The organism is Sphaerothrix gracilis Ecp01 (genome assembly GCF_030405905.1).
GTDB lineage: Bacteria > Cyanobacteriota > Cyanobacteriia > Phormidesmidales > Phormidesmidaceae > Sphaerothrix > Sphaerothrix gracilis.
In genome coordinates this window covers 1-57671 of the sequence record NZ_JASATW010000028.1, presented here as the reverse complement: position 1 = coordinate 57671, position 57671 = coordinate 1, and the positions used below count along the sequence as shown (strand labels likewise).

General features: G+C 54.9%; 44 protein-coding genes and 1 pseudogene (1 of these 45 running past the window's edge). 18 read left to right on the top strand and 27 right to left on the bottom strand.

Annotated features, from left to right (window positions below):
• On the bottom strand, nt 1–19 hold the start of the coding sequence (locus QJQ48_RS23115; RefSeq protein WP_346293613.1) for a type I restriction endonuclease subunit R. The gene continues 611 nt to the left of window position 1, outside the view; 19 of the gene's 630 nt are visible here — the first part of the coding sequence; its start codon is at nt 17–19; its stop codon lies beyond the left edge, outside the window.
• Nucleotides 20–153: 134 nt separating this feature from the next.
• On the opposite strand from QJQ48_RS23115, the gene QJQ48_RS23110 reads away from it, so the two are divergent.
• Nucleotides 154–462 carry a hypothetical protein gene (locus QJQ48_RS23110; protein ID WP_346293612.1) on the top strand — a complete coding sequence of 103 codons (309 nt, stop codon included), beginning with the start codon at nt 154–156 and terminating at the stop codon, nt 460–462.
• Here QJQ48_RS23110 and cysS read toward each other — a convergent pair.
• Both cysS and QJQ48_RS23100 read right to left on the bottom strand, forming a co-directional pair.
• Nucleotides 459–1940: a cysteine--tRNA ligase gene (cysS, locus tag QJQ48_RS23105; RefSeq protein WP_346293611.1), complete on the bottom strand. Its 1482-nt coding sequence runs from the start codon at nt 1938–1940 to the stop codon at nt 459–461. The two genes, QJQ48_RS23110 and cysS, sit on opposite strands and share 4 nt — an antisense overlap.
• Before the next feature lie 141 nt (nt 1941–2081).
• Nucleotides 2082–2489, bottom strand: a complete 408-nt coding sequence (locus QJQ48_RS23100) for a hypothetical protein (RefSeq protein WP_346293610.1) — start codon at nt 2487–2489, stop codon at nt 2082–2084.
• Nucleotides 2490–2720: 231 nt separating this feature from the next.
• On the opposite strand from QJQ48_RS23100, the gene QJQ48_RS23095 reads away from it, so the two are divergent.
• On the top strand, nt 2721–4889 hold the full coding sequence (locus QJQ48_RS23095) for a pentapeptide repeat-containing protein (RefSeq protein WP_346293609.1): 2169 nt from the start codon (nt 2721–2723) through the stop codon (nt 4887–4889).
• Nucleotides 4890–4904: 15 nt separating this feature from the next.
• Complete coding sequence (locus tag QJQ48_RS23090; protein WP_346293608.1) at nt 4905–5264, top strand: DUF565 domain-containing protein; 360 nt, start codon at nt 4905–4907, stop codon at nt 5262–5264.
• Here QJQ48_RS23090 and QJQ48_RS23085 read toward each other — a convergent pair.
• Nucleotides 5225–5905, bottom strand: coding sequence for a bifunctional 4-hydroxy-2-oxoglutarate aldolase/2-dehydro-3-deoxy-phosphogluconate aldolase (locus QJQ48_RS23085; RefSeq protein ID WP_346293607.1), 681 nt, complete (start codon nt 5903–5905; stop codon nt 5225–5227). The two genes, QJQ48_RS23090 and QJQ48_RS23085, sit on opposite strands and share 40 nt — an antisense overlap.
• A 23-nt stretch (nt 5906–5928) precedes the next feature.
• Entirely contained in the window at nt 5929–7893 is a 1965-nt protein-coding gene (locus QJQ48_RS23080) for an aconitate hydratase (RefSeq protein WP_346293606.1), read from the bottom strand.
• A 147-nt stretch (nt 7894–8040) separates the two neighbouring features.
• Between QJQ48_RS23080 and QJQ48_RS23075 the strand changes: the two genes are divergently transcribed.
• Nucleotides 8041–9222, top strand: coding sequence for a metallophosphoesterase family protein (locus QJQ48_RS23075; RefSeq protein ID WP_346293605.1), 1182 nt, complete (start codon nt 8041–8043; stop codon nt 9220–9222).
• On the opposite strand, the gene QJQ48_RS23070 is transcribed toward QJQ48_RS23075, so the two are convergent.
• Nucleotides 9201–10277: a 3-deoxy-7-phosphoheptulonate synthase gene (locus tag QJQ48_RS23070; RefSeq protein ID WP_346293604.1), complete on the bottom strand. Its 1077-nt coding sequence runs from the start codon at nt 10275–10277 to the stop codon at nt 9201–9203. The genes QJQ48_RS23075 and QJQ48_RS23070 overlap by 22 nt on opposite strands.
• A gap of 245 nt (nt 10278–10522) precedes the next feature.
• On the opposite strand from QJQ48_RS23070, the gene QJQ48_RS23065 reads away from it, so the two are divergent.
• Nucleotides 10523–11083 carry a superoxide dismutase family protein gene (locus tag QJQ48_RS23065; protein ID WP_346293603.1) on the top strand — a complete coding sequence of 187 codons (561 nt, stop codon included), beginning with the start codon at nt 10523–10525 and terminating at the stop codon, nt 11081–11083.
• 46 nt (nt 11084–11129) lie between these two features.
• On the opposite strand, the gene QJQ48_RS23060 is transcribed toward QJQ48_RS23065, so the two are convergent.
• Nucleotides 11130–11432 (bottom strand): DUF7734 family protein, encoded by a 303-nt coding sequence (locus tag QJQ48_RS23060; RefSeq protein ID WP_346293602.1) that lies wholly within the window; start codon nt 11430–11432, stop codon nt 11130–11132.
• Nucleotides 11433–11484: 52 nt separating this feature from the next.
• The gene (locus tag QJQ48_RS23055; RefSeq protein WP_346293601.1) at nt 11485–12081 is read right to left on the bottom strand and encodes a DUF3177 family protein; all 597 of its coding nucleotides are present in this window, start codon (nt 12079–12081) and stop codon (nt 11485–11487) included.
• Between the two features lie 119 nt (nt 12082–12200).
• On the opposite strand from QJQ48_RS23055, the pseudogene QJQ48_RS23050 reads away from it, so the two are divergent.
• Nucleotides 12201–12389, top strand: a pseudogene (locus QJQ48_RS23050) (transposase); the annotation flags it as partial.
• A gap of 162 nt (nt 12390–12551) precedes the next feature.
• Here the strand turns inward: QJQ48_RS23050 and QJQ48_RS23045 are convergent.
• Nucleotides 12552–13964 (bottom strand): NCS2 family permease, encoded by a 1413-nt coding sequence (locus tag QJQ48_RS23045; RefSeq protein WP_346293600.1) that lies wholly within the window; start codon nt 13962–13964, stop codon nt 12552–12554.
• 164 nt (nt 13965–14128) lie between these two features.
• Here QJQ48_RS23045 and QJQ48_RS23040 point away from each other — a divergent pair, with 164 nt between their 5' ends.
• Together QJQ48_RS23040 and QJQ48_RS23035 are read left to right on the top strand one after the other, a co-directional pair.
• Nucleotides 14129–15421 carry a GTP cyclohydrolase II gene (locus QJQ48_RS23040; RefSeq protein WP_346293599.1) on the top strand — a complete coding sequence of 431 codons (1293 nt, stop codon included), beginning with the start codon at nt 14129–14131 and terminating at the stop codon, nt 15419–15421.
• Between the two features lie 14 nt (nt 15422–15435).
• Nucleotides 15436–16068 carry a class I SAM-dependent methyltransferase gene (locus tag QJQ48_RS23035; RefSeq protein ID WP_346293598.1) on the top strand — a complete coding sequence of 211 codons (633 nt, stop codon included), beginning with the start codon at nt 15436–15438 and terminating at the stop codon, nt 16066–16068.
• A gap of 61 nt (nt 16069–16129) precedes the next feature.
• Here the strand turns inward: QJQ48_RS23035 and QJQ48_RS23030 are convergent, their stop codons facing one another.
• From QJQ48_RS23030 to QJQ48_RS22990, 9 genes are all read right to left on the bottom strand, one after another.
• Nucleotides 16130–18763: a CHAT domain-containing protein gene (locus tag QJQ48_RS23030; RefSeq protein ID WP_346293597.1), complete on the bottom strand. Its 2634-nt coding sequence runs from the start codon at nt 18761–18763 to the stop codon at nt 16130–16132.
• Nucleotides 18764–18874: 111 nt separating this feature from the next.
• Nucleotides 18875–19438: a Uma2 family endonuclease gene (locus tag QJQ48_RS23025; RefSeq protein ID WP_346293596.1), complete on the bottom strand. Its 564-nt coding sequence runs from the start codon at nt 19436–19438 to the stop codon at nt 18875–18877.
• A 249-nt stretch (nt 19439–19687) separates the two neighbouring features.
• A complete protein-coding gene (locus QJQ48_RS23020) occupies nt 19688–23536 on the bottom strand; it encodes a hypothetical protein (protein ID WP_346293595.1) in 3849 nt (1282 codons plus the stop codon).
• A gap of 47 nt (nt 23537–23583) precedes the next feature.
• Nucleotides 23584–23994: a hypothetical protein gene (locus QJQ48_RS23015; RefSeq protein WP_346293594.1), complete on the bottom strand. Its 411-nt coding sequence runs from the start codon at nt 23992–23994 to the stop codon at nt 23584–23586.
• A gap of 632 nt (nt 23995–24626) precedes the next feature.
• The gene (locus QJQ48_RS23010) at nt 24627–29324 is read right to left on the bottom strand and encodes a two-partner secretion domain-containing protein (RefSeq protein WP_346293593.1); all 4698 of its coding nucleotides are present in this window, start codon (nt 29322–29324) and stop codon (nt 24627–24629) included.
• Entirely contained in the window at nt 29321–30061 is a 741-nt protein-coding gene (locus tag QJQ48_RS23005) for a DUF928 domain-containing protein (RefSeq protein WP_346293592.1), read from the bottom strand. Before QJQ48_RS23005 ends, QJQ48_RS23010 begins: the two co-directional genes overlap by 4 nt.
• A 33-nt stretch (nt 30062–30094) precedes the next feature.
• Entirely contained in the window at nt 30095–32455 is a 2361-nt protein-coding gene (locus tag QJQ48_RS23000; protein ID WP_346293591.1) for a CHASE2 domain-containing protein, read from the bottom strand.
• 4 nt (nt 32456–32459) lie between these two features.
• Nucleotides 32460–33590, bottom strand: a complete 1131-nt coding sequence (locus tag QJQ48_RS22995) for a DUF1822 family protein (RefSeq protein ID WP_346293590.1) — start codon at nt 33588–33590, stop codon at nt 32460–32462.
• Nucleotides 33574–34788, bottom strand: coding sequence for a sigma-70 family RNA polymerase sigma factor (locus QJQ48_RS22990; protein WP_346293589.1), 1215 nt, complete (start codon nt 34786–34788; stop codon nt 33574–33576). Before QJQ48_RS22990 ends, QJQ48_RS22995 begins: the two co-directional genes overlap by 17 nt.
• Nucleotides 34789–35030: 242 nt before the next feature.
• On the opposite strand from QJQ48_RS22990, the gene QJQ48_RS22985 reads away from it, so the two are divergent.
• Nucleotides 35031–35783 carry a tetratricopeptide repeat protein gene (locus QJQ48_RS22985; protein WP_346293588.1) on the top strand — a complete coding sequence of 251 codons (753 nt, stop codon included), beginning with the start codon at nt 35031–35033 and terminating at the stop codon, nt 35781–35783.
• Here QJQ48_RS22985 and QJQ48_RS22980 read toward each other — a convergent pair.
• Together QJQ48_RS22980 and QJQ48_RS22975 are read right to left on the bottom strand one after the other, a co-directional pair.
• Complete coding sequence (locus QJQ48_RS22980) at nt 35780–36382, bottom strand: DJ-1/PfpI family protein (RefSeq protein WP_346293587.1); 603 nt, start codon at nt 36380–36382, stop codon at nt 35780–35782. The genes QJQ48_RS22985 and QJQ48_RS22980 overlap by 4 nt on opposite strands.
• A gap of 300 nt (nt 36383–36682) precedes the next feature.
• On the bottom strand, nt 36683–36901 hold the full coding sequence (locus tag QJQ48_RS22975) for a DUF4327 family protein (protein WP_346293586.1): 219 nt from the start codon (nt 36899–36901) through the stop codon (nt 36683–36685).
• 312 nt (nt 36902–37213) lie between these two features.
• On the opposite strand from QJQ48_RS22975, the gene QJQ48_RS22970 reads away from it, so the two are divergent.
• From QJQ48_RS22970 to QJQ48_RS22950, 5 genes are all read left to right on the top strand, one after another.
• Complete coding sequence (locus tag QJQ48_RS22970; RefSeq protein ID WP_346293585.1) at nt 37214–38143, top strand: hypothetical protein; 930 nt, start codon at nt 37214–37216, stop codon at nt 38141–38143.
• Nucleotides 38144–38302: 159 nt separating this feature from the next.
• Nucleotides 38303–39664, top strand: a complete 1362-nt coding sequence (locus QJQ48_RS22965; RefSeq protein WP_346293584.1) for an efflux RND transporter periplasmic adaptor subunit — start codon at nt 38303–38305, stop codon at nt 39662–39664.
• Between the two features lie 9 nt (nt 39665–39673).
• Nucleotides 39674–40894 (top strand): ABC transporter permease, encoded by a 1221-nt coding sequence (locus QJQ48_RS22960; protein WP_346293583.1) that lies wholly within the window; start codon nt 39674–39676, stop codon nt 40892–40894.
• Between the two features lie 180 nt (nt 40895–41074).
• Entirely contained in the window at nt 41075–41812 is a 738-nt protein-coding gene (locus tag QJQ48_RS22955; protein WP_346293582.1) for an ABC transporter ATP-binding protein, read from the top strand.
• Between the two features lie 37 nt (nt 41813–41849).
• On the top strand, nt 41850–42776 hold the full coding sequence (locus QJQ48_RS22950; protein ID WP_346293581.1) for a tetratricopeptide repeat protein: 927 nt from the start codon (nt 41850–41852) through the stop codon (nt 42774–42776).
• A gap of 41 nt (nt 42777–42817) precedes the next feature.
• Here QJQ48_RS22950 and QJQ48_RS22945 read toward each other — a convergent pair whose 3' ends face one another.
• Both QJQ48_RS22945 and QJQ48_RS22940 read right to left on the bottom strand, forming a co-directional pair.
• The gene (locus tag QJQ48_RS22945; RefSeq protein WP_346293580.1) at nt 42818–43180 is read right to left on the bottom strand and encodes a hypothetical protein; all 363 of its coding nucleotides are present in this window, start codon (nt 43178–43180) and stop codon (nt 42818–42820) included.
• Nucleotides 43181–43265: 85 nt separating this feature from the next.
• Entirely contained in the window at nt 43266–44975 is a 1710-nt protein-coding gene (locus QJQ48_RS22940; protein WP_346293579.1) for an ABC1 kinase family protein, read from the bottom strand.
• 890 nt (nt 44976–45865) lie between these two features.
• Between QJQ48_RS22940 and QJQ48_RS22935 the strand changes: the two genes are divergently transcribed.
• Nucleotides 45866–46162, top strand: a complete 297-nt coding sequence (locus QJQ48_RS22935; protein ID WP_346293578.1) for an RNA-binding regulator — start codon at nt 45866–45868, stop codon at nt 46160–46162.
• A gap of 385 nt (nt 46163–46547) precedes the next feature.
• On the top strand, nt 46548–46871 hold the full coding sequence (gene trxA / locus QJQ48_RS22930; protein ID WP_346293577.1) for a thioredoxin: 324 nt from the start codon (nt 46548–46550) through the stop codon (nt 46869–46871).
• 162 nt (nt 46872–47033) lie between these two features.
• On the opposite strand, the gene QJQ48_RS22925 is transcribed toward trxA, so the two are convergent.
• The 3 genes from QJQ48_RS22925 to QJQ48_RS22915 form a co-directional block, all read right to left on the bottom strand.
• A complete protein-coding gene (locus tag QJQ48_RS22925) occupies nt 47034–51056 on the bottom strand; it encodes a magnesium chelatase subunit H (protein WP_346293576.1) in 4023 nt (1340 codons plus the stop codon).
• 689 nt (nt 51057–51745) lie between these two features.
• A complete protein-coding gene (locus tag QJQ48_RS22920) occupies nt 51746–53527 on the bottom strand; it encodes an ABC transporter substrate-binding protein (protein WP_346293575.1) in 1782 nt (593 codons plus the stop codon).
• Between the two features lie 17 nt (nt 53528–53544).
• The gene (locus QJQ48_RS22915) at nt 53545–54801 is read right to left on the bottom strand and encodes an FIST signal transduction protein (protein ID WP_346293574.1); all 1257 of its coding nucleotides are present in this window, start codon (nt 54799–54801) and stop codon (nt 53545–53547) included.
• Nucleotides 54802–55139: 338 nt separating this feature from the next.
• On the opposite strand from QJQ48_RS22915, the gene QJQ48_RS22910 reads away from it, so the two are divergent.
• Together QJQ48_RS22910 and QJQ48_RS22905 are read left to right on the top strand one after the other, a co-directional pair.
• Entirely contained in the window at nt 55140–55364 is a 225-nt protein-coding gene (locus tag QJQ48_RS22910; RefSeq protein WP_346293573.1) for a Calvin cycle protein CP12, read from the top strand.
• A 286-nt stretch (nt 55365–55650) separates the two neighbouring features.
• Nucleotides 55651–55854: a hypothetical protein gene (locus QJQ48_RS22905; RefSeq protein ID WP_346293572.1), complete on the top strand. Its 204-nt coding sequence runs from the start codon at nt 55651–55653 to the stop codon at nt 55852–55854.
• A 78-nt stretch (nt 55855–55932) separates the two neighbouring features.
• Here the strand turns inward: QJQ48_RS22905 and infC are convergent, their stop codons facing one another.
• Entirely contained in the window at nt 55933–56448 is a 516-nt protein-coding gene (gene infC, locus QJQ48_RS22900; protein ID WP_346293571.1) for a translation initiation factor IF-3, read from the bottom strand.
• Between the two features lie 67 nt (nt 56449–56515).
• Nucleotides 56516–57671: glycoside hydrolase family 38 C-terminal domain-containing protein (locus QJQ48_RS22895; RefSeq protein WP_346293570.1), on the bottom strand; the 1156-nt coding region annotated here is incomplete at its 5' end.

Here is a 57671-nt window from a genome sequence, read left to right as displayed (position 1 = left end):
CCGCGATGGTCTGCACCATGAACTACCCTCGACAATTTATAGAAACCCAGCATTGCCTCTTCCAGTTTGGCCTAAACGCAAAAAGTTAGCTTGAAGGCTGGCTAGGGACTCCGCTAGGCAGTAGGCTAGGACTGGCGATTTTGGGCACACCCTATGGGCGCGATTTCCGGGACAGATCAGTACACAACGAGCGGCAATGTCGGCGCGGCAATTTTTGGTGGCGGCGATGCCAGCATTGCTTTCAAAGATTTTCAGACCGATGCGGAGGCCGACACCCTAGAAGCCTATCTCACCATTCGCGGCAATTTCTCGAAGCGGGTCGTGGAGCTGGGCGAATTGCCCCAAACCGGCGGCTCGTTTGAGCTGGCCCTACCGCCAGGAACCGATATCAGCCTGCACAGTACGGTGGTGATTCGGCCTAAAGATTCAGAGGATGTGGTGGGAACGGCGACCATTCCCTAGCGGTGCCAGTCGGTGACGCCGCCGGGTTTGTCAATTAGGGTAATCCCTTGGGCCTGCAGTTCGTCCCGAATGCGATCGCTCTCAGCAAAGTCTTTAGCTTTTCGGGCAGCCTGACGCTGAGTAATCAGAGCCTCAATTTCGGTATCACCGAGACCGCTGGCAGTAGTTTCAGCCGCTTCGGGTACCGCTTCGAGTCCTAATACCTGCGCCAGCACAACCAGGGTTTGCCACTGCTGCCGTAGCTTTTCGGCCTCGGCCTCGGCCTGCCCCTGATGGGTGATTAGATTGCCCTGACGCCGCAGCTCTTTAGCTAAGTCGAACAGGACTGCCACCGCACCTGGCGTACCGAAGTCGTCATCCATCGAGGTTTGAAACTGAGTGACCGCAGTGCTCTCAGCCTCAATTCGCATGGCCGCTGGCTTGCCGAATTCAGGATTTTCCGTGTCAGCCCAGCCCAGCTTTGCCCCGTACTCGTAGCCGAAGAGTAGCCCTTCTTTTAGCGTCTGCCAGCTACTTTCAGCCGAGGCGATCGCTTCATCGGTAAAATCTACGGGTTTGCGGTATTGGGCCTGAAGCACGAATAGCCGTAGGGCCATCGGATGGGGGCCATTGGGGGCATCTAAAAGCTGGCGAATTGTGGTGAAGTTGCCCAGGGACTTAGACATCTTCTCGCCGCCCACGTTCACCATGCCGTTGTGCATCCAGTAGTGGGCGAGAGGCTTGCCGGTGGCTGCTTCGGACTGAGCAATTTCGTTTTCGTGGTGCGGAAAAACCAGGTCGGCGCCGCCCACGTGGATATCTATCGTATCTCCCAGGCGATCCTGCACCATCGCTGAGCATTCAATGTGCCAGCCCGGACGCCCCGCACCCCAGGGCGAATCCCAAGCAGGTTCGCCTGCCTTAGCCCCTTTCCACAGAGCAAAGTCAAAGGGATCTTGCTTTTTACTCGCTTCTGGTTCAGCGCCCACGCGGCCGCTGGCCCCGGCCTGCATGTCCTCTAGCCTGCGGCCTGAAAGCTTGCCGTAGTCAGGAAAGCTGCGGACGCTGTAGTAAACGTCGCCGCCTGCTGCATAGGCAACCTGCTTTTGCTCTAGCTCGTGAATTAGGCGCTGAATGCCGTCAATGGTGTGGGTGGCGTAGGTGTATTCGTCGGCTTCTAGAATATTCAGCCGGGCCATGTCTTCAAAGTAGGCATCCGTGAACCGCTGGGCCACAGCTTCCATCGACGATTTTTCCTGCCGCGCCTTGTTCAGAATTTTGTCGTCAATGTCGGTGAAGTTTTGCACATAGCACACGTCATACCCCCGCCACTGCAAATACCGCCGCACCGTGTCCCAGACAATGTAAGAGCGAGCGTGTCCTAAGTGGCAGTAGTCATAAACCGTAACGCCGCAGCAGTATATGGTGATTTTGCCCGGTTCGATCGGGTTGAAAGGTTCTTTGCGGCGGGTCAGGCTGTTGTAGATCGCTAGGGACATGATTTGCGCCAGACAGAAATGGTATGAACGATTTACGCATCGCCCATACCATTGTTGCAAATCATTGGAATTGTGAACGGTTTTTACCGCCGTAGGGACAGCTCGCGAACTGCCCAGCGGCGGCCCGTCCCGAAATAAGGGTTAATTCTGTTCTACGGTGACGGTGTGAACTTGGCTATTGCCGGGGCGATCGCCGACATACACCGTGTAAGTACCCTGATTTAACGCGCCGGGGGCTTCAACAACGCCTTGGGTATCTGCCCGCTTGCACTCGCTGAAGTTGCCGGGGCCAGTGATATACAGCGTTGTATCGGCAGTGGGGTTTTCCACGCGGATAGTCACAGAGGCAAAAGGTTCAGTGACGCGGAGCTGTAGGGCTTGGTTGCCAAAGTTACCGCAGGTAGACTGGGAACCACCAGAGGTTAAGCTGACTGTGCTAGCTGACTGAAGCGGAGTTTGTACCACGGTCTGAGCCAAGGCTGCGCCGGTCATAGAAGCAAGGGCAGCAACGGTAGCGGGAACCAGGATCCATTGATTAAAGCGTTTCATAATTTGCTCCCACTTTTAAGGATTACTGAAAAGTGTTTTGTCTTTTTCATTACGCTTTCATAGTAGCGAGGCCACAGTTGGAGTCAGAGGCAGTCTGTGACAGTTCTCGGAGCGGTTTTGTCACTGCTGGAATTCCAAGTTTTTTCGGAAAAGCGATCAGAGTTTCCTACGGAGTGCTAAAACAAAAGCATTCTCAACTTAACACTGACGCTCATCGGTCAGGGAAGGGGCATGGTACGGTCAGCCAAAGCGCACACATCTACGGTCGAAGTGACTGCCCTGACGCACCGGGCATCTCCCCGGTTTCCGGCTCTGAGGCTCAGACGTTTGCTGGCCTGGAGTTTGGAAACCGCCTTCATTGTTAGCGGAGCCTGCGTGCCCTTGGCCCTCAGCCACCTGATGCCGCCCCAGCTCTCCGAAAAAACGGCGGTTGAAAGTCCGTTAATTAGGCGCTTGCAGACCGCTAGCCGCTGGCTGCTACTTCAGCCCCGACCCAATTCTATCGCTCCTGTCCCTGTCACTGACCTACTTCTAGAAACCTTAGCTGTCTTAGCACCTGTGGCGATCGCCAGCGGGCAGATCTATCAGCTTAGCCGCAGCGGACAGACCTGGCCCAAGCGCTGGCTCAATCTGCGCGTGACGACTCCAATGGGCCAGTCACCCAGCTGGCAGCAGGCAGCCCAGCGAGAACTCATCGGTCGTTGGGGCGTTGCTTTTTTGGTGGCTTACGGCATTTGGCGCTGGAGCGGTCTGTTTCCTAATCTGCGCTATCTGCTAGGACTGACGCTGATGGCTCTATTGGGGGAAGGCGGACTGGCCTACTTCAGTCTGCAAGAACGCGCTTTGCATGATTCTCTGGCTGGCACCCAGGTGCTCGATCGCCGCACCTTAGTACCTGCCCTGCCTGCAGCCCAGCCGCCGCCCCGCCTCTATGGTCAGAATGTGGGCACTGCCTACAGCCTAGTGCGTCAGGAGGAGAGTGGGCTTACCTCGGTGGTCTTTTCGTCGCCCCTCGCCCCCCAGGTTGAGCTAGTTGAGCAAGTCCGGCGATCGCCTCTGCTCTCTTTTAGCATTTTGATTTTGGGCGGCTTGGTTTTACTGGTGAGCGTGGCGGTGGGCAGTCAGGTGCGTTGGCCGTCAAAAACCGGCGAAACAGCGGAACGCCGCGATCCGCTCTTTGCCAATCTGGTTGAAACCCTGATCGCCCTGCCTAGCGATCGCCTAGCCCAGCGCCAGACGACAATTTTAGCGATCGCCAACAGCCAAGACAGCCGCCGATTTGCTTTTTTAGCCGACCTGTTAGCTGAGTCCAACAATCCGGCCCTGGTGGAAACGATTCAGCAAGGACTCGTCTCCATTGGGCCAGAAGTCCTGCCCCACCTGCATCGGCTGAATCTCAGCCTGGACAATGATCTAGCGGCTTTGCGGGATAGCGCCCAGTATCCCACCATTCTGAAAAAACAGCAGGCGGTCAAGCGGGCGATCGCCAAGATTCTTGTGCTCTACAGCGGCGAGCTGAATCAGGCAAATTTGAGCCAGGTGAACTTAGAACGGGTGGAAGGAGAAGTTGGCAGCTTTCAGCTTGTGCTCAATCGGGTACAGCTTGCTGGCAGCCAGTGGTCGGGGGCGCGGCTAAACGGCGCCAATCTGCGCTTTAGCTATTTTTTTGCGGCTGGGCGCGATCGCAAACCGGGTACCTATGACGACTGGACAACCGATCTCAGCGGCGCAGATCTAACCGCAGCCGATTTGACCCAGGCCGACTTGCGCTGGAGCAAACTGGAGCAGGTCAGCCTGTTCAAAGCGATTTTGCCAGGGGCGCAGCTCGATCAGGCTAATCTCACTGCCGCTAATCTCAGCGAAGCCCAGTTGATTAACGCCAGCCTCAGACAGGCTAAGCTCAATCAGGCCAGTTTGACCGGCGCGGATCTGACTGAGGCCAACCTGCAGGGGGCGCAGCTTCAAGATGGACGGCTGCGACGGGTACAGGCCGCGGGCGCGGTGCTGGCGCGAGCTGATTTGACCCGATCGGGGTGGCAGGAGGCCAATCTGAGCGACGCCAATTTGCAAAATGCCAACCTGGCCTGGGGCGACTTCTCCGGCGCGAACCTAACCGGAGCTGACCTCAGCGGCACCGATTTGCAAAATGCTAATTTACAAGCGGCTAATCTGACGGGAGTATCCTTGGCTAAAGCCGACTTAGCGGGCGCTAATTTTGCCGGGACTCTGTTATCGGCTCAGCCTGTCGGTAATCAGAGCGGCTTTATCAACCAGCTACCGTCTGAGGAGGAATCTGGCTCCCAGCTAGCCGGAGTTGATTTTAGTCAGGCCCGCAATCTCAGCCGCGAGCAGCTAATCTTTATTTGTACCCAAGGGGGCCTACATCCGGCCTGCCGTTGATGGCGAGGAAAAACGATGCAAAATACGCGGCTGAGTACGCTTTTTAGCAGTACGCTGAATCGCTTTTTGCTGTGGGTGGGCAACCCTTGGCGGCGACTGTCCTTGGAAATTATCAGCCTGCTGTTCGGTAATTTCTTTGCGGTGGCGGTTTCCGCAACGGCAGGGCAAACTGCCGATTTAGACGTGATTATCTCGGCGTTGCTGATTGGCTTTGTAGAGTTGGTCAGCCGCCTGCACTACCGCCGACCTGCCCGCAGCGATCGCACCGACACTCAGCGCGGCAGCGCCCGCAGCGTCTTCGGCTCTCTGATCAATGCCTTCAAGATTGGCCTGACCTACGGCCTGTTTGTAGAAGCCTTCAAGCTGGGAAGCTGAGATGTAATATCGGTCAGGGACGCCACGAGCTGGGCGGCGCGGTGGGTGATGGCTTTCCAGTTGGCCTGCTGAATGTCTTGTCGAGGAAACAGGTCGCTACCTAAGCCGACGGCGATCGCCCCCGCTTCCAGTAAATTCACGGCATCCTCACAACTCACCCCGCCCGTTGGAATCAGCGGCATGTGACCCAGCGGCCCCTGCAAACTGCGCAGATAGCTCGCCCCGCCCACGGCTGTAATCGGAAACACCTTGACGCTGGCGGCTCCGGCCTGCCAGGCCGAGACAATTTCACTGGGGGTTAGCGCTCCGGGAATGAAGGGCAGCGATCGCGCCAGTGCCGCTTCAATTAGAGCCAGATCAGTATGGGGCGAAAAGCCAAACTGCGCCCCGGCTTTGACCGCTTCCTCTAGCTGCTCCCGCGTCAGCAGGGTGCCGGCTCCGATCTGGCAGCTCGGCAGCTCGGCTCGAAGCTGAGTGACTAATCGCGCCGCTTGAGAATTTGTCCAGGTAATTTCTAGGCAGGTGAGGCCGCCAGCAGCAGCAGCGTGGGCCATTTGGCGGCCTAGCTCATAGGTGGGCGCGCGAATCACGGCGATCGCCTTCGCTTGGCGAATATACCCTAGCCACTGCTCTCGATCCATTCAATTTCCACCAGCAGTCAACGCTACAGTTTAGCTTTGTAGTCGTTGATCAGTCCCCCCCTCAGCATTACCTGCCGCTGGCGATCGCTGAGCTGATGGGTCATTTCGTAGGTCAGGTCTTTATTGACGTTTTTGACGGTTAAGGGGCTGGACTGCTGCAGGGCCGCTCTCAGGTTAGACAGCTCGATTTCGTCTCCCTCTGCAATTGTGTCGTAGTCGTCAGGATTGACAAACTCTAGGGGCAAAATGCCAAAGTTCACCAGGTTTTGCCAGCCGATACGGGCATAGGATTTGGCGAGGACGGCCATCTGGCCCAAATAGCGAGGGGCGATCGCCGCGTGTTCCCGGCTAGATCCCTGGGCGTAGTTGTCCCCGGCCACGAGCACGTGGCCGCCAAACTTAGCTTTAGCCGCCTCAGCCCGCTCCGAGAAGGTTTCGTCATTTAGGTAATAGACGAACTGGCTAATGCCGGGAATATTGCTGCGGAACGGCAGCACCCGCGCCCCGGCAGGCATAATCTCGTCGGTAGAAATGTTGTCGCCTACCTTGAGCAAAACGGGCACCGTCGCCGCATCTGGCAGTTCGCCAAAGTCGGGAAAAGATTTGATATTAGGGCCTTTTTCAATCTCAACCTGTCTGCCATCAGCAGGCGGAGCCACCAGCATGTCGGTATTGATAATGGTTTTCTCCGGTGGCTGATACTGAGGATAGGTGAGATCGTACAGTGTGGCTAAATCGCGCGGATCGGTAATCTTGCCCGTCAGCGCCGCCGCCGTGGCGGTTTCAGGGCTGCACAAATAGACCTGATCGTCTGCCGTCCCCGATCGCCCCGGAAAGTTGCGCGGCATGGTGCGCAGGGAAATTTGATCTGAGGCCGGAGCCTGCCCCATGCCGATGCAGCCCAGACAGCCCGCCTGATGGAATCTGGCCCCGGCGTGAATCAGATCTAAAAAGGCGCTGGGCATGGCCGCTAGGTTTTCAATCACCTGGCGCGACGTGGGATTGATGTCAAACGAAACGCGATCGCAGGCCACTTTGCCTTTCATGATGGCGCTGACAATCCAGAAGTCCCGCAGCCCCGGATTGGCCGAAGAACCAATCACCACCTGGCCCACCTCCCGCTCTGCCACTTCTTGCACCGGCACCACGTTCCCTGGACTGCTGGGGCAGGCAATCAGCGGCACTAGCTCTGAGAGATTCACCTCTTCATGCAGGTCGTAGCTGGCGTCGGCATCCGCCACGATTTCCGTCCAGTCCTCACCCCGCCCCTGATCCTGCAAGAAACGCCGAATTTCCGCGTCTGAGGGAAACACCGTCGTGGTGGCTCCCATCTCCGTGCCCATATTGGCGATCACGTGGCGATCCATAGCGCTGAGGCCGTCTAGCCCTGGCCCGTAGTATTCAATAATCAGTCCCCGCCCGCCGTCGACGTCGTAGCGACGCAGCATCTCCAGCACCACGTCCTTAGCGCTGACCCAGTCCGGCAGTTGGCCCGTCAGCTTCACCCCCAGAATGCGCGGCATTTTAATGAACATCGGTTCGCCCGCCATTGCCAGAGCCACGTCTAGTCCCCCAGCCCCAAACGCCAGCATCGCCATTGCCCCCGCCGCCGGCGTATGGCTGTCAGAGCCAATCAGGGTTTTCCCCGGAATGCCAAAGCGCTCCATATGCACCGCGTGGGAAATGCCGTTCCCCGGTCGGCTGTACCACACCCCAAACCGCTGACAGGCCGAGCGCAAAAAGTAGTGATCGTCAGCGTTCTTATAGTCGGTTTGCAGCAGATTGTGATCCACATACTGAGCCGATAGCTCGGTTTTCACCCGGTCTAGTCCCATCGCCTCTAGCTCTAGCATTACCATCGTGCCGGTGGCATCCTGGGTCAGGGACTGGTCAATTCGCAGACCCACTTCTGTGCCTGGTTCTAACCTGCCGGAAACTAGATGAGACTGGATCAGCTTTTGAGTAACGTTGAGGGGCTGGGCGCTCATAGGAGGTAAAAAGTAGGCGACTTGCCCCGTATTGGAATTCAATTTTGCCAAATTAGCATCCAGCCAGAGAGAGAGAGAGCTGCGTCTTAACCACAGTTGAATCAGGGAGTGCTAAAGTTTGGGTGATCTGTTGCAGTTGACCTGACTATGGGCCTGAGTCGTCGTCATTTTTTGGTTTTGGGGGGGCTAACCCTAGGAGCGAGTACGAGCTGGGCGAGCCACCGCGTTTTTAGCCGCGATTCGCTGACGCCTGCTTTAGCACAGACAGAGGCGATCGCCACCGCCAACGAAACCCTGAAAACCGGGGCCAAGACGGTGATGCCCACTAACCCGGCTCCCGCAGGCATGTACGGGCCGCAGCGAGGCGATGTGCGGCTGGTGGTCTTCAGCGATATCAACAGTCCCTATGGCTCGACGGACTACCGGGGTGAAGTCAAAGAAGCGGCGGCAATGCTAGCTGAATGGCAACCAGATTTAGTCGTCTGCGCTGGGGATATGGTGGCGGGGCAAAAGCTGTCGCTGACAGAAGCCGAAATTGGGGCCATGTGGGCCGGATTCGACCAGAAAGTGTTTCAGCCCATCCGCCAGAGCGGGCTGCCGTTCATCTTCACCCTGGGCAACCATGATGCCTCTAGCGTCAGGGTCAACGGTAACTTTCTCTACGCCCTGGAACGGCAGATGGCGGGTGCCTACTGGAACGAGGCTGGACGTGAAACGGGCCTCAACTTTGTCGATCGCGCTGGCTATCCTTTCTACTACAGCGCCCTGCAAAACGATATTTTTTACCTGGTTTGGGATGCTTCGTCGGCTAGCGTCTCTGAGGCCGAGCTGGCCTGGGCCGATCGCAGTTTAGCCAGCCCGGCGGCTCAAAATGCTAGGCGGCGCATCATCATCGGCCACCTGCCGTTTTATGCCGTATCTCAGGGCCGCGATCGCGCCGGGGAAATTCTCGACGGTGCTGATCAGTTACGGGCTTTGCTAGAGCGTCACAATGTCCACAGCTATATCTGCGGCCATCACCACGCTTACTATCCGGCTAGAGCCGGAAGCTTGGAGTTTCTGCACTGCGGTGCTCTAGGCAGCGGCCCTCGCACCTGGCTAAACCGGATTGACGCCCCCATGCAAACGCTGACGGTAGTGGATATTTTCTGGGAGTCTGACCAAACCGTCTATACGGGCTACAACATGGGCGATCGCAGCGTCATCGAGCTAGCGGCACTGCCCCGCCAAATTGTGGGGCCAAATGGCCGCCTAATTCGGCGCGATTTGGCCCTAGCTGACCTGTCTGCAGCAGAGCAAAATCAGCCCTATGTTCCCAGCCTTAAATAGTCAGGGGTGGAACACTTGACTGCTTTTGCCAAGTTGCGCAGCATCGTTTCTGTGGTTTCAAAGTCAACGCAGGCATCGGTGATGCTCTGGCCATAAACAAGCTGGTTGCGATCTTGCTGAATCGCCTGTTTGCCTGCCACTAGGTGACTTTCAATCATCACGCCCAGCAGATGGCGCGACCCCGCTTCGATCTGCTCGGCAATATTTTGGAGAACCGCTACCTGGCGGTTGTGATCCTTATTGGCATTAGCGTGGCTGCAGTCCACCATGATGCGCGGATTCAGCCGCTGCTTGATGAGAGCCTGTGCTGCCTGCTCCACTTGCTCTACCGCATAGTTGGGGCCGTTTTTACCACCGCGCAGCACCAAATGACAGTCCGGGTTGCCCGTCGTCGCTACGATGCTCGCCAGTCCGTGGTGGTTAATGCCGAGAAAATGGTGGGGCTGGCTAGCGGCGAGCATAGCGTTAATGGCCGCCTGCAGGCTGCCGTCGGTATTGTTCTTGAAACCGATGGGCATCGACAGCCCAGAAGCCATCTCGCGGTGGGTCTGGCTTTCGGTGGTGCGGGCACCGATCGCCGTCCAGGCAATAACGTCGGCGATATATTGGGGCGTAATTGGATCGAGCAGTTCTGTGGCTGCGGGTAGACCGCTGTGCGCTAAATCCAGCAGCAGCTTGCGGGCTAGGCGCAGTCCGGTATTGATATCGTAGCTGTCGTCCAGGTGCGGATCGTTGATTAAGCCCTTCCAGCCGATGCTAGTGCGCGGCTTTTCAAAATAGACCCGCATGACAATCTCTAGCTGATCGGCCAGTTCACTCCGCAGGACTGCCAGCTTTTGCCCATACTCATAGGCCGCATCAACATCATGGATGGAGCAGGGGCCAACCACGACCAAGAGCCGCCGATCTTCGTTGTAGAGGATGTTGCGAATGCGATCGCGGGTTTCTGCCACTACCGCTGCCGCGGCGTCGGTCATGGGCAACTCGTGGTGAATGAAGGCAGGGCTAATCAAGGGGCGGGTTTCAACGACGTGCAGGTCTTGAGTTTTATACATAGACTTGGGCAGCGTATTTGCAGAAGACTGGGGCAAAACTGTCAATATTGCTTAGGGTGAACTTTTTCTATTGTGGGTTGATTTTGAATCCTTGGTGAAGAGATTTGTCCAGAATTGGTAAATTTTAATTTTGTTGTCAAATTAACAAATTCTGGTTCTCTATTGATAAACAACACTATATCGATAGAGGACTTTCACTGGATCAAACGATACTCTGAGCAGTAGAGGCTTAGAGAATACCCAAGATGAAACACTTTTTGCGACTGATCGTTACGGTAGCGATCGCGCTCACCTGCTTAATTCCGGCCCAGGCTGCCCAAGCGGGTTTGTTTGGTGATGCAGACACGTATGCCGAGGCCACCATCTACAGCACTACGAATCCCGACGTGGCTTTGGGCTATGCTCAGTTTCAGACCACCGATGAGGGACTTCAGGTGCAGGCCAGCCTGTTGGAAGTGCCGCCGGGCAATCATGGCTTTCACATCCACACCACGGGTAGCTGCGCCAATGGCGGTAAGGCGGCGGGCAGCCACTTCAATCCAGACGAGGTCAGCCACGGCTATCTGCCCGCCGACGGCTTCGACGACGCCCACGCCGGAGATTTAGGCAACATTGCGATCGGGGAAGATGGCTCTGGCATCTTGACGCTGGAAGTCTCTAACCTATCCCTGACCTCAGGCGAGTATGCGATCGCCGATCGCGCGGTCATTCTTCACGCCGAGGCGGATGACTTTGGCCAACCAACCGGCAATGCGGGCGATCGGATTGGCTGCGGCGTGATTCAGTTAAGCCTAAACGCTCAGTAAAAGACTGCTTGGCAAATTACCCAACGGGTATCAGAGCGAACTGCCCCTATAGCCCCACCTCAGCCAGCAGCGGTTCAAACTCTTCCCAGGTTAGCCCCTGCTCAATATACTGGGGCGCGGTCGGCACGTAGGGGCCACGCAGCCGGTCAATTTCAATCACCTGCGTCTCCTGAGGCAAAACCGGCACATCGGGATCAAAGGCGGTAGAGCGCATTAGAGAACTAGAAAATCCTCTAAAAATCATCACCTCGTCCTCTTCACCAGCGATTTTGGCGCGAACCAGCAGCACCTCAGCCGGACGCTTTAGCGTATATTGCTCTAGCTGTTGTCCAATAGACAAATCTGTCATAGCCGTCTATCTCTAGTCCGTCTAGGTTGAGACGCCTAGATTGTCTAAGCTTTTATTGATAAGTTGCCGTTCGGCCCTGCTTGCCCAGGCGGAAAAAGACGAAATAACCTAAACACAGCAGATAAATAATTAGCCCCACAATGCCTAAAAAGCCTAAAAAGCCATAGGTCGTGCCGGCGTGAAAATATTCCTTGTACATCAGCGGCGGCGCGAGCCAGGTCTGACAGTCAGCCCCGGTGAAAGCCGTTCTGGAAAAAGCGCAGCGCAGGAAGAATAGTTCTAAAATGCCGCCAATGACGCTGTAGATGGTGACGGCCCAGCGCCAGCCTGTGAAAGCTATCTTTAGCGGGGTTGGCTGCTGATCGTCAATTTCTTCATTGAGATCTTCCCAAAACCAGAGGCTGAGAGGGATCAACACCCGCGCCATCAGCGCCGAGATAAAGCTGAAGGCAAAGCCCCCAATCATCAGATAAACCGTAATCGCCAGCAGGCTAGCAACTTTCCAGTAAATCGTTAGCAGATGCTGAATGGCCTCTGACTTTTTGACAAAGGCCCAGAGCAGCAATACTAGCGGCAAAATAACTGTGAATAAAACAGCCAGCCGATAGTCTGTCCAAACTAAAGCCTGCAGCAGCGAAGGGGTAAACATAGATTTCGATCAACGTACAAGTGTCACAGGCTCAAGCGCAGCCGCCTTTTACTCATCAGGCATTTGCTATCGCAGCCACCTTACAGGTTATCACTGCCCATCAGAGATATCGCACTGGCGAAGAGGTCAAGGCACGACAAGCCCGCCCACTTAATGAACTGTATCCTATTGTCTATCTCGATGCGCTTTACGTGAACATCAGAGTTTCAGAGCGCACCAGCAAGCGAGCAGTTTATGTTGCTTTGGCTATCAGCACTGAGGGCAACAAAGCGCTGCTGGGACTGTGGATAAGTCAGGCCGAAGCCGAAAGTGTTTTAACACTCAAAACTTCCCCATCTCCCCTATCTTCCCCATCTCTCCATCTCCCCCATCCTCCCCATCTCTTCATCTCCCCTATTTCCCCTATCTTCCCCATCCTCCCCATCTCCCCCATCCTCCCCATCTCTACACTCCCGCCTACTCACCACTCACTACGCAATCCCCAGCCCCATCAGTACAAACCGCAGCACAAACACTGCCGCCAAAATCCAAACCACAACGCCGACCTCATGGGCCTTGCCCTGAAACGCTTTCACTAGCGGATAGGCAATGAAGCCAACCGCTAGGCCCTCCGCGATCGAGAAAGTCAGCGGCATTAGCAAAATTGTCAAAAAGCAGGGAATTGACTCTGCCGGATCGCTCCAGTTAATCCCGGTGACATTGCCCGCCATCAGCACCCCCACAATCAGCAGCGCCGCCGCCGTGGCATAGGCCGGAATGGCGGACAGCAAGGGAATAAAGAAGATGGAGGCGACAAACAACCCCGCCACAACGACCGCCGTAAAGCCAGAGCGTCCCCCTTCAGAAACCCCCGCCGCCGACTCAATATAGCTAGTCACAGTCGAAGTACCTAGAACAGCCCCGGCTGTCGTGCCCACGGCATCGGCGAGCAAAGCCTGATTGGCCTTGGGCAGTTCTCCCCGTTCATTGATAAAGCCAGCCTGCACGCCAACGCCAGAGAGGGTGCCGATCGTGTCAAACAGGTCCACAAACAGGAAAACGAATACAACTGCCAAGAAATTGCCCCAGTTGTCACCAATTTGTCCCAGACCCACAAATGCCTGTCCGATCAAATCTCCCGGCCAAGCAGGAATATCCACCACGCCGCTCGGCCAGGGACTCACGCCCAAAATCCAGCCCAGCAGCGCCGTCGCCAGAATGCCCCACAGCAGAGCGCCCTTCAGACGACGGGCCACGAAAGCAGCAGTAATCAGAATGCCAGCTAGCGCCATGAGCGTCTGTGGCTGAGCTAGATTGCCTAAGGCTGTCTTGGTCGCTTCATCCGCCACGATAATGCCAGCACCGCCCGTAGCCGGATCTCCCGCCAGGGCGATATAGGCGATGAAAAAGCCAATGCCCACCGCAGTGGCTCGTTTGAGACATTCTGGAATAGCGGTAATGATGGCGCTGCGAACATTGGTGAGGGTGAGAATGATAAAGATGATGCCCTCAACTAGCACTGCCGCCAGCGCTACCCGCCAGTCAATCCCCAAACCGAGGACGACCGAAAAGGCAAAGAAGGCATTCAGGCCCATGCCCGGAGCGAGGGCAATGGGATAGTTTGCCAGCAGACCCATAATCAAGGTGGCGATCGCCCCTGAGATCGCCGTAGCCACCACCAGTTGCGGAAATAAATCGCCGTTTTCGCTGAGAAAAACCGCGTTTGAGAGAATCCCTGGATTTACCACCAGGATGTAGGCCATCGTGATGAAGGTCGTAATTCCAGCGAATGTCTCAGTTCTAAGGTTGGTTTGCAGGGTCTCGAACTGAAAAAACTGGGCGATCGCTCCCGGCTCCGACTGCTGCGGCGGCCGCGTTTCGGGGGGCGTGAAGTTCTGGGTCATGGTGACAGACAGATAATTTTGCAGGTCATGATAATACGGATAAGGTCAAGTGACTGTGTTCACAGCGGCTAGATGGCAAAACCGACTGCCCCAAGGACAGCAAACCGGCCCAGAATTGCCTAAGATCATATTTTCTAGCCGTTTAGACCTAAAGAGGGCCATCTATGACGGAGCACACAGCTAACGGAGTCGGTGCTGGTGGACGCCAGGGCAGCGGGCGATCGCGCCACATCATTTTGACCTCTCATCCCAGCCGCTTTGGTTCACAGGCTTTGCCCATTGAGTGGGGGGCTGCAGACCCCCTCAAGCGTGGCCCCATTGTGGCTAGCCTCAGCGACCCAGAACATCGCAACGTCATTGGCACTCATTCTGGCGCTTATGCCATCTACCGCGCCCTCGCTGTGGCCAGCGGTTCTCTGCAGGCTGACCACCGCCCTGACCTCACCGATACGTCTCCGGTTATTACGGTTGGTCCCCATCCTAGCTGGGCGGGTGCTGACAGGATTGTCTCTTTAGATCCCTTTGGCGCTTTGGTGGGAGAGATCTATCAGCCCTTAATTCAGCAGGGCTACGATATTCGCCCCACGATTGCGGTGACTCAGGCCCATATTCAAATGCCAGAGCTGCAAGAAGCTGTGCAAAAGGGCCGCATTGCTGAAGATGGCAAAATTATGAAGCCAGGGGGTGATTTAGTCGTCACTAAGGCAGCGATCGAACCCGTTTGGTACTTACCTGGGGTGGCTGAGCGCCTCGGCATCACAGAAGCTGATCTGCGCTATGCCCTGTTTGAGCAAACGGGCGGCATGTTCCCGGAGCTCGTGACGCGGCCTGACGTGCAAGTTTTCTTACCCCCCATTGGCGGCATCACCGTTTACATCCTAGGAGACGTGGAGGCCATCACTGACCCCAAGCGGCCTCTGGCGGTGCGGGTCCATGACGAATGCAACGGCTCCGATGTTTTTGGCTCTGACATTTGCACCTGTCGCCCCTATTTAGTCCACGGCATTGAAGCCTGCATCCAGACCGCCCAAACGAATGGAGCCGGGGTGATTGTCTATTTTCGCAAAGAGGGGCGGGCCCTGGGAGAAGTAACCAAGTTTTTGGTCTACAACGCTCGCAAGCGGCAGGCCGGGGGCGATCGCGCCGATGCCTATTTCACCCGCACTGAATGCGTGGCGGGCGTCCAAGACGTGCGGTTTCAGGAGCTGATGCCGGATGTGCTGCACTGGCTGGGCATCACCCGCATCGATCGCTTCGTCTCTATGAGCGATATGAAATACAACGCCATCACCCACTCTGGCATTGAAATTGTTGAACGTGTTCCCATTCCCGATGAGTTGGTTCCGGCGGACGCTAAGGTAGAAATTGAGGCTAAAAAAGCGGCTGGCTACTTTAGCGGTCAGGGGGCGCTGACCGAGGAAGAGCTAGCCAGCATTCAGGGGCGCAGCTTGGTGTAACTGCAAGAATTGACATGGCAACTTTTTTAAGGCCGCTGAGCTATCGCTATCAGTGGCTCTATGACGCCATTTCCGGCGCTGCTGCTCTCAGTGTGGGCGGTGAAAAGCGGTTTCGGCATCTGGCCCTAGCGGGGCTGCCTATTTCTAAGGACAGTCAGGTGCTAGATCTGTGCTGCGGCAGCGGTCAGACGACTCAGTTTTTAGTGGAGCTGTCTGATCACGTTACCGGGCTGGATGCGTCACCGCGATCGCTGGCCCGCGCTAGGCAAAATGTGCCCGCAGCCGACTACGTGGAAGCCTGGGCCGAGGCGATGCCGTTTGCGGAGAATCGCTTTGACCTGGTGCATACCAGCGTGGCGATGCACGAGATGAAGCCGCAGCAGCGGCAGGAAATTTTTCAAGCAGCCTACCGGGTCCTTAAACCAGGCGGTATCTTTGCCATGATTGACTTTCATCGCCCGACTAATCCGGTGATGTGGCCGGGGCTAGCGGCTTTTCTGTGGCTGTTTGAAACCGAAACGGCCTGGGAGCTTTTACAGTCCGACCTGCCAGAACGGCTGCAGCAGGCAGGCTTTCAAAAGCCAGAACCTAAGCTCTATGCGGGTGGTAGTCTCCAGGTGATTCAGGCCCAGAAGAGTGTGTCATAGCACTGATTGAGCGATCGCGGGGTAAGCCGTAAACCAGCCCAGGCCCCGATGAATCTGCCAGCTACAGCCAGTTGCCCACCAGCACATAGGCCGCCCAGTAGCTGGGATGACGATAGTTGGGATTGCCGAGCAGCGATCGCTGCGCCTGGCGTAAGGCTTCAGCTTTAGTGGTTTGAGGCTGGGCTAGGGCGGGGTAAAACCGGCTGGCAAAATACGCTCCAGAGGCGTCATCTAAATTCCACAGAGAAGCCAGGGTGCTACGGGCACCGGCCTGCAGCGAGATGCCCGCCAAACCCAGGGCGGCGCGACTGTCTCCGGTGGCTGTCTCACAGGCGCTCAGCACCAGCAGCTCAATCGGCTCTAGCCGGTTTTGATCGCCCGTTCTCAGTAAACGGCTCAATTCATCTACAGAGATAGGCCGATCCCAGGCCACGATAAAGGTGTCTTCGAGGTTTGAGCTGAACTGCCCGTGGGTCGCTAGATGCACAACTGGCAGCTCAGTACTCATAACCTGCTGGGCAAGGGCCGTAGTGGTGAAGCCTTGGTTGAGCAGCACCCGGCTATCCAGCAGCGCCTGAATGGTTTGAATTTCGTCATCTACATTAGATAAAGCACTAAAGCCGTGGCGCGGTTCTGTCAGCCCGCCCAACAGCGCGGCTACCTGAGTTGACTGCAAGGGGCGGGGGCCAAGGAGCTGTAAACCGGGTGAAAGGGCGATCGCGTAGTCTTCAATCAGGTAACGCTCACCGTTATAAAGGGCGGCCATAGGCACATTGCGCAACGCTCCGTCCAGCACAAATATCAGCGTCTGGCTCTGAGCTTCGGCCAAGGCTGCCTGCAGCGGCTGCATCAGCCAGCCGTAGAGTTGCTGCCCCAGGGCTTTGCCCTCTGGTGAGGTGAATGGCTTTTCTAACTGCTGCCGCCATTCTAGAAGCGTTTGCTCTAGCTCAGTTTGACTTACCGGGCTGGTATATTGCTGCAGGGGCTGCCCTGGTAGACTGGCAATCAGTTCTAAGCGATCTGGCAAAATGATCGGGTAGATAATGGCTGTGGCGGTTTGGCTCACATTTTCTAGATTGACCTGCTGCGCTTCCAGGCAGGCCGTTCTAAAAAAGTTATTCAGCTCTGCTACCTGCAAAGCATCAATCACGGCGATCGCCTCTTTGATCCGGGTCTGATGGCTCGATAGATCGCCATCAACGCTAGAGATCTCTTGATTACTGACATCAGCTTGGAGCAGCAGCGCCACTAGCTCTCGATACACCGGCTCTATGCTGTCTCGAAAAGAGAACTGCAAATCGTCGCTGACAGCGACTAAATCCTGCTTTAGCGACTGCAGCGTGGCGAAGGCGGCGCGATAGGCTGGTAGAGCCGCTTGCTGCTGGCCTTGCTGATTGAGGAGTCGCCCCAACTGCCACTGCCACTGGTAGGTAATATCAGCCGCACTCAGGGATTGAGCCAGCCGCAAGGCCTGTTCAGTCAGCTGCTGCGCCTCAGCCCACTGGCGAGAAACTGCGTAAGCGCGACCTAAATAGCCTCTGGCATAGGCTTCAGCCCGAATATCGCGTAAATCCTGGCTGAGCCGAACTGCCTGGGCGAGTAGATGAGCAGCCGTTTCAACTGCTGCAGGCGTTTCTAAGTGAAGTAAGCTTTGGGCCGCATTGATATAGGCGTAGATCTGGCTACGCCCCTGGGGCAGGTTAGCAATCTCGGCAGGTAAGGAGGCGGCTAGGCGCTGCGCCTCACCGGGATTGTGCTGGACAAGCAGCTTTAAGCGATTGAGGTCAGCCTTGAGCCGAATACTGGCCTCAGAGGACTGGGCTGCTTGTTGATAAAGGGCGATCGCGGCGGGTATAGCCTCACTTGCCCTATCTAATACGCTCCCCTGGGCTTGGGCAGTATTGGCTAGCTCTAGCAAGATTGCCCAAGTTTCTATATCGGCCTGCTGGGCCAGTTCAAGCGCCTTTTGCAAATGGATTTGGGAGGCCGTCAGATCGCCTAGCAGCCGATAGGTCTGGCCCAACCGCTGATAACCGCGAACTTGTAAAGGCAGCGACTGCTGAGGTAAGCGCTGCTCTATCGTCGTCAGGGTGTTTCGGGCCTGTTGATAGTAGCCCAGAGACTGCTGAGCCTGCACCTGATTTAGCAGACTGTTGAGGTGGCGGGACTGGTCTCCCGTTTGAGCGTAGAGATTAGCGGCAAGCTGCCAGGTTTCTAGGGCGGCCTGGGTCTGTCCTCGCGCCAACTGTAAGCTACCGAGGGTGTTGTGGGCCTGGGCGCTGACGGCTACTTTTTCGACGGAATCAGGGACGGTGGTGAGCTGGTCTAGGCTTTGGGCGATCGCGCGATCGGCGGCCTCCCACTGGCTCAGCTGCTGATAGACGGCGGTGAGATAGCTGAGGGCGAGAGCTTGCTGCAGCGGCTGATCAGCCAGTTGGGATACCGCTGCATTCCAGGCTGCGGCTGCCTCGGTGAAGCGCTGGGCAGCATAATGCTGGCGACCTTGATCTAGCAGAGGTTCTGCTGACGTGGCTGTAGCTGAAGCAGGAATCTGAGCTAGGGCGGCAGGGGCTAGAGCCGATTCCGACCCGTTACTAATGGCCGGACTACAGGCGATCGCAATGCCTAAAATTAGACCGAGACAAAACCTGAAGCATCGAAACCCAGCCCGACCCACTGACATTCTTTGGTGCATGGCCTGCGCTCACCCAACTGGCTAAATCTAGCTCTTTACCATCGATTAGATGGTTACGCTCAAACCACTCATCAGCCCCGCAATCTAATGATTGAGTTTAGCCCTGTAGCTCTACTGAAAAAGTTGAGCGACTGGGGCACTGAAGCCTGGCAGCAAGGGAGAGATGAGAATATCGCCGGACAAAAGGGTGCTGACAAGTTGGAGCTGAGCCTCTGAGCGACGGTAAATCTCCACGGTTTGTCGTTGCCAACTGACGATCCAGTATTCCTGAACGCCGTAGAGAGAGTAAAGTTTGAGCTTGACCTCTTTGTCTCGTTGCTCGTTCAGCTCGCCAGGGGAGAGAATCTCAACTATGAGTTCGGGGGCAACAATCAGGTGCCCAGCGTCATCAATGCCATTGGCGAGGCGTTCCTGGCTAATCCAAACCACATCGGGAATGACGGCATCGGTGGGCGTAAAAATGACGCCTGGGGTTTGAAAGGGTTTGCCTAGTTGGGACTGTCTAGACCAAATTTCTAGCTCAACGTGAATGTTGCCGCTGGCCCCCTGATGCCGAATATGAGGGGCACGGGTCATATACAGATTTCCATCAATGATCTCGTAGCGCTTCCAACCGCCATCATCGGGCATGGCGTCAAGGTCGCGGGTGGTCCAGCGCAGGGCATTAGGCACCATGGCATTGACAGGTGAACAGATGGTCTTAGTGTAGGCGATTGAGGCAGTGGGTGGGGCTGATGATGAGGCTCAAACCAGGGGGCGGTGACATCCGCAAGCGTCAGCACAAATGCGGCCTCCATCACAGTAGAGCCGACAGCATAGACGCGCTTAATTTTACGAATTTGCACACAAAAGTCCCCTCTCGGATTTGAGAGAGGACTTTGGCCTCAAATGTCCTGAGCAGCCCAGGGGGTCAGCCTCAGATTGCTATCCAGGAAGCAGTTTCTGGGCTAGGTCTAGAGCAGCTTGCTGAGGATTGCCGAAAGCAAAAGCCAGCGCCAGAGTTTGTGGCTGCCCTTGCATGAAGACCAGCTCGATCGCCATCATGACGTTGCCGCCCTGAGTGGCGTCCAGTGAGCCTTCAAACTGGGCTGACCTAACATCAAGCAATCCACCTAAACCGACGTCCACAATAAACTGCCCCACATCGGCCATCGCCCCGACGGAGATTTTAATTCCTTCTAAGAACTGAGTGGCCGTATATAAAGCTGCCGTCGCACTTTCCCGCGCCGTAAACAATCCAGCAATGCGGACATCGGCATCAATGGGGAAGCTGTCGATGGTTTTTTCTAGACCCCGTACCACCTGCTTGGCAGTTTCCAATACCCCGTTGGCGGTTTCCCGTGCCGTAAACAATCCGGCAATGCGGACATCAGCATCAATGGGGAAGCCATCGATGGTTTTTTCTAGACCCCGTACCACCTGCTTAGCCCCTTCCAATATTCCGTTGGCAGTCGCCTTGGCCGCCTCCAGACCCCCGATCTTGGTATAAATTCCCGTTATCTCACTGCCTTTAGCGGCTGCATAGGCTGAGAATTCGGCCCAGCGGTAGCTCTTTTCGTACCACTTCGATTGATTAAACCAGCGTTCTTTGTTCTTGATATCTTGATTGAGCTGGTCAATGCGTCGTTTGCTGCTGTCGATTTCGCGCTGGATCGAGTTCACCTCATTCTGTGCTTTTTGCACCGCTGCTTGGGCATCGCGCATCCGCTGCGAATCGCGATCGCGCTCCCGCTGAATTGTCTGGCGCATATTGGCGATGTCGGTATTGAGCTTGTTGACCTCATGCTGCGCTTTTTGCACCGCTGCTTGGGCATCGCGCATCCGCTGGGAATCGCGATCGCGCTCCCGCTGAATCGTCTGGCGCATATTGGCGATGTCGGTATTGAGCTTGTTGACATCTCCCTGGGCCTTTGCCACCGTTGCTTGGGCATTGGAGAGATCCTGCGTGGCCTTGCTAGCTGCTGCCTGAATTGCGGCCGTCGCCTCTGCGCGCAGGTAGCTCAGCAAATCGTTTTGCATGGAGGCTTTTACCCAGATGCTGCCGCCGCTCTTGAAGTCTTGTCCCTTGACCTCCAGGGTGGCCTCAAACAGATTGAAGATCTTGCCTGAGCTGAGGAAGTGGAAGCCACTGTCAGAGAAGCTCATTAAGACTTCTCGGCGTAGTCCCAAAAGCTCTACCGCGCCGGAGAGATCGAGCGTAGGCGTCTCAGTGGGGTTCGGAGACAGTTTGAAGTACACAGAGGGTTTGAGCCGTCCGGCAGCGCCACTGACTTTGAAAATGCCGCCGACATCAATCGGATCCATTTCGGCCTTGAGTTCTGTGCCTTCGAGGTAGTCAATCGACAGCGAGGCCTGAGCCCGCAGTCCCCAAAAAATCAGCGTACCGGCTAAGTAAAAGCCTTGGTCAAAGGCCAGTTCGCCAATGGTAGTGGGCTGGGGTACGACGTAGATGTTGACGTCCTCAAAGCCCAGCTTGAGAACTGTATTGGCCAATGCAGGGGGGATGGACTGGGCGATCGCAGCGCCGCAGAACGTGCGGATCACATCCATTAGATAGAGCCGATTGAAGGCAACCGCCAGCATGCTGCGGCTTGGCATTGCCGAATCAAACTTCACGGCGACTAAGCCCTGGAAATCGCCCACTTGTAAGCTACCGGCAATGCCAACCGTTGGCAGCGGTGGCGGCAAACTGACGCCTAGATCAAGGGCAATATTGGCGATCGCAACTCCTTTGGTGTCAAAAGGTTCATTCCAAATACCCAGCATTGAAGCCTGCAGCACTGCCGCGCGGGGCTGCACCTGCATAGCGCCGACAAAGGCGAGAGCGCTGTTATCCAAAATAGTAGTGACGGTCCCTAATAGCGTCAGGGAGAAGTTGCTAGGAGACGGCTGCAACCGGAACTTGATATCGCCAAAGCCCACCGTCTCCGACAGTTTAAACTGTCCATCGATCTCTGCTTCTAACACGATGTCAGCCGGGTTGCCGCCAATGGCGGTGTAGACCCGCAGGTTCTCAATGCCGAGCAGGGCATCGACGCCGAGCCCGCGCATATCCAGATTGGCAATAAAGTTTAAGCCCCGAATGACAGTGAGTTCAGAGCTGAGGGACGATAAACTGGTCAGCGCCAGCGCTCGGTCTTCTACTGAGGATAAGACGAGCGCCGTATCTGCAAAGCTGAGCCCGTCGAGAACGCTCAGCTCACTGGCGATCGCAGAAAACTTCCAGGACGCGGGGGGCAAAAAGCCGGTCACAAAGCCCCAGTCATTGCCAATTTTCTTCACCATTAACTCCACCAAACCCAGGGTCGAGTTGGCTCTGAGAGAGAAGAATCGGCTCTTGGGGGCAACCGTAACCGCTACGTCAGAAAAATCAACCGCCAGCACGCCGGCAGGGATGGGCAAGGTTTGCAGCGTCCGGCTACCGCAGAGATCTTGCACAACCGGCGATAGCTTCAGCGAGGGCACCTGACCGCTAAGAACAAACTCACCAGGGAACGTATAGTCGCTTCTAAAGGCGGCTCCGGCGATCTCCAAAGTGCCACCTAACACGCCACTGAGCGCTTTCTTGCCCTGGCCATCCAGGGTGCGGCTAATTTGCAACGTAATATCGTCTAGCTGAAGATCGTCGAAGCCAACGGGGATGGCCCAGGGATCCATAGCTTCTGCATTCACTGAAAAGGTGCCTGTCTTCGGGGTCAGCGACAGGGTCAAGCCGGTAATGGCTAAGTCAGGTACCTCCGAGGGCAGATCAACAAGTCCCCCCATGAGACTATCAACCAAATTGGTTAAGGATACCGTTTGACCGGGAACCAAAGTGCCAGAGAAGGTCAGCGGCTCATCGCTGTGGTAGCTACTGGTCACAAGCAGCTGGGTACCGGCTAAATTAATCGCTCCTGCAAACTGAGCGGTTACCGCCTCTAAAACAGAATCAATTTGGCCGTCAATTTTGGTGAGTGCCAGGGTAGTACCGCCGATATCGATGTCCCAGTCGTTGACCAAAGTAAAGTTGGCAGTCGCGGTTTTGGCGCTGGGGTGGGTCACCAGCCTTAAGGTTTGTAGCTGACTGTTGGGCAACGCCACCGAGTCGAGGGGTAAAGCGGTCAACAGATCGGTAACGGTAATTTGGCTACCATCCTGAATGCCGCATTCAATAATGACTTCAGGTATGAGGTGACAGGTCAGATCAAGAATGCCACTGCCCAGGGTGACTGAGCCGATAGAGGTAACCTCAGTGACGGTCTGATTCTGAAGCTCAAAACCTAAATCAATCTGGTTGAGAACAGGTAGGCTGAGACCGACTGACTTGAGACTCTCGACTAAGCTGCCGATACCCAGTTCAGCGGCCAGTTCCGTCAGTTGAGGTAGGTCAGATGAATTGACGCTGAGAGTCAAAATGCCAAGCTGCGGATCGGCAAGTGAGCCCTGTACAGCTAGCTTGCGATCGCCATCGCCAAATCGAAAGCTGCCACTGATTTCTAGCAGCGCATTTAAGATGTCGCTATCGGCCTGCTGGAGCGTTATTACAGTTGTGGTTAGCACCAGCGAGCCGCCCCCCGTAATCTTGTAAACTAAAGGCTCAGCGATCGCAATTTGCAGCGAATCTTGATCGGGCGCAGCTACTGTAACTGCCTCGATGTTGACACCCGATTCACTTACAAGGCTGCTGATAAAGTCCAAAATAGCTGCCGAGCTGATCGTAACCCCCTCTAAAGGGTTAATCTGCTTTGATAAATTGGTCTCAATGCTTTCCTTGATTTGGCTCAGATTTGCCATAGAATTGTCCTCGAATAGGTAGGGTTTTCAGAGATTACTGATTCTTTCTAGAGAGACGTGCGAGTTGTTTGCAGCGCTTGCAGTTCAGCCCTAGCGGCGACAAGGGCTTCCTTGGCTTTAAGCAGTCTGGGATCAGCTTCGACGGATAGCTCATACAAACCTTCGGAAAAGGCTTTTAGCTGCAGCTTTCGTTTTTCCAGCTCACCTCTAGCGGCTAACTTCGCCGCTTCTAAGGTCGCAATAACTGTTTCATGAGCAGCTATTTCCTGACTGCGCCAGGTAATCTCCACCTCTAACTTGATTCGGGATATGCTCTTATTTATCTGGGGATTGCTGTTGTACCAGCTTTTCCATTCATCTATTTCTTTCTTACGCTTCTTAACAGCTTGTTTTGCTTTAGTTAGCTTTGCTTCCAACTTATCTAGCTCCATCTGAGCTTTGGCAATTTTTGCGGCCATATCCTCCTGAGACGTGGGAGGATTTTCTCTCTCTGCTGTTAGCTGCTGTTTTAACTTAGGAATAAGCTGATTTAATAAAGCGACCTTAGATAAAGCTTCCTCTAAGTTCGTATTTGTAGCTTGGTTCGGTGTATTCAGAGCCATAATTTCAAGCCTCTATAAAGTTTGCTGAGTACACTATTTTCTGAGCTTCACCCTGAATGCTTCGCCTTGAGAAATTACGCCGCTAAAATTTCGAGACACTGCGATGGCGACAGGCTCTTTCCTGCCCCCTTGAGTCTGGGGGATGGCAACAGCCAGGCCGATTCCGCGATCAGTTAAAATCTCGTCAAGTGCGTAAGTTCTGACTTGATTGAATTCAGAATTAGGCTGACAAAATATCGCTAACGGTTTACCCGTCTCACAGATGAAGCCAATTCTTTATGCTTGCTTTTCCGATAGTTTCTCCATGTGTACGGCTCCAGTAGTGATGCATTACGGGGGTGTACTTAGAGAGATATACGGATGATGTGAGTCGAGTATGCAGCGCTCACGCTAAAACTTTCCAAAAAAAAGTGCTGGAATCTCCAAATGGGGATTCGCAGCGATGAGATTGATAATCTCTTTCTGGGCGGTTGAGCTAGTGGGCGATCTTAGCGGGCGATCGCTGACGGCACCTGACAGCCAGCCATTGGCATAAAGAAACTCGGTCTTTCAGTCGCCTCAGCTAAAAAGATGACTGTGCCATCCGCAACGCGAGTCCAGCTGCGGGCCTCAACTATAGGGGCGTCAGGGGACTGATCGGAGGTCGCAACAGTGTCCTGGCTGAGTGAAACGGTATCGCCTTCGTCCAGCCCTGAGATAGGTGCTAGATCTTGCCAGACGGTATCGGCACTGAGCGGGTCGGCGGGATTGGTGGGAAGGCCGCCGCGTCCAGTCATGACAAAGCTACCTGTCTGCGACCCCTGAGCCCGACAGCCTGGCGCTAGGGTGGGAGGAGCGGTTTCAGCGGGTAGGATGGCATCGTCCTGAGCCACATCGGGATTCAGCTCGTCGATGTTGACTGTGCCATTGTTGCCAAACTGGGAACTGGCGGTGATGTCGCTGAGAGGGGTATCGAGGACATTGGGCCGAAAAGCAATACCCAGGAGATTGCGGGCTGTGACGTTGACATTACCCCCGTTGCCTTCAAAAGCGTTGGCCCGGATATCGCTGTTTTCAATAGGAACAGCCACGATAAAGCCACCCGGTAAGTTCAGGGTAATGTCGCCGCCGTCGCCCCCGGCTCCTGCCGTACCGGCTTCCGTCGAAATCAGACTGCCGTTTCTCAGCAGTAGGACTTCCCCAAGATTGAAAGTAAGATTTCCCCCGTTGCTGCTGCGGGTATTGGCAGTGATGCGGCTACGGTCTAAAAAGAGCTGGTCAGACGTCAATGTGACGCTGCCGCCCTCGCCTTGCCCAGCCGAATTGACCGCAATTTGTCCGCCATTACGGAGCGTTGTCGTCGCCGCATTCACCACAATATTGCCACCAATACCGGTTGAGCCGGGTCCCGTACTAGACTCGACCGTGCTGCCGTTAATTTCGAGATGCTCAGAAAGACTAAAGGTAATATCACCTGCAGGACCGGGGCCGGTGGTGGAGGCCGACAGGGTAACGCCATCAGACAGCCTCAGGCGTTGAGACTCGGCTGTGATGTTGCCCCCGCGCCCCAGGCCGCTGGTCTCTACCGCTAAAAGACCGGGACCGCTGATGGCGATCGCTCCTGGAGCCAGGATTTGGAGACCACCGCCGTTGCCGCTGCCAGTTGTTGAGGCAGACACTACTGCCCCCGGCACCAGCGTTATGCCTAGGTCCGGGTTAACCTGGTAGGGCCGCAGCGTCAGCACGCCACCCGGGGACTGCCCCTGAGTTTCGGCAAAGATGCCTACAGTTCCGGCCAAGTCCATTTGGTTGGCGTTGAGGGTGATGCTGCCGCCGCCATCAAGATTTGTTGCAGTTGCCGTTGCGGTTGCCGTGATTCTGGCGGTTTCAGACAGGACAAAATTGGGCGTGTTGATCACAATATTGCCCGGTCTGCCGGACCCGCTGGCCTCAACGGAGATGACTGGCTCAAAATTTTGGACGCCTTCTCCCAACAGCACCGCGTCGGTGGCGTTGACGGCAATGGTGCCGCCATCGCCCGACCCTGATGTGGCTGCAAACAGGCGACCGCCGTTGCCCAGCACCAGTCGATTGGCCGTGATGTCAATTCGTCCAGCAGCGCCTTCACGGTTGGCATTGCTGAGAATCTGGCTGTTATTAAACGTCACCTGACCGGGACTGTTGATCATGACCCCGCCTGCAGGCTGACTGCCGTTGGCGCTGCTCTGAATCTCAACGTTATTAAACGTGATATCCCCAGCGCTGGTAATCAAAGTATTGCCAGCCTGACCAAAATCGCTCAAATTAAGGCTAATTGTCTGGCCAAAAGAAACAGGGTCAGGAATTTCGACTTGGCCGCTAGTTGTCAACAGCAAATCGTTTATGACTAGGCGATCGCTGAGGCTGCGAATTTCTACATTGCCTGATTGCCCGCCGCTTGAAAAGGTATAAACATCAATATTGGAAACAGCGCTGCCTGCGAGCGTGACGGTTCCACCTGACTGGGCGGGTTCTCCTGACTGCGACGCGGAGAAGGCAAACAATCCCTGAATAGTACCGGTATCGCTGCTACCGCCAAGAACGCGCCCTGCCCTCGAAAGCAGAGATATATCTCCTCCGCTGCCGGTGCTGCCCAACTCTGAAAACGAGTAAGAAGACAAGCTCCGAAGGACGGTAACATCTCCGGAATCAGACGCAAGCAGAATGTCTCCGCCATTTGCAGCGTTACCTGAGTCCGAATTTGATATGGAAGATAGGGCATCAACTACAACATTGCCAGCGGTAGAGGTTACAGAAATATTGCCACCGTCTCCAGCGTTACCCGATATGGAGTACGAGGACGCGCTCAAAAAATCCTGAATCGTAACGTTGCCAGTCTCAGAGAAAATAGAAATGTTGCCAGCATTGCCTCCCTGACCTGGGCTGGCATATGAGCCTGACCCTAAACCACCGCCGGTAACGATGCTGCCCGAATTAGAGGAGATAAAAATATCCCCGCCGTTACCGGCGTCCCCCTCATTTGATTGAGAGAATGAATCTAAACCGCCGAGATTAATGTCGCCGGAGCCAGAAAAAACGGAGATTGTGGCTCCATTACCCGAATTTCCGGCAAAGTTTGCATACGATACTGTCTGGGTAAAACCGTTGACGGTAATATCACCAGACTCAGAGAAGATAGAAATGGGTCCTGCATCCCCAGAATTACCAAAAGGGGCATAGGCTAGCGAATACGATTCTATAAAGAAACCGTTGACGGTAATATCGCCAAACTCAGACGCAATAGAAATGGCCCCGCCGTTGCCAGCGTCCCCAACGCCCGTTGATGCAAATGAGCTTAAAGATCGATCAACTGTGATATCTCCGGGAGCGGCCAGAATAATGGGACCCCCGTCTTCATTGCTGATTTCCAAAGCAGATGTGGCAACACTGTTGACCAAAATGTTGCCCGATTGCTCTCCAGCGACTGGACCTAGAGCAATAGGAGTGCCGTCAATCGGGTCTATGCCAGCGACGGTAGCTACGCCGGCTCGCAAAATTGCGGCTCGGCTGCTCGCCAGCAAGTCCTGATCAGACCCAGATCCGTCGGCAACTAAGTTCAGGTCAGGGCCGGTGATGGTGATGTCGCCAGCGGCAATGCTGCCCGTCGCCGCAGCCCGCAGCGCAGCGCCCGTGTAGTCACCGAAGGCGATATCTCCATTGGCTAGAATCTCGCCGCCTGCCCCCAATTCTGGAATACTGAGGTTGCCCGCGCTAATATTGCCCCCGTGAGCTACAAGCGCGATCGCTCCGCCTTTAAGATTGCCAGAGGGCAAAATGCTTATCGGTAAACCCGTCAGGTTACCGGCAAAGCCAGTATCAATATTGCCTAGAACTAAACTGGCCCCAGAAATCCGGATAGCTCGCTCATTAGTAAACAGCGTGTCTGCGGTATCTGCCATGACAAAGTCGCCAACGCCATTGCGATCGCTATCCGCCATTAGCTCAATTGAGCCTGTGCCATTGGCAAACACCAAGCTGTCATCTGTCAGGTCGTTAACGGTGATGTCATTGGTGGCCTGCAGCACTAGGTTCGCGTTCCCAGATAAGCTCTCTAGAGTCGCTGCGGCAATTTCAAATGTGTCATTAACTGCGCCATCGCCAAAGAGCACCTGATTATCCGTCAGCACCTGATTATCGTTTACTCCAGCCGCCCCATTGACAATTACGATATTGGCCGGATCAAGCAGCAATGTTCCAATCTGGCCGCTGGCGCTGCTCAAATCGACGGTACCTTGGAAAGCCAAGTCCTGTTTGCCAGAGACTTCAGCTAGGCCACCCTGTTCATCACCGACGGCGCTGATATGGCCGTAAAACGCGGTTGCTTCCTCTGACCAAATTACAACTTGTCCGCCACTGACTTGTCCATCGGCTGCAATCCTGGCGTCAGGACCAATGAAGGTTCGCAGAGCGCGAGGCAAGGTTGTTTGCCCTGGAATATCGCCGCCAATTTGCACCGTACCGCCTGCGGTTGTGTCAGAAACATCGAGCGTCGCTTGTTCCAGTAGGCCAACTCGATTACCTAGAATTTGCACCGTACCGCCTGGGGCTGCAAGCTGGCCTGTGTTTAAGACGGTATTGCCCAGCAGCGTCAGGGTTTGGCCGGGGGCGATCGCTAAACTGGCCTGGTTGGTCAAGTTGCCTTGCGGTTGAGTGTTGAGCTGAATTCCCAGCGGCACGCTAACAGTCAGCAGCGAGGTTTCTGGCCGGGTCGCCTGAAATTCACTGCCATCGGTAAAGGCAATACTGTCTGCGGTGCTTGCCAGAAACGAGCCTCGAATGTCTAACTTTGCACCGGGGCCAAAGAAGATGCCGTTGGGATTGAGAAAAAACAGGTTGGCAGTACCCTCAACCCCTAGCAAACCATCAATATGGGAGGCGCTGAACCCGGTTACTCGGCTCAGAATGTTAGTAATACCGCTGGGACTGGCAAAGTAAGCGGCTTCCCCTGGGGCTAAGTTAAATTCGCTGAAGCTGTGGAACAGATTGCTCTGCCGAATAGCTCCCCCCTCAATTAGCTGCGTTGGGTTACCATTCACTACGCTAGTCTCCACAACGGAAGCCTCTATGCCTAGAGTTGCATCTGGTGTAATTTGGGCCTTTGCCAAGCTAGGCGTCAAGACCGCTGCCACAATCACGGCCAGTTTGATTGAAGTGACCTGGCGCATCATTCTGGCACCTCATGAACTGAAATGGCCGGTGAAAGCTCATCAAGTCCGGCAGCTTCGAATAGGGACTCCAGGGTTTCCAGATACTCGGCCTTGCCAGGCTCAGCCTGATATAGGGACAGAGTGATTTCTATTGCTTCGTGCCAGAGTCCCTCAGCGGCATAATGCCTAGCGAGATCAAGCCGCATTGCTGGCGTTGGGTTGCTGCTGGGCTCTGTGGCCGCTGACTCAGCCACGCGGCTAATCGTGCCGGAGACAAAAACTGAGGCTGAAGGCCGAGCCGCATCGCAATAGATTGAAAACGTCCAGGTGTAAGCTTCACCAGGGTTTAGTCCGCTGCTCTCTGAGGGGACGGGAATAGCTAGAATGCCCGCCGGAATATTGCCTGAAAACTGCTTGCGGTAGGCGTAGTTGTCGCGGCTATCTTGGACGACAAATTCCAGCGGGATAGTCTGGTTTAGGGCATTGGGCAGGTAAAAGAAAAAGCTCGGCGTTGCGCTCGCGGTCTGACTCCAGACGATACCGTCAACTACGGGCACCAGCGCCGTTAGATCCTGGTAGTCTCTGCAGTCACCTCGAGAAGCCCCGCCACGCTGACGTCCGGTGGGGGCTCCCTGATCCGGTGGGGGCGTGGGTAGAGTTTGGGCCCGGGCCAGCGGCATCAGATTCAGCCCCACCATTGCCAACCCCAATAGAAAACTGACTGGTTTTAGTTCAAAGCGCCAAACGATATATCCCATTGCCAAAATCTCCTAAAAACACAGTAGATTGAGCTATTCGCCGCGTTGATCACCCAGTTCAGAACGACCTAACCCTGCCGTCACGAAGGCACTGCCGCCGAGGGCTATCAGAGCTGGCAACAGCGGCAGCCACCCGCCTATCAGCAGAGTTGCCCAAGCCCCGACTGTCAAACTGCTGGCTATCAGGAAGCAGGCAATAGCTAACTGAGAAGATTTCCACCGCATCGCCAACAGGCTACCCGCGATCGCCCCTAAGACAATCCACACCGCTTCGGCCCACTGCGGCCAAACCCAGATTAAGGGCCGTCCTTCCTCCACGGCGCTGAGTATCTGGCTAATCATTTGGGCCTGCATAAAAACCCCTGCCGTGCGGCCCTGAGCTTGCTGACCATAAGGCGTTGCCCAATAATCACCGCTGCTGAGTGCCGTGACGCCAATCAGGACAATGCGATCGCGAATGCGCTCCGGATTCACCTGCCCGCTCAACAACTGCTGCAACGAGATAGTCACCGCAATCTGCTCAGGAGCCGGAACGGCGCGGTAATTGAGCAGAAGCTGATTGCCGCCATTATCCATCCGCTGCAGGCCGCCTGCGCGCTTGTCTAGTCGGGGAAAGACGACATCTCCAATTTGTAAATCCCCCTGGGCAGTAAACGTCGGTTGTATCCCTGCCTGATGCAGGTAGTGAATGGCGATGAGCGTGGCAAATCCGTAGGGCGAGGTACAGGGCGAAACCGGGTCGGGGGTGAGCGTCAGCAACTGCCGTCGCAGAATACCGTCAGTATCTTCAACAAAGTCGCTGAAGCCGACCTGGGCGGCTGGCAGTTCCGGGGGAGGGCTAATGCCAATATCATCGGCGAGCGGATCGCGGCTCTTGCAAAGTCCCACAATATTGGGATGAGAGAGGGCTTCTCCCAGGACTGGATTGCTGGCAGCAAAGTCGCGGTACAGATCGAGGCCAATAAGCCGAGGCTGATAGTCTGCGAGGAGGGTTAGAGCCTGCTGCAAGGTCTCATCGGCCAGGGAACCGCGCCGTTCTGGTGCCGTCTGAGCCTGAATACTGCTTTCGTCAACCGCCACCACAACCAGCCGGGGGTCAGCAGCTTCGGCTGGACGTAGCTGCATCAAGGCATCGTAGACCCATAGCTCTGCCGGTTGCAGTCCGCCGGCCCAGCGCAGTCCTAATACCGTGGCGGCAACGATTAGAGTGCTCAGACTTCTTCGGTAAATGGCTTGAGCAAAGTCAGGTCTTAGCCTAGGCCGAAGCTGAGAAGCGGGCAGGGTCTTAGCTCCTAATTGACCTGCTAGCGACTGCCAGGTCGGTGGCTCTTCTGCCGGGTTTTGCACAATGACGGGCAGCCAGGCCGCGTAGGTTCCCAGATCTGTGAGGCCGTGGAGCTTTTCGCGGGCTTCTCGGACTGAGCTGTAGAGCGGTTGACCTGTGGAGAACTGGGTCAGAAACCCTTTGAGAAACTGATGGGCGATCGCATCGGGTACCGGCTCGCGCATCACGATTGTCTGGGGCAGGTGCAAATCGGCCAAGGCCCAGGCCAGCCCTAGCCCATCGCAAGAGTTCAAAATTGCTAGCTGTAAGCCATTTTGAATGGTTCGTCGTAGCGCGTATTTGAGCTGCTCAATCGTCAGCGCCTCGGTCGGGTTGACCTGTAAACAGCCTTGTCCGCGACTGGTGCTGTGGCCGGCAAAAAACAAAATATCCCAGCTCGACTCCCAGAGCTGTTGCTGCAGTTCACTCAGGGTCGGCTGGGCCAGCAGCATTACTTTAGCCGTAGGCAGTTGCGCCAGAATCTGCCGATCCGTTTCAATATCGATGTTGGTGTCATTGCCCAGCACTGCCAAAATCCGAATCATTCCCGGCGGGTTTGAGCGGGCCTGCTTGAGAGCCCGGCTATAGTCCGGCAGGCTGAGAGAAAGTTCGGCATTGGGATAGTCCTCAAACAGGTGCCACAGCCGCCAGGGAAACCGCAGCACTGTTCTGGCATGGGCGGTGAGCATCACCCGAATGGCAGCATCAGCCGAGAGCTGCGTGCGCAGGCGGCGTTCAATAGGGGCAAAGGCTGAGGCCATCAGCCACTGGTTAAAATCAGATCGCAGCAGCGTGCCCAGCGTTTCAAACTCTTGCTGGGACACGTTAGTCAGCGTTGCCGTCTCAAATTCAAAATCAGCCGCGCCGCGCCGCCAGCGACTTTGAGTGCCATAGATCGCCTCATAGAGCTGCTGCCAGCGCTGGTACTGGGCGGCAAGCTGCGGCCCGGCTGGCAGGCTGCCGACAAACTGAATCGGGGGCTGATCGGGTTCCCAAAGCTGGGCTGTCACGCTGGCAAAACCAGTCTGCCAATCTCCCTGGCCCAGATTGAGCAACAGGCGCTGTTCCATAGCCTTAGCTGATGAAATTTTCCCGCAGAATAGCATCCCCTAGCTGGAGGCTGACCCGAAACCGCTGCCCGGTCGGACAGTGAAAACTAGGGATCTGAATATAATTGTCTTGCTCGCCTGCCTGCACCGTTTGCAACTGCCTTGCAGTATCCGGTAATTCTAACCCCAGAATGACGCCGCTGGGAAGTAGGGTGTCCTGCAAGGGAAACAGTTGAATGCTAATGCGGCGGCGATCGCCCGCTGGCGTTACCCGCAGCACCAGCACCAGTTCACCCCTGGCTGGATCGAGCACAATAGGCTTGCCCCGGCTGATCGCCTCATTGCTCATTGCCGCTGAGCGAAATTCCAGGGCTGGGGTTTGAGGCAGCAGCGACTCCAGCGATCGCCAGCCTGGCTCAAATAGTTGACTCACCCAGCGGCTCAGATCTACGGGCACAATGTCCTGACGGCGCTGCCAAAGCTGTTGCCGCCAGCGCTCCTGGCTCAGCAGCGCCCCCCACTGCCCGAACGGAATTTCTAGCCTTGGTTCGATGACACCCGCTAGCCGCTCAATCAGGCGCTCAGCCTGAGCCGTAGGTAATAAGGGCAGGGCAGGAATAGAAACCGTTTGCGGCTGTTCGAGCTGTTGCGCCACCCAAAAGACAGAAAAATCCTGAATCAGGTCGATATCGCTGAGGCTGTAGGTGCGATCGCGCGGCTCATAAGCCCCCTGCGTTTTCACCTGGGTGTAGGGGGCATAGCCCCACAGCACCAGCCGCTGCGCATCGACATCCACGTGGGCTGCCACATAGTAGTCAGCCGTCCAGCCCGGAATATCAACCCATTCCTGAGGCACCTGTACCCTGGCCGTATCGATGGTTTCGCTTAACAGCACGACAATTCGCCGCTGTCCCAGCGTCAGCGCCAAACCGTCAACGACCTGACAGATATTCCATGCGTCAGCGGCGGGCCAGCCGTGAACCGGCGAGCCAAACTCTTCTTGAAACCAGGGCTGTAGCGCCGCTAATCCTATCTGGTGCAAATATCTGCGCCAGCGTTCAGCCGGTTCGGCTAAAGACTGGCACTGCTGCCACAGTGCCAAGTCAGGCGGCAGTGCCAAAACAGGCTGAACCGGATTATCAAACCCCAAACTCATCAAGCCCCTCTGCTTTACCGTCTGCTTTTGACTGATAGTAATGCTGTAACCACTCGTGTATAGCGTCGCTCATACTGGCTAATACAGCAGAATCGATCGCAATATGCAGGGTTTCCTGGCTCCACGTAGCCACGCTGAGCAAGAGCTGCTGGCGGACTCGCTTAAGCTGACGAGAAACCTGATACTGCTGAATTTGGAGCTGGTTGGCGATCTCTTTTTGGGTGAGGACGTTGCAATAGTACAGCCGGAGCAGAGTTTGATCGGCAGGCTGCAGGTTAGCGATCGCCCCCATGAGCACTGCCGCGATCTGCTGTAGCCGTTGCTGCTGTTCAGCGTAAACTTCTGCGGCCAGCAGTCTCTGCATCGGCGTATCGTCGCTGCCCAAGCCATCTAGCAGTTCTTTATTGGCCTGATCAAACTGAGGCTGATTCAGGGAGGTCACTGCCGGGGCGAGATGGGCCCGAGCTGCCTGCACCGATTGTTTCAGGCTGGCTGCGATCGCTTCAACCGCTAGCTGAGGCAATGCCGGGCTGAGCTGCAGCCGGAGTTGGTTATAGCGCTCTGTAATCTGGGCGAACTGCTCCAAACTCGGCGGCGGCAAGGCCCGTACTGACCGTTTAGGGTCAGGGATGTAGACCGCCTTGAAGCACTGCCAGATTAAAACTGCTGGCTCAGTCTCAGTAAAGCCAGCGGTCAGCAGCGATCGCTTGAGCTGAGCCTGACTGAGCCGCCGCAGCAGCCCCCAATCACTACAGATATTGACGTCCTGCCTCTGGCGGAGCCGATCGCGCATCAGGTTGCTAAAGGCGGTGTGGGCATAGGCTCTTAGATTGCTGCCATAGTCCGGTCGGTAGCCTTTGAGGATGCGGTCAACCTGGGCGATCGCCCCTTGAAAGCCGTCAGTTAACGTCCATTGCCCATTGGGAAAGCGTTGAGTGATGCTTTGAGTCGCCCAGTAGCAGGGTTCTTGCAGATAGGCAGTTAGGTGAGCCGCTGCCCGCTCGTGAGCCTGTGCTTGCCAGAGTTTATGCCAGTACAGGGTCCAAAATCCCTCAGGCTGGCAGGCGTGGTTCTCTCGCTCTAAATGTTTCTCCATGCTTTTTTGCAGCCGCCGATCGCTCATCCAGGTATCGAAGCGATCTTCCGAGAACTGAATGAACGTCGAAAAAAGTTTAGTGATGGTAGTGCGCCGCTGCATCGCTCAATGTTTACTCCGAGATCGCCCAGCCTAGGGAGACAAGGTGAAACTAAAACAGTTAGAGCCGGGGTTTCTTCAAACGCTCAAATCCGTTAAATTAAAGCCGAATCAAGCCAATATTCACTCTTTCATCGTTGATTACTCGACTCGCTGCGTCAATAGCCTGCGGGGGCTAGCCGGTTGATTGAGGTTATTATGCACCCGTTAGAGGTCGTGTCGCTTTGCGTCTAGGAGAAGACGGATTGAGAAAAGCCAGAATTGTTTTGCTATTGGCGTTGGCAGGATTGGGGAGTAGCTGTCAGCCAGAACCGACCGTGCAGTTTGCGGCTGAGATTGCCCCGGCCCTAGATCAAGCGCCCTTAGCCTATCCGCCTTTTCTAATCGATACCGCAACCGCCAATCTCTACCGGCAGCGCGGCCTAGAGTACCGCGATCGCGACGATCTTGTCCGCGCGATCGCCGCTTTGAAAACCTCTGTAGCCCTCGACCCAACCAATCCTAATGGCTATGTAGTCCTCGGCTGGACAGAGCATTTAGCCGGTCAGGCAGCGGCGGCGGCTGAGAGTCTACAGCAGGCTTTGCGGCAAGAGAGCGAGAATGTACCGGCTCTCAACGCCTTGGGCATTGTCTACCTCGTTAGCGGCGATTTGCAGGCGGCTGTCAGTACCCACACCCGCGCCGCCGAACTGAAGCCGGACAACGAGATTGCCTACTATAACCTCAGCCTGGCCTATCAGCGGCTAGAAGACTATGCCGCCGCGATCGCCAATGCCCAGCAGGCCACCGAGCTAGAACCCTATAATCCTCATCCCTGGGTAGCCCTAGCGATCGCCCACTGGAGCGACCAGTCGCCTGCCGCCGCCCAGCAGGCCTATCAGCAGGCGATCGCCCTAGACGGTCGCTACCGCGATCGCATTTTTCTCGATCATTTAATTGAGGCTGGATTTAGCCCAGAACAGGTGGAGCTAACAGCTGAGGTTTTGACCGGCAGCTAAGCAACACCTGCCATCTCGGCATGTTCAATGCGCGTGCCGAGCACTTTGAGGAATTCGGCCAGCCAGCGGGGATGGGCAGGCCAGGCTGGGGCGGTGATTAGGTTGCCATCGGCGATCGCCTCGGTGACTGGGATATCGGCGTACTCGCTACCAGCCGCGGTGACTTCTGGGCTACAGGCAGGATAAGCCGAGCAGCGCTTGCCGGAGAGCACCCCTGCCGCTGCCAGAAGCTGCGCCCCGTGACAAATGGCGGCAATGGGCTTGTTAGCCTGAGCAAAATGCTGCACCGCTGCAATCACCTGGGCGTTGAGCCGCAAATATTCAGGGGCGCGTCCGCCAGGAATGACGAGCGCGTCGTAGTCAGCCGGGTTCACGTCGGCAAAGGTGGCGTTGAGCGTGAAGTTGTGACCAGGCTTTTCGCTATAGGTTTGGTCGCCCTCAAAATCGTGTATCGCCGTGCGCACAAACTCGCCAGACTTTTTATCCGGGCAGACCGCATGAACCGTATGCCCTACCATCTGCAGCGCCTGAAATGGCACCATCACCTCATAGTCTTCAACAAAGTCGCCCACAATCATCAAAATCCGCTGAGCCGCCATTGAAGTATCTCCTGCAAAAACTAGGTTTACTTTTGACGGTACGATCGCTGATTGAAAATCGCTTACGCCTGCAACCAACTGTAAAACTTAGATAGACAGGCCGACTGCAGGTGAACCATCGCCAGTTCTCCCCCAAAGAATATTGGGATTTTTATCCACGACTCATCTCACTGGGTTCGCTTGAACCCGGAGGCCAAAGATTCTACTGCAGACACGGGCCTATGGCATTTATCGGCCCGATCTACATATTGTTAATAGAGAGCCTGAATATTCTTAATCCGAGTCCGACTTGCCGGATTATCAGTCGTCTTCCCAGTCTTCCCGCCCGATCAGATCAAGGATTTGATCGCGGAGCAGATAGTCATTTTGCTCTAGCTCTAACTCTACGCAGACCCATTCTCGGCCAGGAATGTAGCGACACAGGGCGTAAAGGGGCTGATGGCGATCGATAATGCCCTGCTCAACTAGGTGTCGAGCTTCATCTCGAATCATGCCAATGGAATATTGAGTTGCTTGCATAATCATTCACTCTCTTGCACCTGACTATTAAGATGCTGTTACCGGCGATCGCGACTTGGCTTCTGTAGCAGCCTCATCCTGGAGCTTAGGTAAAAAATCTGAGGAAGTCGTGAGCATAGCCCGCTTTAGAATGAGACAAGTAACACCTGCATTGCGTTTTCCGAAGTCCTGTCAACTTTCGTAAGCGGCTGCAGCAAACAAACAAAATATTTCGCTAAAAGAAGGCAAGGGCACCGAGTATACAGTTGTCTCTCATGCAGGTTTTTCAACGGCTTAATTTCTGTCTCAACATGCCGTCACCCTTGCGTAGCAATGGATTTTGACACCCAGTCTCGCCTCCAGCCAGCACCCAGCTATGCCGCTTCTTGCCTAGAACAGGTGCAGATGGCCTTAGCGATCGCCGATCAGTCGCGCCTGCGATCGCTTCTGTTTAGCAGCCAGCCCAGCCTCATGCCAGTCCATCAGGTAGGGTCGGTTACGGTGCAGATTGGCGTACCGTTAGAGCAGAGAGCCGTGGCGATCGACGCCATCTTAGACTACGAAGCGATTCAGTGTATTCTGACCGACACCTGGCAGGTAGGAGCGGCTAAAGCTGAGGCCGGGGGCAAAGCCCAGTCACCCCACAGCCGCTATCGAACCTATGAGAGCCTCACCCACTATCACTCAGACCTGCAAACCCTAGGTGAGAATATGGCGCTTTCGCAGGCGATCGCCCTGCTTTCCCACGCCGGGTTCAACGCTGAGCAGGTAACGACCATTTTGCACCTGCCGCAGACCGCTTGGCACAAATCCTGGTGGTACATGCTGGACGAAATGGGCGACTTTACCGTGCCTTTTCAGCGGCACCTGCGGACTCGCCGCTTTGCCGATGGCACCTATTCGCTGCAGTATCGTGACCATTACCCCCAGACCTGTCCGCCCTGTTTCAAAAGCCAGCCTCGCCGCGTGCCGCTGTTGATCAAGGTGGCCCAAACTAGCTTCTGGGAAGCGCTGAAAATTCTCAACCAGGCCAGAGAAGCGCTGGAGACGCAGCAGGCCATCGTTATCTGCGAAAATCTGTCCGACTTAGAGCTGCAGGGCTACGTGCATCAGGGCATTAGCGTTTACAGCTCTGAGCAGCTAGCCCCCCAGGCGGCGATGCGGTGCGATCGCTGCGCCAATAGTCACTGCCCCCTGTGCGGCAATTCAGACTCGCCCGTAACGGCCTGCGTCAATTTTCAGGCCCGCGTGTCCTCTGTTTGAGCGTTAAATTTGAGCCTCATAAGCCGGGCTGAGGGGGAACACCCGATCCTGTACTGAGGTGGTCGCTTTGGAGTAGGTACTTGATAATCGTAGTAGGGCAGCCCACCATCGTTTGCTTGGGCGTCCGGTTACTTAGAGAGTGCCCCTCCCAACCTAGGTATGCAGCTTCCTTTTCTTGGCCGAGTCAAACGCCCCGCTTTTTGGATTGTCGGGCTGCTGGCCGTAGGTATTTTGAGCGCAGGCATTGCGGCCTTCGCTATTTTTCGCAGTCGCGTACCGCCCTACGAAGTGGCAGACTACACCACTGCCGCCACCGAAACGGCGCTGACCGTCCGCATCAGTGCCAGCGGCACCGTCGAGCCCGTTAAAACGGTGAATCTAAGCCCCAAGACGGCTGGCATTTTAGCAGAGCTATATGTGGAACAGGGCGATCGCGTCACCGCAGGGGAGCTAATTGCCCGCATGGACGGCGACGACTTAGAAGCTCAACTGCGGCAGAACCAGGCGAGTCTGGCTGAAGCCGAGGCTCAACTGGCTGATGTGCGTCAGGGCAGCGAGTCAGAGCAGATCGCTCAGGCCCAAGCCTCAGTCAGTTCGGCTGAAGCCCAGCTACGCGATGCCCAATCGCGGCTGACGCTGGCCCGCGATCGCCTTGAGCGTAATCGCCAGCTCTATAGCCGAGGGGCTATTTCGGCCAACGAGCTAGACAGTTTTGAAAGCGAAACTCGCGTCGCTGAAGCCGCCGTCGATCAGGCCGAGGCCAGAATTTATGAAGCCGAACAGCGTCTGCAAGATTTGCGTAACGACCCCGATACGGAGGAAGTTGCCCAGGCCGAGGCACGGGTAGCACGGGCACAGGCTCAGGTAGACGCCGCCCAAATTCGCCTAGAGGATACGCTGATTCGGGCCCCCTTTGCTGGCATCATTACCCAGAAGTTTGCCACCGAGGGCGCGTTTGTCACCCCCACCACTTCCGCCTCCAGCGCGACCTCAGCCACCTCAACCGCGATTGTGGCCCTCGCCAGCGATTTAGAAGTGGTGGCCGAAGTCCCTGAAGCCGATATTAATAAAATTGAGCCGGGGCAATCGGTAGAAATTCAGGCCGATGCTATTCCCGATGAGACATTTCTGGGGGAAGTGAGACTGATTGCGCCGGAAGCGATCGAGCGGCAGAATGTGACCCTATTTGAGGTGCGAATTGAGCTATTGGAAGGGCAAGATCAGCTACTCTCCAATATGAATGTGGATGTGGCTTTTATCGGTGATGCGGTTGCAGATGCCCTAGTGGTTCCCACCGTGGCCGTAGTAACTCAGGAGGGGCAGCCTGGCGTCCTGATTCCTGGCGATCGCAATCGGATTCGCTATCGCCCCGTAACCCTGGGATCTCAGGTCGGCGATCAGATTCAGATTTTAGAAGGGATTGAGGCCGGCGATCGCGTCTTTATTGATTTACCGCCAGGGCAGACGCTGGAAAATCTAACCTTTGGCCAGCAGGACGAAGCTGAGCCAGAAACAGAGTAGGGAAAAGGAATGGATCTCTCAGAAAGTTTAAAGATGGCGGCTAAGACGCTGACAGCCAACAAGCTGCGCAGCAGTCTGACCATGCTAGGCATCATCATTGGTAACGCTTCGGTGATTGCTATGGTGGGTATTGGGGAAGGGGCGCAAGATTTTGTCAACGAGCAGCTCCAGTCCCTAGGGCCAAACGTGCTGTTTATCGTGCCGGGAAATCGGGAAACGCGCGAGCTGGGCAGCCTAGAAATTCCGAAGACGCTGGTGGTAGACGATGCCACCGCGATCGCCAATCAGGTGCCCTCAGTCGTCGGCGTTGCCCCGGAATACAGCACCCGCTCCCTGGTGATTTATCAAAACCGCAGCGCCAACACCAGCGTGGTGGGTAGCACCCCTTCTTTTTTAACCGTGCGGAGCTTTGAGATGGGGCAGGGGCGCTTTTTGACCGATTTAGACGTGCGCCGCCACAGTCAGGTGGCAGTGTTGGGATCCACCCTGGCCGAGCGACTGTTTCGAGATGATCAGCCATTAGGCCAGCAAATTCGGGTAAAGGGCGTCAGCTTTGAGATAGTGGGCGTTTTGGAGACAAAGGGTTCCAACCTAGGGCTGGACTATGACGACGCCGTGATTTTGCCCATTACTACCCTCTCTAGCCGCATTGTCGGTCGCACCTCGCCCTATGGCATTGAGGTGTCGTTTATCTCTGTTTCAGCCCGTGATCGCGCCAGTATGACGACGGCTGAGTTTCAGATTCGCAATCTGCTGCGGCTGCGCCATGACATCACCGGCGAAGATGACTTTTTTATTCAAAGTCAGGATACGCTGTTGTCGATCGCAGGTACGATCACCGGCGCTCTTACTGTGATGCTGGCAGCGATCGCCGGCATTTCCCTCTTGGTAGGTGGCATCGGCATTATGAATATCATGCTGGTATCGGTGCGGGAGCGCACGCAGGAGATCGGCCTCCGCAAGGCAATTGGTGCTTCGCAGCAGGATATTTTGCTGCAGTTCATGATTGAGGCAGTGATTCTCTCGATTGCAGGCGGCACGATTGGCACCGTAGTCGGGGCAGCCGGAATTTTGGCGGTTGGCGCTGTCAGCCCGTTTAACCCCAGTGTGTCAGTGGTCGCTGTGACCATTGCCGTCAGCGTTTCGGGAGGAATTGGCCTGTTCTTTGGCGTGGTGCCAGCCCGTCAGGCCGCTAAGCTAGATCCAATCGTGGCCCTGCGCAGTGCCTAATGTTGGCCTAGGCTAAAGCCAGAACTTCATGCTCATAGCCTGCTTCTTCTGGTTGAGTGATGAGATCAGAGGGGAGAAAATCAGCCGCTCTACCGCATGGAAAACCCTGGAAAGCTGTAGCAGGACGAGATACCGGAGACATTTTGTAAACTAAAGAGAGTGCCTGGCCTCCCTGTTTTTATGCCTCATCCTTTAATTCAGCATCCTTTAATTCAGCTTGAAAACGTCTCTAAAGTCTATGGCTCTGGCAACACTGAGGTGCGGGCCTTGTGGAATGTCAGCTTTGCCATTCAGCAGGGCGAATACTGCGCCATCATGGGGCCTTCCGGATCGGGCAAATCCACCGCTATGAACGTCATTGGCTGCCTGGATCGCCCTACCAACGGCAAATACTACCTAGATGGCGAGAACGTAGCCTACTTAGAAGAAACCAACTTAGCTCATATCCGCAATCGTAAGATTGGCTTTGTCTTTCAGCAGTTTCATCTGCTGCCACAGCTCACAGCGCTAGAAAATGTCAGCCTGCCAATGGTGTATGCGGGGATTGCCGCCGCCGAGCGAGAAGAGCGGGCTGCCACTGCACTGCAGCGAGTTGGCTTGGGCGATCGCCTCAACAACAGACCCAATCAGCTTTCAGGCGGGCAGCAGCAGCGGGTAGCGATCGCCCGTGCTATTGTTAATCGACCCCTGCTAATTTTGGCGGATGAGCCGACAGGTGCGCTAGATACCCAGACAACTCAGGATGTGATGAGCATTTTTGCCGAGTTGAACAGCGATGGCATTACTGTCGTCATGGTGACCCATGAGATAGAGGTGGCGCGGCTCACTCACCGGGTAGTTTGGTTTCGCGATGGTCAGGTGATGGATGCCCATTTGGCTCCTAGCGATTTAGGGCAGGTGATGGCAGGTGTCGAGTAGCCAGTCTAAGACAGCGTAGTCGTGGAGAACTACAGCAATGAACCAGTCAGTCAAACAGCAAATTTGCAGGTGGAGCACTCTGGCGGCGAGTGCTTGCCTGCTAGGAGCAATACCGCTTTTTCCCAGTCTGGCGGCTCCTCCCCTACAGCTAGCTCAGGCTCGACCTCAACGATCGCCTGCCGAAGTGCAGCTTGAGCAGGGGCTACAGCAGGTACAGCAGGGGAATGCGGCAGCGGCGATCGCGGCTTTTAATCAGGCGATTGAGCTAGATCCTGCTCTTGCCCCTGCTTACTACAATCTGGGGCTGGCACTGCGCCAAACCGGACAGCTCCAGGAAGCCGCTACCGCCTTTTGGCAGGCCATTCAGGCCAATCCTCAGCTAGCGCTGGCCTACGCCAACCTGGGAGCGGCACTGCTAGAGGGTAACAATCTGGCCCAGGCTGCTGACTATCTGCAGCGGGCAATTGAGATTGAGCCGACTTTGGGCATTGCCCACTACAACCTGGGCCTAGTGCAGCTACAGCAAGCAGAATATGAAACGGCTCTGGGCACCTTTGAGGAGGCTGAGCGCTATAGCCCCAACGCGCCTGAACCGAGCTACTATCAGGGACTCATTTATTTACGTCAAAATCAGCTCGCGGCGGCGGCAGGCGCTTTTGAGGCCGCGATCGCCCGCCACGCCACCTACGCCGAAGCCCACTACAACCTGGGTATTGCCCGCTTCCGCCAGGAAAACTACGGCGCAGCCCTAGAGTCATTTCAAACCGCCGTCAACGTCAATCCCAACTATGCTGATGCCTATTACAGCGCTGGGCTGACCTTGGCAGAGCTAGCCGAACCTAGTCGCGCGCTGACTGCCTTTGAATATGCTCGTAATCTTTACATCACTCAGGGACAAGCCAGCTGGGCCGCAACCACCCAAGCACAGATCAACCGGGTTAAATCGCTCACCGACAACAACTGAGCAGCGGGAAAAGGCCGTTACAAGCCGCCGCCCAAGACAAATTAAAACGCATCTAAATCAAGCGCCCGCGAGCCACCTTGCTCTAGCTGAATCAGAATTTTGCCAAACTGCGACCAGATCAGCAGACCGCTGAACAAAGTTAGTCCGGCCGCGATCGCAAATGAAGTCTTCAGCGCAAAGCCGAAAATAGACAGCCCAGCAGCCAAAAATACCCAGACCCCAAAACAAATACCGACAAAGGGAATCAAGATTTGCGGCCCTTTGAGCTGGCTAAGGGGGCGATCGGCAGGGCTTTTAACCCAGGCTTGAATAGACTGTTGCAAAGTAGTGTTGAAGGCAGCACCGGCGGCGAAGGAAGCCAGCAAACCAACAACCAGTAGTAAGTAAGGAGGGGTGGAATACACAGGGCTACGCGCTAAGAAGAATTGAGCTTTGTAAAACAGTGTTAATTATAGCGGCAGTTGCAGCTCGGTGATAGTTTCTCAGCGGTCACTCTTTTAACGCCGTTGTCAGTCCGGCTACCGCTGCTGGGACTAAAGCCGCCGCCCGCTCTCTGGAAAAATCAGAGAGGGCTTCCCACGCTACGCCAAAGAGCTGTGTAGGTGTCAGATCGTCTTTGATCAGCTCCCAGAGGCGACGAACTTCTTCCGTGTGGAGTCGGTTGTCTTCCGTGAGGGCAATCAGAAGCTGACGGCGCAGGTACTGCCCCTCTTCGGACAAGAGATACTGCAGACCCAAGCTGGCTGTTGGAAAGAGATCAAAGTGGCGATCGCTGCGAGCAATGGCAATCAGATTTTCTAATCGTTGCCACTGGAAGCGATCATCTTTGAACAGGATGTCAATCAGACGCCGCCGCAAAGAAGCCGTTTCTCCCGTCAGCAGACGCCGCGCCACGTAGGGATAGGCAATTTCAACAATTTTAAAGTTGGGATTGAGGCTAAGGGCGACCCCTTCCTGCGTAATTAGCGAGCGGATAATCAGAGCAAATTTAGCCGGTACCCGGAACGGATATTCATACATCAGCTCTGAAAAGCGATCGGTGATGGTCTTGAAGTTGAAGTCACCAACGCTAGCGCCAATTGCCTGACCCAGAACAATTTCTAGGGCTGGAGCAATGGGCGTGATGTCAACGTCAGGGGTCAAAAATCCCAGCTTGATAAAGTCTGCTGCCAGATTTTGATAGTCCTGATTGATTAGATGTACGACTGAATCTACCAGCGTTTCTTTGGTGTTCTGATTCAGCTGATCCATCATGCCGAAGTCAATGTAAGCCATACGGCCATCTCGCAGGGCAAACAAGTTACCTGGGTGCGGATCGGCGTGGAAAAAACCAAACTCTAAAAGCTGCCGCAGTCCTGCTGTTACGCCCACTTCAATCAGCTGATCTTGATCCAGGTTGGCTTGCCGAATCCGCTCAGTATCTGTCAGCTTGATGCCGTCTATCCATTCCAGCGTCAAAACCCGGTGGCTGCTGTAGCGCCAGTAGATAGAGGGAACTTTGACTTTGGGATCGTTTTGAAAATTGGCCGCAAAGCGCTCAGCATTGCGCCCTTCATTTAGATAGTCAATCTCCTCAAACAGCTTGGTGCCAAACTCGTCCACAATCAGAGTCAGATCGTGGCCCAGGTTGAGCGGCAGAAAAGGGGCCAGCCAGCCAGCTCCCCAGCGCATCAGACAGAGATCGCAGGTAATCACAGGCAGTAGGTTGGGCCGCTGTACCTTGACGGCCACGTCTTCACCCGTATGCAATTTAGCCCGATAGACCTGACCCAAGCTGGCCGCAGCTACAGGCTGAGCCGAGATGGAGCTGTAGATTTCGCTGGGCAATCGGCCTAGCTCAACTTCAATAATGTGGTTGGCAATTTCGTTAGGGAAAGAGGGCAGGCTGTCCTGCAGGCGGGTCAGCTCATCCATGTAGTCCTGACGCAGCAGGTCGGGGCGAGTAGAAAGGGCTTGCCCCACCTTGATATAAGTCGGACCTAAACGGGTGAGGACATCGCAGAGCTGCTGAGCCCGTTTGCGGCGATTGCGCTCAGCTTGCCCCAGCCATCGATCAAACTGCAGCCCCAGAAAGAAACCGCCTAAAAACCAGATAACGACTAAAGCTCTCCAGATGACTTGCCACGGACGGCGACGAAAATGACGGGCGATCGCCTGGGCATCATATCGTCTGGGCTGAGCAGGTTGAGACCGATTCACGCGCTCGTATGCCTCCTAAAGCTGCTAGGGACTTGCACTGTTAACTATGTTAAAGCAATCCCTAGACAAAAGCCTATCATTCTGGCTTTGAGCATTGAGTTTTGTCTTGGAAAAGGGTCTAGGGACTCAGCCTATAACCAAAAGGATTAAGCTGTTTTAACCATCTTCTTAATCATAGTATATAAAACTACAACAAACTCTGTCTCTAGCCAAAGGTAGGGAGTGGTATCCACTGGGGAGCAGAGCATTCTGGCCAAGATTACAGCTAGAACCAAGAGACTTTAGTTTTTTTGATTGTTCCTATTTCAGTCACCAGGCATTTTGTTGGCCTGTAATTTTACGCTAGCCAGCTCAGTAATATCTATTCGAGGGCAAAATAAACAGCTTCTTACTGGATTTTCTCCCCAAAAATGCTGCAGCAAAATAATAGAAAAGTGGGCAATTTTCAAAAAACAAAAGACTGATTAAAGACTTTCGACAAATCTCCCAGCAGTTGTTTTTGCTGTTAGCTTGACTAATATCTGTACTATCAGAATAAAACTTAAGCAGGCGATGCCGTAAAAGTGCTTTTATATACCCGGCTGTAAAGCATTGCCGAGTCAAAAAGCTGCTTGAATGTAAGGCTCTCGTAGTATTTCTTAGAATCTCAAAGATTTTCCGAAGGCTAAAAAGACGCGATCGCGCTTGTTATAAGTAAATTAAATGCTTTATTCTTGTCAGAGTCTGACTAATCTCCCCAAAAGCAGTTTCAAAATGCTAGAGTGACCGCAGAGAATAAAAATTCGGTTGCAGCATTTGTTTTTAGTATTAACGGAATTTCACGTTTTTTCACTGACAGACAACTCTCCGAAATTTCCCCTCTACACATTCCTTAATTTTGGAGACAATCCATGTCAATTTACGTAGGCAATCTGTCTTACGACGTTACAGAAGCCGATCTAACTACCGTATTTGCTGAATACGGCTCAGTTAAGCGAGTTCAGCTTCCCACCGATCGCGAAACGGGCCGGATGCGCGGCTTTGGCTTCGTTGAGATGAGTGCTGAGTCTGAAGAAGCAGCCGCCATTGAAGCCCTTGATGGCGCTGAGTGGATGGGCCGCGACCTGAAAGTCAATAAGGCCAAGCCTCGCGAAAACCGGGGCGGCTCTGGTGGCGGTCGTCGTAACAACTTCTCCCGCAACTACTAAACTGAGCCATTGGCTTTAGCCTTTGGAGCTTAACAGAGTAGGGATTTAGCATAGCTGGATCCCTACTTTTGCTTTGTCAGCGGTTTGAGCCTAAACGCTACCTTGATGCCTAAGGGTTAGACCTGCGGTTCAATTTTTGGTATGGCTGATTCTGGGTATGAATTAAAACCCGAGCAAGATGCTTGCACTAACCTAGCTGATGATAAGCGAGGGAGTGTGAGCGTCTCGCTCACGACCGGCAAACACTAGGTTCATCCCTTGATTCAGCAACGCCCGATTTTTTCTATTTAGGCAAAAGCTCATACTGCCGACATAGCCTCTGCGATCGCGCCTCAGCTATGTCGGTAACGCCGCTGTGAGAGAATACGGTTTTACAGGAGAACTTATGGCTGCTACTTATATCCAAGACGAAGCCGCATTTGATGAGCTACTGCAATCTGAATCGATCTTCGTTGTTGACTGCACTGCTTCCTGGTGCGGGCCTTGCAAGCTAATTGCGCCGCTCATGGACCAGCTCGCGGAAGCCTATGCCGGTCGGGCCAAAGTTTTCAAGCTAGATCTCGATGAAAACAAGCCAGTTGCCAAGCGATTTGGCATCCGCAGTATTCCTGCCGTTATGTTCTTCAAGCAGGGCGAACTGGCTGAAACTCTTGTAGGCGCAAAGCCCTATGAAGCATTCACCACTACCTTAGACAAGCATCTGAGCTAAGTCCTACGGCGATCGCGCGAGTTACGGAGCCAAGACATAACAGAAGGTTAATCTGGCAGGGGAACCGTAGCCCATCTTAAAAGTTTGCACATACTGGGGCACCAAGAAGGGCATGGCTACAGCCTATGCCCTTCTTTGATGTATGGCCCTAGCCGCGATCGCCTAGTCGTCGATCCCCTCAATTCGATCTTCGACTTCTTGATACAGCTCCTGCAGCCGCTCAATATTTTCGTCACTGGTTTCCCAGTAGCCTCGACCATTGACTTCCAGCAGGGTAGACACCATCCGCCGGAACGAGTTGGGGTTGAGATCCATCAGCCGCTTACACATCTCCGCGTCCTGGATGAAGGTGGCATTGGTATCTTCGTAGACCCAGTTATCCACCGCATCGGCCGTGGCAGACCAGCCCATGGTGTTGACTAGCCGCTTTGAGAGTTCTCGCACGCCCTCATAGCCGTGACTCAGCATTCCCTCGTACCACTTGGGATTGAGCAGCTTGGTACGGGCATCGAGACGCACCGTTTCCGAGAGGGTGCGCACCTGGGCGTTAGCGGTGGTGGTGTCAGCGACGTAGGAGGCGGGCTTGGTGCCATCCCCCCGCAGCTTGGCAACTACCTTAGTTGGATCAGAGTCGAAGTAGTGGGATACGTCAGTCAGCGAAATTTCCGACGAGTCCAGATTTTGGAAGGTGACTTCCGCCGTCTTGAGGCTAGACTCAAATACCTCGCGGGACTGATCCATCATGCCGGGATTGTCGGAGTTGAAGGCGAAGGACTTGCGCTTCAGGTACATTTCCTGTAGTTCGCCCTCTTCTTCCCAAGAGCTGTTTTCCACAGCCAGGTTGATGTTAGAGGAGTAGGAGCCAGAGGCATTGGAGAAAACCCGGGTCGCTGCCTGCCGCAGGGAGACGCCCATTTCTTCCGCCTGCTTGATGGCGTGCTTGCGCACAAAGTTCATCTCCAACGGCTCATCGGCTTCAGCCGCCATCTTGATCGCCTTATCTAGCAGAGCCATCTGGTTGATGAACAGATCGCGGAAAACTCCAGAGCAGTTGATCACCACGTCAATCCGGGGTCGTCCCAGTTCTGCTAGCGGAATTAGCTCTAGCTTATTCACCCGGCCTAAGGCGTCGGGCACGGGCTTAGCGCCCACAAACCAGAGAATCTGGGCGAGGGATTCGCCATAGGTCTTGATGTTGTCCGTGCCCCAGAGAACGCTGGCAATAGTTTCAGGGTAAGCACCGCCATTGTCTTGGCGCTGTCGCTCTAGCAGGCGATCGACCACAATTTTGGCCGACTGTACCGCTGCGGTTGTCGGAATCGACTGGGGATCAAGGGCGTGAATATTCTTGCCTGTGGGCAGCACGTCCGGGTTGCGAATGGGATCGCCGCCGGGGCCAGGGAGGACATATTCCCCTTCTAGAGCCTGCAGCAGTGCCCCTAGCTCATTGTCAGCGCAGACCTGCTCTAGGCAAAACTCCAGATACTCCATCAGCGGCTTCAGCGCCTCGGCATCTACCTGGGTATAGCCTGCTTCATGCAGCGCCTTCACCCAAGGCGCTTTGCGGCCAATATTGAGGAAGTTGAGCCGCGACACCATCGAGACGCGGCCTTCAGCGTCAATTTGCTCATGCACTAGGGCCGCGACGGCCTCGCGGACGCCATTGTTGATGTCATAGAGCAGTTGAACATCGTCGAGCAGACCGCGATCGCTGTTGCTGTAGATTTCATCAATGTCCCGACTGAGGCTCTCAGCAATTAGGCGCTGCAGGCTCTTGATGCCCTCTTCTTCCCGGTCGAGTCCGGCGATATTGACCAACGTGGCGATCGCCTCTTCAGCGCTAGGGGGCTTACCAATCACGTGCAGACCGCAGGGCAGCAGCCGCGATTCGATCTCCATCAGTTTGATATAGACTTTGCCCACCAGGTTGTCCCGCTGTTCAGTAGAGAGCGTGGCGGCGTCCAGCACCGGCTCATTCTCAGCCTGGGCTAGCTCAGCAATGTCTTTATCCAAGTTGCAGATTCGAGCCTGCTCCACAATGGCGTTGACGATTTGCACCGCCCGGCCGCCGTCTTTGAGGGTTTGGTAAGAGCCAATTAGCTCACTCAGCTCTTTTAGCCCTTTGTAAAGGCCCGCATTTTCGGCTGGTGGCGTCAGGTAGCTGATGGTTTCAGCGTAGCTGCGGCGCTTGGCAATCGTGGCCTCAGAGGGATTGTTGGCAGCGTAGTAGTAGAGATTGGGGATGTTGCCAATTAGGTTGTCGGGATAGCAGGCTCCGGACATACCCATCTGCTTACCGGGCATAAACTCCAGTGAACCGTGGGTACCGAAGTGCAGCACCGCATCAGCTTGCCAGATTTGCTCCAGGTAGGTGTAGAAGGCGGCAAAGCCGTGATGGGGACTGGCCGAACGGGAGAACAGCAAACGCATGGGATCGCCTTCGTAACCAAAGGTAGGCTGCACGCCGATAAACAGATTACCGAAAGCTTTACCGTAAATCAGCAGGTTTTGACCGTCGGTGTTGAGGTGTCCCGGCGGGGGTCCCCAATTTTCCTCCAGGTTGACGGAATAGGGCGTGAAGCGCTCATACTCCATCACCGACATGCGGTAGGCAATATTGAGTTCAGGGGAGGCATACTGGGCCTGAGCGTCGTGAATGACTTCCTGCATCAGGGCTTCCGCCGAGTCCGGCATGTCCTCAATGTCATAGCCGTTTTGCTTCATGGCTTCCATCACTTTGTAGATGGAGCCAAATACGTCGAGGTAGGCAGCCGTTCCCACGTTGCCCTTATCCGGCGGAAAGCTGAAAACGGTAATCGCCAGCTTTTTATCCAGCTTGGGCTTGCGGCGCAGATTGGCCCACTTCATGGCTCGCTGGGCGATCGCTTCTACCCGGTCTTGCAGGGAGATAGCCCGCCCGGTCATACCGTCGCGCCCAGACACCACAATCGGCTCGATCGCGCCGTCAAGCTCAGGGATCGCCATCTGTAGCGCCACCTGGATTGGGTGCAGCCCCAAATCGCTCTCTTCCCATTCCTCAGTGGTCTGGAAAACCAGCGGCAGGGCTACCATGTAAGGCCGATTCAGCTTTTTCAAGGCTTCGATCGCCTTGGGGTGATCCTGACGGGCCGGGCCGCCAACTAGGGCAAAACCTGTGAGCGACACTACCGAATCGACAATCGCTTTTTCTGGGTTGAGCGGATCGAAAAAGTAGGCTTCGACCGGCTTGGAGAAATCTAGGCCACCCGCGAACACAGGAATCACCCGCGCTCCCATGTATTCCAGCTCTTGCACCGTGGCCACGTAGTGGGCATCATCCCCGGTGACGAGGTGAGTACGCTGCAGTACCAAGCCTACACAGGGAGCCAGCGGATCTTTGAGATCCTCGGAAATATCACTGCGGGAGTTGAACCAGTTGAGATACTCTTTAATATCCTCAAACATGGTGGGAGCCAGCGGATGCCAGATGCCCATATCCGGGTAGGTAACGGGATCGCGGTATTCCAAAGCCACTGACTTTGGCTCGGCGCTGTCTTCCTCTTTCTTGAAGACGTAGCGATCGGCCAGCATCACCAAGAAATTTTCCAGATTATCCTTAGAGCCACCCAGCCAGTACTGAAAGCTGAGCATGAAATTGCGGGCATCCTGCGCCTTCTCAACCGGCAAGTATTTCAAGACCTTGGGCAGAGTTCGCAGCAGCTTCAACATGGCGTCTTCAAAGCCGCTGCCCTGCTTCTGGCGGCGCTTCTTCATGAACTCGCCAATGACGCTCTTAGACTGGCCGAGCTGCGCCATCGAGAAGCTGCCCAGCTTGTTAAGCCGCATCACCTGGGGCATGGAGGGGAAAATAACGGCGGCATCAAGGCGATCGCGGTGGGGCTGAACGGCAGCCACGACTTTTTCTGCCAGTTCCTCAATGAAAATGAGCGAAGCGATAAAAATGTTGGCTTCGGCGATGTCTTTTTGAAACGCCTGGTAGTTTTCTTCGCCCCGTAGCTCCTCAATCAGATAGCCGCTGACCTCGACAGCCATGTAGGGATTACTGTCGTTGATCGAGCGTACTGCCGCAGATAGTGCACTTTGATACTGCGGCTCTAACACGACATAGACCACTTTCACCAAAGTCCGGCCCTGTAAATCGTCGGGAGCAATGTGTCGGACAGTGGGCTTGACGTGGGTGAACATGCAAAAAACTCCTTGATGCGTATTCTCAGGTCTAGATCAGACAGCGATTGGGAAACTCTACAATTTTCCAGCCGCCAATTTTATCGGATTGGCTTGACAAAGCTGCCAGAATCAAAAGCTAAAGACTAAGACAGATTTGCGATCAGAAATAAGCTGAATTAGAAGCTGACCGCAGTGGCTCAAAACTTTACAAAAGTATCTTTAAGAGCTAAGAGAGACACCTGCAATTTCAAGACTTGAACGCTTAACCTAACAGCCTTTGTATCAGAAAATCCTTGTCAGTTCAGGGGTTGAGCGATTATGTGACACAATTCGACATAAACAATCTCCATCTTTGTAAACAAAGTTAACCGAGAATGTGATTGAACACTCACCAAGATGTATCCGAAATTTAAATATAATTCTTTCACGAAAAAATTTTTTGAAAAAACTTATTGGCAGATTAGTTTTCCCAATTTAATTTATTAAAAAAAGTAATCGTTTGCGGTTTGCCTCCTAGGCAGGTGTACAGACTGCGGCATGGCTACGCTGGCGCAAGCGCCTCTCAAGCAGGTAAGCGCAGTAAACATGAGGTCAATGAAGGTTGCGGTTAAGGCACAAAACCCAACACCCGCAAAGGTGACGCTGTCGCTTTAGGGCAGCCATACCCGACGGGCCTTACTAGCCTCAAAACAGTTAGATCCGCCTACTTACGCCGGTTTATCTATTCGGATTTCGTAGATATTCCAGAAGATGCCTTTGAAGGCCGAAAACCGCACGCCCTCGACGTAATCTCGTACAGCGGCTAGGGCTAAGGGATTAATCAGGTAAATAAACGGCAGATATTCTTGGGTAATCTGCTGCGTCTCGTCGTAGAGAGCTTTGCGCTCGGCCAGGTCATAGGTTTGCGCTGCCTGAATGTAGAGATCGCCGATGCGCTGCTCCCAGTCATAGACTATGCGGCCTGTGAGGGGATCTTGTCCGGCCTGAGCCGACTGATTGAAGGCGTGGAGACTGCCCTCTGGAAGCCAAACATTGGCACCGTCATTCGGCTCGATGCCGCCGGTAAAGCCTAGCAGATAGCAGTCCCATTCTAGAGAGGTGGAAAGTTTGTCTACTAGAGCGCTGAAGTCCAGCGGCTGAAAATCCACCTGAATGCCAATTTTGCTTAAGTCCTGTTTTACCTGGGCTCCCATGCCTTCCCGCAGCTTATTGCCCGCATTGGTAATTAGCGTGAAGCGGACCCGGTTACCAGCGGCGTCGAGCAGCTGTCCGGCAGCGTTGTACTGAAAGCCGATGCTCTCTAGCAGTTCTCTAGCTTTGTCGGGATTGTAATCGTAGGTTTTAAGGCCCTGTTCGGGTGGCAAATAGAAAGGACTTTGAATATCAATGGGGGAATGCTGAAGCTGCCCTAATCCTTGAAACAGGTTGTTCAGCATGGTTTGGCGATCGAGGGCATAGGCGATCGCCTGACGAAATTCCACCTGAGTAAACCAGCTTGACTTGATCGGATCTACCAGCGGTTTACCGTTGCGGCTACCCTGATTCAGATTGAAGCTGATAAACGTGGTGCCAAAGGCAGGGCCGCCGTTATAAATTTTGAAATTGCCGCGCTCCTCTTCCCGCTTCAGCAGGGCGAACTCATCCGCCGAAACCCCCACAGCATCGGTGCCGCCGGAGCGAAACTGAATTAGGGAGGCTGTGGTCGATTCAACCACTTCCCAGATGTAGCGCTCGATGTAGGGCTGGGGATTTCCGGCGGCATCCTGTCGCCAATAGTAAGGATTGCGCTCAAACACTACCCGCTCATTGGGCACATAGCGGCTGAGGCGATAGGGGCCGTTGGTGACGACTTGATCCGGCGGGGTGTTGGTTCCCCAAACCGTGAGAAAGACGGGACTGCCGGACTCGTCTTTGGTGGTGACGAACTCTGCTAGCGCATGTTTGGGCAGGATGACAACGCCATCGGGAGCACCCGCCGTCGCCAGCAAGAAGGGCGAAAAAGGCTCTGGCAGGATGAACTCTACTTGGCGATCGCTGAGCTTGCGCACCTGAGGAAACTGGCCGCTCTGCCCAATTTTGAGCATACTTTCAACGCTGGTGGGAATTTCCGGGTTGAAGATGATTTGCTCATAGGTAAACACCACATCATCAGCCGTCAGGGGCTGACCATCCGACCATTTCAGATTTGGGCGCAGGGTAAAGACAAAGCGCAGCTTGTCCTCTGACATCTCCCAGGACTCAGCTAGCTCTGGCTCAATCTCGGCGGTGAGGCCATTAACGCTGGTCAATCCGGCAAAGGTAAGCGGGAAAATGTTGGGTCGCTGGCGGCTGAGGGCATAGTTAAAGGTCTTGGGATCGCTGAGGACGTCCACTACGATTTGAGTGGTTTGAGCCGCTTCAGATTTGACCAGCAGCGCCTGACAGCTACTCAGCGCGATCGCCAGCACTGCCGCTAGAGCCAGCGCTCCCCACCTTCTGAGCCAGTTCATCTCGCCTCGCGATCGCACTACTTAGACGCCTGTTCCGGCTGACGACAGATACCAAAGACGGAAGTGTAGCCGTGGAGAAAGGTGGTGCCGCCAATGGGGCCAATTTCACCACCGCAGAAAAAGCCGCTCAGGGGTATCTGCTCAAAATAGCGATTGAATAGCCCAGAGTCAAAGTTAGCCTCTTCATAAAGCCCTTCCCCCCGGCCCATACAGGCAAACATCAGCGCCCCGGCAGCCTGAGCCTTCTCGTGCTGGCTTTGGTAGCGATCGAGCAGCATCCGCAGGTCATCGGCTGAGGTCTGAGCATCGCGCAGGTGAAACTGAATCCGCTGCCCTGGGCGGACGCGATCGCCAATCGCGATCGCCCCTACTTTAGGATCGACGCCAATCAGGTTGCGGATTAGAAAGTCTCCCCGCTCTAGATTGGGTTTAAATCCGCTCTGCTCAACGCCAATGAACAAGGAGTGTTGGGCTAGTTCCCGATCGGCTTCGTCTAGGCTCTGGAATAGCTCTTGCAGCACGTCCATCGGCGTTTTCAAGCTGGCTGTTCCAAGGTCTGAATCCGTTTCCAGCTTGAGCAAAATATTTTTCTCTCCTTCCGCCACGCGGTAAGGCTGACCAATGGGGCGACACCCCTGGGCCACGATGGCATCTAAAACCACATTGCCAGATAGCGCTACGCCGACAACGCCCTCTTCAATCAGCTCCCCGTCGCAAAACAAACCACAGCTCCGGTTAATACTGCCAATACTGGCTAAACCGCCCACTTTTACAGCCCCCGGATAGGCAAAATCTAGTCCCTGTAGCAAATCGTTGATCCCCGCCGAAAAAGGATCTGCCATCAGAATAAAGTGGGGCTGTGTTTGCGGGTCTACGCCAATAAGTTCACTCCAGCGATCGGGGGGGCTATCTAAATCAGGGAGGTCTTCCGATGAGCAGTGAAAGCTTTGCAGCGTTACCCCCGGCAGGCTGGCCAAACTCAGGCTCAAGGCGGGCTGACCTTCAGCTTCTACAGCCTCGCCTTCAGCGCTGGTACCAATAACGCCCCCCCCGCTGCAGCCCAACCAGACAGGGACATCGAGCTGTTCCTGCAGCAGGGGCATAAGCCGAGAAAATTCACTGGCAAAAGCCGCCGAGATAAAGACCAAAGCCAAATCAGGCTGGGCCTGCAGACGCTCCTGAGCCTGGGCCGCTACTTCCGCCACGGCAGCTTCTAGTGAGGGCCGGGTCGATAGGGCACTGGCCCACTTCATTATGCTAGCTGAGGTATCCATATCCTCCCGATCCTGCTTGATACACTACAATTATGATCGGCCTTGCCAAGAAATAGCTGGCGGTGGCGGCATGAATATTCACAGGCAGTCCCTAAGCTGGCCCATCCTAAGCCAGTCAACCGAGTCAATTAGCAGATAAATTTATAGCTTCATGGGGATCAATAAGTATTTTTACTCTGTCTGATGTCTGATATACCGCTAGACTGCTTTTCAGAAGTTAGACTATAGTTGCATAGTTTTTTGAGTCTTGTGGTGGATAAATCATCGTTGATGAAGTTTCACAATAAGACTAGGACTTACTCAGGTTTAATACCGTTGTTCAGATTTGGATAGATTCTATGAGCGATATTCAATCACAAATTGAGCAGGAGCGCGAAAGAGCACGGACTGCTTGCCAAGAAACAGGCGACGACTCGGCTGAATGCGCAGTTGCTTGGGATACGGTTGAAGAGCTTCAGGCAGAAGCTTCTCACCAGCGTTCTAGCCAGAAAAAGAAGACTTCTTTCGAGGAGTACTGCGAAGATAATCCCGATGCTGATGAGTGCCGCATCTACGACAACTAGAGAGTTGCCGTAATTGACTGGCTTTCTCAGCGAGCAGCAGACTACCCAAGAAGCAGGTGCTTTCAGTTGGCTACAGGACTGAACGAGGCTGAGTTGTTACTGACCTGCTTCGTTGGGAGTATTTCTTTAAAAACGAAGGTACCTTAGGGCTGAGTCTAGGCCGGACTCAGCTTTTGCTGCGTTTAGACCAGTAGACGCGCGATCGCCCTCCAGCGATCGCGCTTCTCTAATTGTCGTCGAGCTCGAGACTGGCTATGCCCGCCGCCTGCTGCAGGGTCATCCCTCTATGCAGCCTGAAAGCATTGGCATGGTCATTGGCGGCAGCTTAGTCACAATGGGCGGAGAGCCTGCCCGCCTCGGCATCAACCCCATTACGATCAATCCCTACTTTTGCAGGCATAACAGCAATCTCTTCGACAGTTTTGCCATTGGCTTAGGTAAAGGGGCGAAAGCAATCTGCAAGGCTACAAAAACAAAGCTACAAAAATAGGTTTCTTGCAGCGTGAAAGCCTTTTCAGCTTTCGCAAGAAACCTATTTTTTGAGAAAAGCAATTATGCCGTAGGCAAATTATGCAGGGGCAACTTGTACAACCAAAGCGCGTCTGTCAAAAGACTGCACTTTACCTGCTTTGTCTAAGTCATCAACCACCCGATTGAGCAAATCCAGGGCGCGATCGCGGTGCTGGTGTTCCCGCCCTCGCAGGCGCACCTGAAACTTCACCATGTCGCCTTTCTTCAGCCATTCCAAAGCGCGATCAATGCGGATACCGTAGTCAGAGTCGCCCACATTGGGACGCAGCTTCACCTCTTTCAGCGAAGGCTTGGACGTATTCTGCCGCTGGCGCTTCTTTTGCTGATATTGATGCTTGCCGTAGTCCATAATCTTGGCTACCGGGCCGTCCTTGGTTTCGGAAACGACAACCAAGTCTAAACTGGCCTCTTTGGCTAGCTTCAGTGCATCACGGGTATCAGTTAGTCCCAAATTGTTGCTTTCGGCATCAATTAAAAGCACTTGGGGCGCTTTGATCTGACGGTTGATGGGCTGTTTCTTAGCGATAATGAATTCCCTCCAGGAAATCGACATATTAGAAAATACTATGGACATATAGTAGCGCACTCTATCTAGGGATAACACCCGGCTACAGTCAGATTCACAAACTGTTAGAAACGTTTCCCTCTGCCTTGAGACGGAGACGATAGCTGCAAATTTGCCAGGGACTGACCCCCTGCGCAGACTTTTCCAAGGGGCGATCGCGTCCTGTTGCAGCTTGCTCCAGTAAGTCCACAGACTGTAAATCCTCAATCGGCAGAGTCGTCTCCAGCTCTAGCGTTCCCGCTTCCCCCCAGGCTTCATATAGCCGCAGAATCAGGCTATTAGGCTCACCCTCAGCCAGCTTGAGTGCCGACAAGATTAGATTAGGATTTTTTATCTTTAAGAATGAACGGGTCGCGGCTAAGCTGCCTGACCTAGACGCAGAAACAGTTAGGCACTGCAGTGGTAAGTTAAGCTCTCTGGCTCGCTGCGGGGTTTGCCGCCAGTCGGAAGCGTGGGGATAGAGGGCGTAAGTGAAGCGGTGCTGGCCGCGATCGCTGGCTGGATCGGGCCAGATTGGGGCCTTGAGCAGCGTCAATCGAAGCTGATTGGGCGTAGCGTCAAAGCCGTGTTTGCAGTCGGTCAGAACGCTGAGTCCGCCAGCGGTATCGCTCAGATCGGCCCAGCGCAGGGCGGGTACTTCCCACTTTGCTTTTGCGGCTGGGGTCTGAGGGCGAGTCGGACGAGCGATCGCGCCAAACGGCATTTCATAAGTTGCAATCTCGGCCTCTACTGCTAGCGGAAACGCTGCTTTCAAAACCACCTGCTGCTCTTGCCAGTCAGCTATCGTCTCAATTCGCAGTATCGGCAAGTGACTATCTAGCACATAATCCTGCGTGAACCTAGACTTTCCCAAGGTTCGAATCACCCGCAGTCGCTGGCGCAGCGGCCCCTGATCAATCCACTCTAGGTCATCAAGCTGAGCCGGAGGCAGCGGGTGGTCTTGATAGTCTGGGGCGATATTCCAGGCGTCCCAGTATTGGCCTTGATCTTGAAAAGCCTGGAGCTGATTCGCAGGGGCGCTGAGTAGCTCACGGTCTTGGACGCGATCGCGGAGGCTGGTGAGGTTGCCAGTTTGGGGGCAGATAGTGGCGCAGAGGTGAGAGTTTTGGAGGATGGGGGGAGATGGTGAGGGTGAGGGAGATGAGGGTGAGGGAGATGCGAAGGGTGAGGGAGATGCGAAGGGTGAGGGAGATGAGGAGGGTGAGGGAGAT

Excerpts from the sequence above, each read along its gene's own strand:
- QJQ48_RS23090 (WP_346293608.1), top strand. The coding sequence starts at position 4,905 with ATGCAAAATACGCGGCTGAGTACGCTTTTTAGCAGTACGCTGAATCGC.
- QJQ48_RS22905 (WP_346293572.1), top strand. The coding sequence starts at position 55,651 with ATGCAGCCTGAAAGCATTGGCATGGTCATTGGCGGCAGCTTAGTCACA.
- QJQ48_RS22995 (WP_346293590.1), bottom strand. The coding sequence starts at position 33,590 with ATGAGTTTGGGGTTTGATAATCCGGTTCAGCCTGTTTTGGCACTGCCG.
- QJQ48_RS22955 (WP_346293582.1), top strand. The coding sequence starts at position 41,075 with ATGCCTCATCCTTTAATTCAGCATCCTTTAATTCAGCTTGAAAACGTC.
- trxA (WP_346293577.1), top strand. The coding sequence starts at position 46,548 with ATGGCTGCTACTTATATCCAAGACGAAGCCGCATTTGATGAGCTACTG.
- QJQ48_RS22960 (WP_346293583.1), top strand. The coding sequence starts at position 39,674 with ATGGATCTCTCAGAAAGTTTAAAGATGGCGGCTAAGACGCTGACAGCC.
- QJQ48_RS23045 (WP_346293600.1), bottom strand. The coding sequence starts at position 13,964 with ATGACCCAGAACTTCACGCCCCCCGAAACGCGGCCGCCGCAGCAGTCG.
- QJQ48_RS23020 (WP_346293595.1), bottom strand. The coding sequence starts at position 23,536 with ATGGCAAATCTGAGCCAAATCAAGGAAAGCATTGAGACCAATTTATCA.
- QJQ48_RS23080 (WP_346293606.1), bottom strand. The coding sequence starts at position 7,893 with ATGAGCGCCCAGCCCCTCAACGTTACTCAAAAGCTGATCCAGTCTCAT.
- QJQ48_RS22925 (WP_346293576.1), bottom strand. The coding sequence starts at position 51,056 with ATGTTCACCCACGTCAAGCCCACTGTCCGACACATTGCTCCCGACGAT.
- QJQ48_RS23085 (WP_346293607.1), bottom strand. The coding sequence starts at position 5,905 with ATGGATCGAGAGCAGTGGCTAGGGTATATTCGCCAAGCGAAGGCGATC.
- infC (WP_346293571.1), bottom strand. The coding sequence starts at position 56,448 with ATGTCGATTTCCTGGAGGGAATTCATTATCGCTAAGAAACAGCCCATC.
- QJQ48_RS23070 (WP_346293604.1), bottom strand. The coding sequence starts at position 10,277 with ATGTATAAAACTCAAGACCTGCACGTCGTTGAAACCCGCCCCTTGATT.
- QJQ48_RS23075 (WP_346293605.1), top strand. The coding sequence starts at position 8,041 with ATGGGCCTGAGTCGTCGTCATTTTTTGGTTTTGGGGGGGCTAACCCTA.
- QJQ48_RS23010 (WP_346293593.1), bottom strand. The coding sequence starts at position 29,324 with ATGATGCGCCAGGTCACTTCAATCAAACTGGCCGTGATTGTGGCAGCG.
- QJQ48_RS22975 (WP_346293586.1), bottom strand. The coding sequence starts at position 36,901 with ATGCAAGCAACTCAATATTCCATTGGCATGATTCGAGATGAAGCTCGA.
- QJQ48_RS23095 (WP_346293609.1), top strand. The coding sequence starts at position 2,721 with ATGGTACGGTCAGCCAAAGCGCACACATCTACGGTCGAAGTGACTGCC.
- QJQ48_RS22990 (WP_346293589.1), bottom strand. The coding sequence starts at position 34,788 with ATGCAGCGGCGCACTACCATCACTAAACTTTTTTCGACGTTCATTCAG.
- QJQ48_RS22950 (WP_346293581.1), top strand. The coding sequence starts at position 41,850 with ATGAACCAGTCAGTCAAACAGCAAATTTGCAGGTGGAGCACTCTGGCG.
- QJQ48_RS23065 (WP_346293603.1), top strand. The coding sequence starts at position 10,523 with ATGAAACACTTTTTGCGACTGATCGTTACGGTAGCGATCGCGCTCACC.
- QJQ48_RS23000 (WP_346293591.1), bottom strand. The coding sequence starts at position 32,455 with ATGGAACAGCGCCTGTTGCTCAATCTGGGCCAGGGAGATTGGCAGACT.
- QJQ48_RS23025 (WP_346293596.1), bottom strand. The coding sequence starts at position 19,438 with ATGGTGCCTAATGCCCTGCGCTGGACCACCCGCGACCTTGACGCCATG.
- QJQ48_RS23040 (WP_346293599.1), top strand. The coding sequence starts at position 14,129 with ATGACGGAGCACACAGCTAACGGAGTCGGTGCTGGTGGACGCCAGGGC.
- QJQ48_RS23110 (WP_346293612.1), top strand. The coding sequence starts at position 154 with ATGGGCGCGATTTCCGGGACAGATCAGTACACAACGAGCGGCAATGTC.
- QJQ48_RS23030 (WP_346293597.1), bottom strand. The coding sequence starts at position 18,763 with ATGCACCAAAGAATGTCAGTGGGTCGGGCTGGGTTTCGATGCTTCAGG.
- QJQ48_RS23005 (WP_346293592.1), bottom strand. The coding sequence starts at position 30,061 with ATGGGATATATCGTTTGGCGCTTTGAACTAAAACCAGTCAGTTTTCTA.
- QJQ48_RS22980 (WP_346293587.1), bottom strand. The coding sequence starts at position 36,382 with ATGGCGGCTCAGCGGATTTTGATGATTGTGGGCGACTTTGTTGAAGAC.
- QJQ48_RS23055 (WP_346293601.1), bottom strand. The coding sequence starts at position 12,081 with ATGTTTACCCCTTCGCTGCTGCAGGCTTTAGTTTGGACAGACTATCGG.
- cysS (WP_346293611.1), bottom strand. The coding sequence starts at position 1,940 with ATGTCCCTAGCGATCTACAACAGCCTGACCCGCCGCAAAGAACCTTTC.
- QJQ48_RS23035 (WP_346293598.1), top strand. The coding sequence starts at position 15,436 with ATGGCAACTTTTTTAAGGCCGCTGAGCTATCGCTATCAGTGGCTCTAT.
- QJQ48_RS23015 (WP_346293594.1), bottom strand. The coding sequence starts at position 23,994 with ATGGCCGCAAAAATTGCCAAAGCTCAGATGGAGCTAGATAAGTTGGAA.
- QJQ48_RS22935 (WP_346293578.1), top strand. The coding sequence starts at position 45,866 with ATGTCAATTTACGTAGGCAATCTGTCTTACGACGTTACAGAAGCCGAT.
- QJQ48_RS22920 (WP_346293575.1), bottom strand. The coding sequence starts at position 53,527 with ATGAACTGGCTCAGAAGGTGGGGAGCGCTGGCTCTAGCGGCAGTGCTG.
- QJQ48_RS22910 (WP_346293573.1), top strand. The coding sequence starts at position 55,140 with ATGAGCGATATTCAATCACAAATTGAGCAGGAGCGCGAAAGAGCACGG.
- QJQ48_RS22970 (WP_346293585.1), top strand. The coding sequence starts at position 37,214 with ATGGATTTTGACACCCAGTCTCGCCTCCAGCCAGCACCCAGCTATGCC.
- QJQ48_RS23060 (WP_346293602.1), bottom strand. The coding sequence starts at position 11,432 with ATGACAGATTTGTCTATTGGACAACAGCTAGAGCAATATACGCTAAAG.
- QJQ48_RS23100 (WP_346293610.1), bottom strand. The coding sequence starts at position 2,489 with ATGAAACGCTTTAATCAATGGATCCTGGTTCCCGCTACCGTTGCTGCC.
- QJQ48_RS22915 (WP_346293574.1), bottom strand. The coding sequence starts at position 54,801 with ATGGATACCTCAGCTAGCATAATGAAGTGGGCCAGTGCCCTATCGACC.
- QJQ48_RS22965 (WP_346293584.1), top strand. The coding sequence starts at position 38,303 with ATGCAGCTTCCTTTTCTTGGCCGAGTCAAACGCCCCGCTTTTTGGATT.